Annotated in this window: 48 protein-coding genes (1 of these 48 running past the window's edge); 34 read left to right on the top strand and 14 right to left on the bottom strand. The window is 66.5% G+C overall.

Annotation, left to right across the window (positions count from 1 at the left end; all coding sequences use genetic code 11):
* Window positions 1-22 precede the first annotated feature (22 nt).
* Genes ACQR1H_RS29660 through ACQR1H_RS29670 form a run of 3 tightly spaced genes read left to right on the top strand, consistent with a single transcriptional unit; the run spans window position 23 to window position 8245 of the window.
* A complete protein-coding gene (locus ACQR1H_RS29660; protein ID WP_434908599.1) occupies window positions 23-4024 on the top strand; it encodes a hypothetical protein in 4002 nt (1333 codons plus the stop codon).
* The gene (locus ACQR1H_RS29665) at window positions 4024-7290 is read left to right on the top strand and encodes a hypothetical protein (RefSeq protein ID WP_434908600.1); all 3267 of its coding nucleotides are present in this window, start codon (window positions 4024-4026) and stop codon (window positions 7288-7290) included. Before ACQR1H_RS29660 ends, ACQR1H_RS29665 begins: the two co-directional genes overlap by 1 nt.
* On the top strand, window positions 7244-8245 hold the full coding sequence (locus ACQR1H_RS29670) for a glycosyltransferase family 9 protein (protein ID WP_434894121.1): 1002 nt from the start codon (window positions 7244-7246) through the stop codon (window positions 8243-8245). Before ACQR1H_RS29665 ends, ACQR1H_RS29670 begins: the two co-directional genes overlap by 47 nt.
* Here the strand turns inward: ACQR1H_RS29670 and ACQR1H_RS29675 are convergent.
* From ACQR1H_RS29675 to ACQR1H_RS29685, 3 genes are read right to left on the bottom strand one after another with little or no spacing between them, the layout of a single operon-like run.
* Window positions 8184-9224, bottom strand: coding sequence for a class II aldolase/adducin family protein (locus tag ACQR1H_RS29675; RefSeq protein ID WP_434908601.1), 1041 nt, complete (start codon window positions 9222-9224; stop codon window positions 8184-8186). The genes ACQR1H_RS29670 and ACQR1H_RS29675 overlap by 62 nt on opposite strands.
* Before the next feature lie 14 nt (window positions 9225-9238).
* Complete coding sequence (locus ACQR1H_RS29680) at window positions 9239-10108, bottom strand: TIGR01459 family HAD-type hydrolase (RefSeq protein ID WP_434885861.1); 870 nt, start codon at window positions 10106-10108, stop codon at window positions 9239-9241.
* Entirely contained in the window at window positions 10105-11379 is a 1275-nt protein-coding gene (locus tag ACQR1H_RS29685) for an FGGY-family carbohydrate kinase (RefSeq protein WP_434885860.1), read from the bottom strand. Before ACQR1H_RS29685 ends, ACQR1H_RS29680 begins: the two co-directional genes overlap by 4 nt.
* A gap of 180 nt (window positions 11380-11559) precedes the next feature.
* On the opposite strand from ACQR1H_RS29685, the gene ACQR1H_RS29690 reads away from it, so the two are divergent.
* The 12 genes from ACQR1H_RS29690 to ACQR1H_RS29745 all read left to right on the top strand — a co-directional run bounded on the left by ACQR1H_RS29690 (window position 11560) and on the right by ACQR1H_RS29745 (window position 26718).
* Window positions 11560-12549: a sugar-binding transcriptional regulator gene (locus ACQR1H_RS29690; RefSeq protein ID WP_315804181.1), complete on the top strand. Its 990-nt coding sequence runs from the start codon at window positions 11560-11562 to the stop codon at window positions 12547-12549.
* 38 nt (window positions 12550-12587) lie between these two features.
* Entirely contained in the window at window positions 12588-14027 is a 1440-nt protein-coding gene (locus ACQR1H_RS29695; RefSeq protein WP_315804166.1) for an extracellular solute-binding protein, read from the top strand.
* Window positions 14028-14131: 104 nt separating this feature from the next.
* Window positions 14132-15058 carry a carbohydrate ABC transporter permease gene (locus ACQR1H_RS29700; protein WP_315804165.1) on the top strand — a complete coding sequence of 309 codons (927 nt, stop codon included), beginning with the start codon at window positions 14132-14134 and terminating at the stop codon, window positions 15056-15058.
* Window positions 15059-15069: 11 nt separating this feature from the next.
* Window positions 15070-15927 (top strand): carbohydrate ABC transporter permease, encoded by an 858-nt coding sequence (locus ACQR1H_RS29705; protein ID WP_316218246.1) that lies wholly within the window; start codon window positions 15070-15072, stop codon window positions 15925-15927.
* Window positions 15928-15933: 6 nt separating this feature from the next.
* Window positions 15934-17037 (top strand): ABC transporter ATP-binding protein, encoded by a 1104-nt coding sequence (locus ACQR1H_RS29710; RefSeq protein WP_434864205.1) that lies wholly within the window; start codon window positions 15934-15936, stop codon window positions 17035-17037.
* Window positions 17038-17052: 15 nt separating this feature from the next.
* Window positions 17053-18162, top strand: a complete 1110-nt coding sequence (locus ACQR1H_RS29715) for an ABC transporter ATP-binding protein (RefSeq protein ID WP_434908672.1) — start codon at window positions 17053-17055, stop codon at window positions 18160-18162.
* A 2-nt stretch (window positions 18163-18164) separates the two neighbouring features.
* Window positions 18165-19745 (top strand): FGGY-family carbohydrate kinase, encoded by a 1581-nt coding sequence (locus ACQR1H_RS29720; protein WP_434908602.1) that lies wholly within the window; start codon window positions 18165-18167, stop codon window positions 19743-19745.
* Window positions 19738-20778, top strand: a complete 1041-nt coding sequence (locus tag ACQR1H_RS29725) for a 2-hydroxyacid dehydrogenase (protein WP_434847039.1) — start codon at window positions 19738-19740, stop codon at window positions 20776-20778. The genes ACQR1H_RS29720 and ACQR1H_RS29725 overlap by 8 nt, the downstream gene beginning before the upstream one ends.
* Before the next feature lie 18 nt (window positions 20779-20796).
* The gene (locus tag ACQR1H_RS29730; RefSeq protein WP_434838286.1) at window positions 20797-21543 is read left to right on the top strand and encodes a class II aldolase/adducin family protein; all 747 of its coding nucleotides are present in this window, start codon (window positions 20797-20799) and stop codon (window positions 21541-21543) included.
* On the top strand, window positions 21540-23048 hold the full coding sequence (locus tag ACQR1H_RS29735) for a glycerol-3-phosphate dehydrogenase (RefSeq protein WP_434908603.1): 1509 nt from the start codon (window positions 21540-21542) through the stop codon (window positions 23046-23048). The genes ACQR1H_RS29730 and ACQR1H_RS29735 overlap by 4 nt, the downstream gene beginning before the upstream one ends.
* 213 nt (window positions 23049-23261) lie before the next feature.
* Window positions 23262-25850, top strand: coding sequence for an ATP-binding protein (locus ACQR1H_RS29740; RefSeq protein WP_434908604.1), 2589 nt, complete (start codon window positions 23262-23264; stop codon window positions 25848-25850).
* A gap of 655 nt (window positions 25851-26505) precedes the next feature.
* Entirely contained in the window at window positions 26506-26718 is a 213-nt protein-coding gene (locus ACQR1H_RS29745; protein ID WP_315804158.1) for a hypothetical protein, read from the top strand.
* 281 nt (window positions 26719-26999) lie between these two features.
* Here ACQR1H_RS29745 and ACQR1H_RS29750 read toward each other — a convergent pair whose 3' ends face one another.
* The 3 genes from ACQR1H_RS29750 to ACQR1H_RS29760 form a co-directional block, all read right to left on the bottom strand.
* On the bottom strand, window positions 27000-27572 hold the full coding sequence (locus ACQR1H_RS29750) for a type II toxin-antitoxin system VapC family toxin (RefSeq protein WP_434838283.1): 573 nt from the start codon (window positions 27570-27572) through the stop codon (window positions 27000-27002).
* Window position 27573: 1 nt separating this feature from the next.
* Window positions 27574-27942, bottom strand: a complete 369-nt coding sequence (locus ACQR1H_RS29755; protein WP_315804156.1) for a hypothetical protein — start codon at window positions 27940-27942, stop codon at window positions 27574-27576.
* Between the two features lie 76 nt (window positions 27943-28018).
* Window positions 28019-28684, bottom strand: a complete 666-nt coding sequence (locus ACQR1H_RS29760; protein ID WP_315804155.1) for a helix-turn-helix domain-containing protein — start codon at window positions 28682-28684, stop codon at window positions 28019-28021.
* A 207-nt stretch (window positions 28685-28891) separates the two neighbouring features.
* Between ACQR1H_RS29760 and ACQR1H_RS29765 the strand changes: the two genes are divergently transcribed.
* The 4 genes from ACQR1H_RS29765 to ACQR1H_RS29780 all read left to right on the top strand — a co-directional run bounded on the left by ACQR1H_RS29765 (window position 28892) and on the right by ACQR1H_RS29780 (window position 32630).
* Window positions 28892-30388 (top strand): amidase, encoded by a 1497-nt coding sequence (locus ACQR1H_RS29765; protein WP_434838282.1) that lies wholly within the window; start codon window positions 28892-28894, stop codon window positions 30386-30388.
* A 39-nt stretch (window positions 30389-30427) separates the two neighbouring features.
* Window positions 30428-30778, top strand: coding sequence for a RidA family protein (locus tag ACQR1H_RS29770; RefSeq protein WP_315804153.1), 351 nt, complete (start codon window positions 30428-30430; stop codon window positions 30776-30778).
* A gap of 16 nt (window positions 30779-30794) precedes the next feature.
* A complete protein-coding gene (locus ACQR1H_RS29775) occupies window positions 30795-32033 on the top strand; it encodes an NAD(P)/FAD-dependent oxidoreductase (RefSeq protein ID WP_315804152.1) in 1239 nt (412 codons plus the stop codon).
* 222 nt (window positions 32034-32255) lie between these two features.
* Complete coding sequence (locus ACQR1H_RS29780; RefSeq protein WP_315804151.1) at window positions 32256-32630, top strand: hypothetical protein; 375 nt, start codon at window positions 32256-32258, stop codon at window positions 32628-32630.
* A gap of 57 nt (window positions 32631-32687) precedes the next feature.
* Here the strand turns inward: ACQR1H_RS29780 and ACQR1H_RS29785 are convergent, their stop codons facing one another.
* The gene (locus tag ACQR1H_RS29785) at window positions 32688-33881 is read right to left on the bottom strand and encodes a polysaccharide deacetylase family protein (RefSeq protein ID WP_434874459.1); all 1194 of its coding nucleotides are present in this window, start codon (window positions 33879-33881) and stop codon (window positions 32688-32690) included.
* A gap of 240 nt (window positions 33882-34121) precedes the next feature.
* Entirely contained in the window at window positions 34122-34958 is an 837-nt protein-coding gene (locus ACQR1H_RS29790) for a polysaccharide deacetylase family protein (RefSeq protein ID WP_434874460.1), read from the bottom strand.
* Between the two features lie 109 nt (window positions 34959-35067).
* Here ACQR1H_RS29790 and mgtE point away from each other — a divergent pair, with 109 nt between their 5' ends.
* The 8 genes from mgtE (at window position 35068) to ACQR1H_RS29830 (ending at window position 41755) form a co-directional block, all read left to right on the top strand.
* Window positions 35068-36486 (top strand): magnesium transporter, encoded by a 1419-nt coding sequence (mgtE, locus tag ACQR1H_RS29795; protein ID WP_316181803.1) that lies wholly within the window; start codon window positions 35068-35070, stop codon window positions 36484-36486.
* A gap of 81 nt (window positions 36487-36567) precedes the next feature.
* On the top strand, window positions 36568-36843 hold the full coding sequence (locus ACQR1H_RS29800) for a helix-turn-helix domain-containing protein (RefSeq protein ID WP_315718360.1): 276 nt from the start codon (window positions 36568-36570) through the stop codon (window positions 36841-36843).
* A 76-nt stretch (window positions 36844-36919) separates the two neighbouring features.
* Window positions 36920-37738 (top strand): aldo/keto reductase, encoded by an 819-nt coding sequence (locus ACQR1H_RS29805; RefSeq protein WP_434908605.1) that lies wholly within the window; start codon window positions 36920-36922, stop codon window positions 37736-37738.
* Window positions 37739-37885: 147 nt separating this feature from the next.
* On the top strand, window positions 37886-38758 hold the full coding sequence (locus ACQR1H_RS29810; RefSeq protein ID WP_434908606.1) for a hypothetical protein: 873 nt from the start codon (window positions 37886-37888) through the stop codon (window positions 38756-38758).
* A gap of 150 nt (window positions 38759-38908) precedes the next feature.
* Window positions 38909-39568 (top strand): glutathione S-transferase family protein, encoded by a 660-nt coding sequence (locus ACQR1H_RS29815; RefSeq protein WP_316181807.1) that lies wholly within the window; start codon window positions 38909-38911, stop codon window positions 39566-39568.
* 239 nt (window positions 39569-39807) lie between these two features.
* Window positions 39808-39999, top strand: a complete 192-nt coding sequence (locus tag ACQR1H_RS29820) for a hypothetical protein (protein ID WP_315718364.1) — start codon at window positions 39808-39810, stop codon at window positions 39997-39999.
* Between the two features lie 299 nt (window positions 40000-40298).
* Complete coding sequence (locus ACQR1H_RS29825) at window positions 40299-41291, top strand: hypothetical protein (RefSeq protein WP_316181809.1); 993 nt, start codon at window positions 40299-40301, stop codon at window positions 41289-41291.
* 23 nt (window positions 41292-41314) lie between these two features.
* Window positions 41315-41755 (top strand): DUF1489 family protein, encoded by a 441-nt coding sequence (locus tag ACQR1H_RS29830; RefSeq protein ID WP_315804143.1) that lies wholly within the window; start codon window positions 41315-41317, stop codon window positions 41753-41755.
* 175 nt (window positions 41756-41930) lie between these two features.
* Here ACQR1H_RS29830 and panC read toward each other — a convergent pair whose 3' ends face one another.
* Entirely contained in the window at window positions 41931-42782 is an 852-nt protein-coding gene (panC, locus tag ACQR1H_RS29835) for a pantoate--beta-alanine ligase (RefSeq protein WP_434847048.1), read from the bottom strand.
* Between the two features lie 261 nt (window positions 42783-43043).
* On the opposite strand from panC, the gene ACQR1H_RS29840 reads away from it, so the two are divergent.
* The 4 genes from ACQR1H_RS29840 to ACQR1H_RS29855 all read left to right on the top strand — a co-directional run bounded on the left by ACQR1H_RS29840 (window position 43044) and on the right by ACQR1H_RS29855 (window position 46996).
* A complete protein-coding gene (locus ACQR1H_RS29840; RefSeq protein ID WP_315718368.1) occupies window positions 43044-43967 on the top strand; it encodes a division plane positioning ATPase MipZ in 924 nt (307 codons plus the stop codon).
* A 409-nt stretch (window positions 43968-44376) separates the two neighbouring features.
* Complete coding sequence (locus tag ACQR1H_RS29845; RefSeq protein ID WP_316181816.1) at window positions 44377-45267, top strand: alpha/beta fold hydrolase; 891 nt, start codon at window positions 44377-44379, stop codon at window positions 45265-45267.
* Between the two features lie 148 nt (window positions 45268-45415).
* Window positions 45416-46174 (top strand): VWA domain-containing protein, encoded by a 759-nt coding sequence (locus ACQR1H_RS29850; protein WP_316181817.1) that lies wholly within the window; start codon window positions 45416-45418, stop codon window positions 46172-46174.
* Between the two features lie 105 nt (window positions 46175-46279).
* Window positions 46280-46996, top strand: a complete 717-nt coding sequence (locus tag ACQR1H_RS29855; RefSeq protein ID WP_316237485.1) for a DnaJ domain-containing protein — start codon at window positions 46280-46282, stop codon at window positions 46994-46996.
* A 231-nt stretch (window positions 46997-47227) separates the two neighbouring features.
* Here ACQR1H_RS29855 and ACQR1H_RS29860 read toward each other — a convergent pair whose 3' ends face one another.
* Window positions 47228-48967, bottom strand: coding sequence for a serine hydrolase (locus ACQR1H_RS29860; RefSeq protein WP_434908607.1), 1740 nt, complete (start codon window positions 48965-48967; stop codon window positions 47228-47230).
* Between the two features lie 429 nt (window positions 48968-49396).
* Between ACQR1H_RS29860 and ACQR1H_RS29865 the strand changes: the two genes are divergently transcribed.
* Window positions 49397-49738 carry a phasin family protein gene (locus tag ACQR1H_RS29865; RefSeq protein WP_315718372.1) on the top strand — a complete coding sequence of 114 codons (342 nt, stop codon included), beginning with the start codon at window positions 49397-49399 and terminating at the stop codon, window positions 49736-49738.
* 92 nt (window positions 49739-49830) lie between these two features.
* Here the strand turns inward: ACQR1H_RS29865 and ACQR1H_RS29870 are convergent, their stop codons facing one another.
* Window positions 49831-51606 carry a TadE/TadG family type IV pilus assembly protein gene (locus ACQR1H_RS29870; protein ID WP_315804136.1) on the bottom strand — a complete coding sequence of 592 codons (1776 nt, stop codon included), beginning with the start codon at window positions 51604-51606 and terminating at the stop codon, window positions 49831-49833.
* 487 nt (window positions 51607-52093) lie between these two features.
* Here ACQR1H_RS29870 and clpS point away from each other — a divergent pair, with 487 nt between their 5' ends.
* Together clpS and clpA are read left to right on the top strand one after the other, a co-directional pair.
* Window positions 52094-52426, top strand: coding sequence for an ATP-dependent Clp protease adapter ClpS (gene clpS / locus ACQR1H_RS29875; RefSeq protein WP_008960690.1), 333 nt, complete (start codon window positions 52094-52096; stop codon window positions 52424-52426).
* Between the two features lie 422 nt (window positions 52427-52848).
* Window positions 52849-55236, top strand: a complete 2388-nt coding sequence (clpA, locus tag ACQR1H_RS29880; RefSeq protein ID WP_315804135.1) for an ATP-dependent Clp protease ATP-binding subunit ClpA — start codon at window positions 52849-52851, stop codon at window positions 55234-55236.
* An 86-nt stretch (window positions 55237-55322) separates the two neighbouring features.
* Here the strand turns inward: clpA and ACQR1H_RS29885 are convergent, their stop codons facing one another.
* From ACQR1H_RS29885 to ACQR1H_RS29895, 3 genes are all read right to left on the bottom strand, one after another.
* Window positions 55323-56084 carry a sulfite exporter TauE/SafE family protein gene (locus tag ACQR1H_RS29885; RefSeq protein WP_316218264.1) on the bottom strand — a complete coding sequence of 254 codons (762 nt, stop codon included), beginning with the start codon at window positions 56082-56084 and terminating at the stop codon, window positions 55323-55325.
* Between the two features lie 8 nt (window positions 56085-56092).
* Window positions 56093-57517 carry an MFS transporter gene (locus ACQR1H_RS29890; RefSeq protein WP_316181822.1) on the bottom strand — a complete coding sequence of 475 codons (1425 nt, stop codon included), beginning with the start codon at window positions 57515-57517 and terminating at the stop codon, window positions 56093-56095.
* Between the two features lie 99 nt (window positions 57518-57616).
* Window positions 57617-57671, bottom strand: the final stretch of a protein-coding gene (locus ACQR1H_RS29895; protein ID WP_315804133.1) for a c-type cytochrome. The gene runs 284 nt beyond the window's last position; 55 of the gene's 339 nt are visible here — the last part of the coding sequence; its start codon lies off the right edge, out of view — the gene reads right to left on this strand; its stop codon occupies window positions 57617-57619.

Genomic DNA, 57671 nt, shown 5'->3' on the forward strand with positions numbered 1-57671 from the left:
CAACGGCAAGACGGCGTTGGGCATGACCACGCCGCCACATATCCCGACCGGGACGCTGCAGTGCTCGAACTGCCACAGCAACACCGCGGCGAGCTTTGCCACCTACACCATGAACCACGCCGCGGTGGCGACCGCGCGCTGCGATAGCTGCCATAACGGCTCCTACACCGGCCAAGGCACCAAGGGGGCGCTTGGCACCGCTTCGTACCCGAACCACGTCGCGACCGGCGGAGCCGACTGCGTCAGTTGTCATGCCAAGGCCGCCTCGGGCGGCTTCAACAGCTGGGGCGGCGCCGCGTTCAAGCATGCCGCGACCGACACCAACTGCGCGACCTGCCACAACGGCAAGACGGCGCAGGGCATGACCACGCCGCCGCACATTCCGACCGGCACGCTGCAGTGCTCGAACTGCCACAGCAACACCGCGGCGAGCTTTGCTACCTACACCATGAACCACGCGGCGGTGGCGACGGCGCGCTGCGACAGCTGCCACAACGGCAACTACACCGGCCAGGGCACCAAGGGGGCGCTCGGCACCGCGTCGTATCCGAACCACGTCGCTACCGGCGGCGCCGACTGCGTCAGCTGTCACGCCAAGGCGGCCTCGGGCGGCTTCACCAGCTGGGGCGGCGCGGCGTTTGCTCACAAGGCCACCGACACCAATTGCTCCACCTGCCACAACGGCAAGACGGCGTTGGGCATGACCACGCCGCCACATATCCCGACCGGGACGCTGCAGTGCTCGAACTGCCACACCAACACCGCGGCGAGCTTTGCCACCTACACCATGAACCACGCGGCGGTGGCGACGGCGCGCTGCGACAGCTGTCACAACGGCAACTACACCGGCCAAGGCACCAAGGGGGCCATGGGCACGGCATCGTATCCGAACCACGTCGCTACCGGCGGAGCCGACTGCGTCAGTTGTCATGCCAAGGCGGCGAGCGGCGGCTTCACCAGCTGGGGCGGCGCGGCGTTTGCTCACAAGGCCACCGACACCAATTGCTCCACCTGCCACAACGGCAAGACGGCGTTGGGCATGACCACGCCGCCACATATCCCGACCGGGACGCTGCAGTGCTCGAACTGCCACAGCAACACCGCGGCGAGCTTTGCCACCTACACCATGAACCACGCGGCGGTGGCGACGGCGCGCTGCGATAGCTGCCACAACGGCTCCTACACCGGCCAAGGCACCAAGGGTGCGCTTGGCACCGCTTCGTACCCGAACCACGTCGCGACCGGCGGAGCCGACTGCGTCAGTTGTCATGCCAAGGCGGCGAGCGGCGGCTTCACCAGCTGGGGCGGCGCGGCCTTCAAGCATGCCGCGACCGACACCAACTGCGCGACCTGCCACAACGGCAAGACGGCGTTGGGCATGACCACGCCGCCACATATCCCGACCGGGACGCTGCAGTGCTCGAACTGCCACAGCAACACCGCGGCGAGCTTCACGACCTACACCATGAACCACGCCGCAGTGGCGACGGCACGCTGCGACAGCTGTCACAATGGCAGCTACACCGGCCAGGGCACCAAGGGCGCACTCGGCACGGCGTCGTATCCGAACCACGTCGCCACCGGCGGCGCCGACTGCGTCAGCTGTCACGCCAAGGCCGCGAGCGGCGGCTTCACCAGCTGGGGCGGCGCCGCGTTCAAGCATGCCGCGACTGACACCAGCTGCGCCACCTGCCACAACGGCAAGACGGCGCAGGGCCTGACCACGCCGCCGCACATTCCGACCGGCACGCTGCAGTGCTCGAACTGCCACAGCAGCACCGCGGCGAGCTTTGCCACCTACACCATGAACCACGCCGCGGTGGCGACGGCGCGCTGCGACAGTTGTCACAACGGCAGCTTCACCGGCCAGGGCACCAAGGGTGCGCTCGGCACCGCGTCGTTCCCGAACCACGTCGCGACCGGCGGAGCCGATTGCGTCAGTTGTCACAGCAAGGCCGCCAGCGGCGGATATGTGAGCTGGGGCGGCGCGGCGTTCACCCACTCCGCGGCCAACACCAATTGCTCAGCCTGCCACAATGGTTCGAGCGCGAAAGGCCTGACCACCCCGCCGCATATTCCGGTGACGGGCGTGCAGTGCTCGAACTGCCACAGCAACACCGCGGCGAGCTTCGCCACCTACACCATGAGCCATGCTGCCGTGCATGCCACGCGCTGCGACAGCTGTCACAACGGCTCGTATCGCAGCCAGGGCCGCAGGGGTGCGCAGGGGCCGGATCATAGCGCGAAGTCGCAGGATTGCGGCTGCTGCCACGTGCGCGCCGCCGCCAACTTTTCCACCTGGGACGACGACCCGCAGAAGCCGGCAGCGGGCTGCTCCACGACGGCGCGGTCGGTGGTTCCTGCTCAGGCCCCGGCCGTCAAGGCGGTGACGCCGGCCTCGACCGCCAACCGGACGATGACGGCAGCAACGAATCCCGATGCAGCACCCGGTACGAACGCTGCACCGGCTGCATCTCAGGCCGGCGCTGCCGCCAAGCCTGCGGCGCCATCCAGTTCGACGCTCCTGTTCAGCAGCAAGCCGCTGGCGAACACGGCTGCGACGTCGACGGCCCCGACAGCGGGATCCGAAGCAGGGGCCTCCGCCAGTTCGTCCAGTTCCTCCAATCCCGACAGTTCGGCCAAAGCTGGCGGCGCGGCGGCGTCCGTGCCGCAGCCGTCGGGGACGCCGCCCCGAATGACATCCGCGACATCACCGCTCTCGCCGAATGATCCCCGCGGTAGGCTCTTGCCTCCAACCGATACGGGCAGCGACTCGCCGGAAGCGAAGAATGCCGGTCGGCTTCCGTCGCTGCTGCCGACGTTCAATCCGAGGGCAGGGCTTGCCGGATCGAGCACCACGGAGGCCGATTCCAGATTCAATCACATGACGGCGCAAGGGCCATGCGCATCCTGCCATAACGGAATGACCGCGCCTGGCAAGCCGCCGAAGCACGTCGCAACCGCTGCGCCGTGTGAGACCTGTCACAAGAGCACGACGACGTTCAGCGGCGCCCGGTTCAGCCATACTGGAACGACGGCGGCCTGCGCGAGCTGTCACAACGGCATGGCCGCGACCGGCAAGCCGCCGAAGCATGTCGCGACCACTGCGCCGTGTGAGACCTGCCACAAGAGCACGACGACGTTCAGCGGTGCCCGCTTCAGCCACACCGGCACGATGGCGGCCTGCGCGAGCTGTCACAACGGCATGGCCGCGAGCGGCAAGCCGCAGAAGCACGTGGTCACCAGCGCGCCCTGTGAGACCTGCCACAAGAGCACGACGACGTTCAGCGGCGCCCGCTTCAGCCACACCGGCACGATGGCGGCCTGCGCGAGCTGTCACAACGGCATGGCCGCGACGGGCAAGCCGCAGAAGCACGTCACGACGAATGCGCCGTGCGAGACCTGCCACAAGAGCACGGCGACGTTCAGCGGCGCCCGCTTCAGCCACACCGGCACGATGGTGGCCTGTGCGAGCTGCCACAACGGCATGGCCGCGAGCGGCAAGCCCCAGAAGCACGTGGTCACCAGCGCGCCATGCGAAACCTGCCACAAGAACACCGTGTCGTTCTCGGGCGCGCGGATGGATCACACCAGCCTGACGGCGCCGTGCGCCAGCTGTCACAACGGCTCCAACGCCACCGGAAAGTCGCCGAAGCACTTCGTGACCAACGTCCCCTGCGAGAGCTGCCACCGGACGGTGAGCTGGAGCTCGGTCAATTACCGGCATATGTCGGCGAGCTATCCGAACCATAGCGCGGCCATCGGCTGCACCGCCTGCCACAGCGGCAACTCGCAGGCCGTTCTGTTCAAGTTCGCGGCCTACAAGCCCGACTGCGCCGCCTGCCACGCCGGTGATTTCCGCCCGCAGCAGCACGCCAAGCTCATGAAGCCGGCGCCGATGGATTACACCGTCGCCGAGCTCAAGGACTGCACAGGCGCATGCCATATCTATGCTGACAAGTCGCAGACCACCATCGTCACCCGCCGCCAGCGGCAGCACCGGGTCAATGGAGGTGGCTGGTGATGCGCGGCTGCTTCAGACAAGCCGCGGCAGCGAGGTCGGCGGGATGGCTGATCGGTCTGCTGGCCGGCTTGCTCGCAATCCTGCTCGACGGGGTCTTTGGCGTTGCACCGGCCCAGCCGGTCATCGATCAGTTCGTCGCCAATGCAAATGCCACGACGATCGGAAACTGCAGCCTTCTGCGGGTCAATTTTCACGTTCGTGTTCGCTACACCGGGCATTTCCCGCTCGACCAAGGCAGCCAGCTCAGCGTCTCGCTGCAATTGGTCGACCGGGACGCCATCATGGCGCGGCGCCTGGTCAGGCGCGAAGGCGTGCGTGTCGACAATGCCCAGGGCTCCGGCATCCAGGACGTCTATCTGACGCTCGATCAGAACAGGGGACCGATCCTCGTCGTCCAGTTTGCCGGCGAGTTCACCTATCAGATCGTCCAATCCGGCAGCTTCGAGCAGGTGGCGATCGTGGTGGCCCGAAAGGGTCCGGTGTCGGCGTGCAAGGTGAAGGCCCTGGTGCCGAGCGTAGCCGCCCCGGATGCGCCGAAACCGGTTGCGGTCCCCGGTGCGGCGGCGTCGGTCCGCAACGACAATCGCACGATGCAGCGGGCCTCCGCCGCGGACATCCGGTTTGCGGAGGCGTCGATGGACGAGGCTCGCGCGTCGATCAAGAAAGGCAATTTCAGCGCCGCGATCGAGCTCCTGAGGAAGGTGCTGAAACTCCCCGAGAACGGCTCGAGCGCCGAGGCGCAGGAGCTGCTCGGCGTGGCGCGGCAGAAGGCTGGCCAGACCGCTGCCGCGCAGGCGGAGTATGAAGACTATCTGCGCCGCTATCCGACTGGCGAGGGCGCCGAGCGGGTGAGGCAGCGACTCGCCGCGCTTCTCACCGCAACCAGCAGCGCGCCGGCGCGGCCGCGCGACATGCCTTCCGTCACGCCCGACGGCGGAGACATGGGGGCAGGCATGCCGACCAAGGCGGCAGGGCCGAACGGCGACACCCGCTGGTCGATGTCGGGCAGCCTCTCGACCACCTTCATCACCAACGACACGACCAGCGCCGTCAAGGACAGAGCGATTGCGCCGAATCCGAATGCGGATCCCGACGCGCACCGCGTGCATCAGAACACGCTGCTGACCAATTTCGACTTTCTCGGCACCGCCGATAACGATCGCATCAGGACCAAGTTCAGGCTGGCGTTCACCCATGAGCGCCAGTTCGATACCGGGAACGACAAATACGGCGTCTCGACCGCGCAGGTCGATTACACGCTGAAGGAGGCGGACGTGACGCTGCGCGTCGGACGGCAATCCCGCAACACCGGCGGCGTGATCGGCCGCTTCGACGGCGCGGTGCTGAGCTGGCAGAAGAGCCCGGGGCTGCGCTTGAACGTGCTCGCGGGCTCGCCGAACTGGAGCCGTTTCGACGCACCGTTCAAGGATGGCAAGACGCTCTATGGCGCAAGCATCGACTTCGGCAAGATCCTGGGTGGCCTCGAGACCACGGTCTACCTGATCACGCAATACGACCGCAACATCGTCGACCGCCAGGCCATCGGCGCCGAATTCCGCTATTTCGACGCCAACAAGTCGCTGCTCGGCCTGATCGACTACGACACGCATTTCCGCGCGCTCAACGCCGCCGTGTTCTCGGGAACGTATACGTTCGAGGACAAGTCGGTCATCAACGCCTCGTTCGACTATCGAAGAGTGCCATTTCTCTCGACCTGGAATGCGCTGCAGGGGCAGCCCTTCCTCACCCTCTACGACATGATGAAGTTCAATACCGCGGGCGAGATCAGGCAGCTCGCGATCGACCGTACGCCGACGTTCCAGTCGGCGATGGTGAGCTACTCGCGGCCATTGAATGAGACTTGGCAGGTTGCTGCCGATGCCACGGTGACCAATCTCACCGGCACGCTGCCGTCCGGCGGCGTCGACGGCACGCCGGCGAGCGGCCTCGAATATTATCTGTCGGCCCAGCTGACCGGGAACGGCATCATCAAGCCGGGCGATCTGTTCATGGGTGCGCTGCGCTACGCGAGCCTGGCGGACTCCAAGTTCTACGTTCTCGATCTTGCCACGCGCTATCCGATCACGCCCGATCTCGCCATCAGCCCGCGGCTGCGGGCGGGGTACAGGTCCGGGACCCGGACCGACCTGAAGGAGTACACGGTTCTGCCGTCGCTGCTGGTCAGCTATCTCTGGTCGAAGGAGATCAGCCTGGAAACGGAGATCGGCTATCGGTTCGTCGACAGCACGCTCGCCAACGTCAAGACGACGACCAAGGACCTGTTCGCGACGGTCACGTTGCGGCGCGATTTCAACGCCGACGGTGTCACCAAGTGCAACGCCTCGGTCGTCAGTTGCGCCTGGGCCAGGCCTGCAGCGTTGCAGGGCGGGCAGGGGGCAGGCTCGGGCGACATGCCGCTGCAATCGCGCGCGTCGATCCTGCCGTCCTACATGCTGGAGACCGGTGTGCGCTACTGGTTCAGCTCCGGGCAGAATCGCTACCGCTATTTCGCCGATCAGGCTGCGACGCTTCAGGTCTCCCGGCTCGCCTATGGCGGCATGACCGGGCACAGCGGCGAGATGTTCTTCAGGATCGATGCGCTCGACGGTCCGTTCACCAACATGTTTCTGAAGGGCTATATAGGGGCGGGCAAGATCAGCTCGGGCACGCTCGTCGACGAGGACTTCGCTCCGTTCGTCAATCCGTCGTCCAAGACCGTCAGCAGCGTGGGCGGGGGGCTGCAATATGCAAATCTCGATGTCGGTTTCAACCTGCTGGAGACCGAACGCTTCCGGCTCGGCGCCTTCGTCGGCTATCAATATTGGACGGAGACGGTGGACGCGCGGGGCTGCACCCAGGTGGGCGGCAATCCGACGATCTGCGCTCCTGCGCTGGGGCCGGGCGTGAAGGTGGTGACCGAGCAGGATCGCTGGCATAGCGGACGGGCCGGTGTCTCCCTCGACACGCGGCTGTCAGACCGGCTGAGCTGGCAGGCGGAGGCCGCCTATGTCTGGACCACGCAGAATGCGATCGACACGCACTATTTCACGTTCGGGCGCGATCCCGCCTCAGGGCAAGGAAGCGGCTTCCAGGCCGAGACCGTGCTGAACTACCAGTTGACCGACAATTTCCGCATCGGCATCGGTGGGCGCTGGTGGCATCTCAGCACCAATGCCGTCGATTCGTTCAATCAGGTCCTGAGATATACGACGGAGCGCTATGGCGTCTTCCTCCAGGGCTCCTACCAGTTCAATCGGGCAAAATAGCCGGCCGGAGGCGTCCAATCATGAACGACCGGACGGCCATCCGGCCTTCGCGGGACAAACCATCATCATCGCCGCCGATGAAGGACTGGGTGATACGATCCAGTTCGTCCGCTACGTGCCGATGGTCGCAGCGCTGGGCGCGCGCGTGATCCTCGCCGTTCAAGAGTCGTTGCTTCCGCTGTTGTCGAACATGCCAGGCATTTCGCAGTGTGTTCCTGTCGCGGAGGCCAGCGAACTTGCGGGAGTGGATGTCCAGTGTCCGATCATGAGCCTGCCGCTTGCCTTTCGGACGACACTGGCCACGATTCCAGCGCCGGTGTCCTATTTGCCGGCGCCTGATCCGGATCGGATCCAACTCTGGCAGGAGCGCCTTGGCACCCCGGAGAAATTGCGGATCGGCCTGGTCTGGTCAGGCAATCCCAACCACCTCGACGACCACAATCGTTCCATCCCATTGCGCATGTTTTCCAGCCTGCTCCGCGAGGATGCGGCGTTCATCAGCCTGCAGAAGGAGCCGAAGGCCGAAGACAAGGCCGTGCTCCAGGAGGCGAGCGGGATCGTGGACCTGTCGGGTCTACTTGCCGATTTCGCCGATACCGCCGCGCTGATCTCATGTCTGGATCTCGTGATCACGGTCGATACCAGTGTCGCTCATCTCGCCGGCGCGCTTGGCTGTCCGACCTGGACGCTCCTGTCGTACACGCCGGACTATCGCTGGCTGCTCGATCGTGACGACAGCGTCTGGTACCCGCGCATGCGCCTGTTCCGTCAGCGCGAAAGGCGCGATTGGCGCGAGGTCATCGATCAGGTCGGAGATGCGCTTCGTGAACGGATCGTGGCGAGGGCGTCGTCCCCGCCGGTCTCTAGCGATGATCGCGTGGTCCTCCGCCGCTTCAATTCGACGACTGGCGGCTTGCCGTCAGTTGCTGGCGGTAACGTTCGGCGTCCCAGTTGAGCAGCAACTGCTCGTGCTGCGACGAGAGATAGCCGATATCGGCCGATAGCGGCAGGCGGCTGGTCACGAGCGCGAGGCAGCTCAGCATGGCCTCGGCGCCCGGGCTGGCGTCGCTGCGGATGATGGCACCGAGACCCGGCGCGAGCGCTGCGACGGGCGCGGGCAGGCGGTTCGCGTCCGCGCGCGCGAGCAGCGTGGCGAGGCCGCCGGCGTCCTCGATCGTCGGCAGGCCCGGGCCGAGAAACACGACGTGGTCCGGATACAATGAGCCGCCGGTCGCGATGGCACGGCTGAACGGATCGGTCGCGATGCCGTGGCTGGCAGCGTCATGCGGCGGGCGATAGGCGGTGCCGTCGCACAGACGGCGCAAGGCCGCTTCGTCGGCGGGAGGCGCCGGGCGCACCGGCAGCGCCAGCCGGCGCTCCACGTCATGGACCAGCGCCTCGGCCTCATCGCAGCTTTCGGCACCGACGACGAGGCCGTGATTGCCGAGGATCAGCACGTCGATGCGCTCGCGCGCGACGACGGCGCTCACCGCGCGCGCCAGCGGCAGCCCGGGATGAAAGTAGTCGAGATGGCGCCAGGCGAGCCCGTCCAGCCGGGCCGCAAAATCATCGCGCGCATCGCGCCGCGCCGCCCAGGCGATGGTGTTGACGGCATGGACGTGCAGCACGACCCGGTGCGGCAGCAGCGCGTGCAGCGCCGTCTCGATCGAGGCGCGCAAGTGGCCGGGAGCGGCCAGCGGAATGCGCTCGTCGTCAGCGGCGAGCGCATCGCGCGCCGCAGGCAGCAGAACAGGCACGAAGATGTCCTTCGCGTCGGCGTCGGCGTCGGCAAGCCAGGTGCCGGACGCCTTCACCCACAGCACGTCATCCCGCTTGAGCGAGGAGTTGCCGCCGGCGCCTTGCACCAGCTCGATGTTGCGGCCGACCCGCGCCGACATCCGGCGCAACTCATGAAGCTCGGCAGGCTGGCGCATCTCGCGTCTCCTTCTCACCACGACAGGTGCTGCATCGTCCAGTTCGGCATGCGGCCGGGCGAAGCCGCGAGCTTGCGCGTCGCCGCAGCGAGGTCGGGCGCGCCGGCCAAGGTCGTGCGATGCACGCCATCGCCGAGCAGCAGGCTCTGCAGGCCTGCGGCGCGGGCGCCGGCGACGTCATGGTCGAGCGAGTCGCCGATCATCAGCACGCGGTGCGGATCCGGATCGCCGAGCTGCTCCAGCGCGGCCGCGAAGATCGGCTGATACGGCTTGCCGACGAAGCTCACCGGGCCGCCGAGCCACTCATAGGCGCGGGCCAGCGTGCCGGGTGCCGGCACGAGGGCGGCCGCACCGAACATCATCAGGTCGGGATTGGCGCAGATCATCGGCACGCCGCGCGCCGCCGCTCCGGTGAAGCGATCGCGCCAGAGGTCCGGCTCGGCGAGGTCATCATCGAGGCCGCCGAGCAGGATGAAGTCGGCGTCCCGCATATCCGTCACGAGGACGAGATCGAGCCCGTCGATCAGCGAGCAGTCGCCGCCCCTGGTGATCAGGAAGCAGGCGCTGCCGCAATCGGTGAACGGCGCGCGCGTCCGGTCGCGTAGTCCGCTCCAGGTCACCTCGCCCGAGGTGAGAATGCCGTCATAGGCCGAGCGCGGCAGGCCGAGCCGGGCGAGGCGCTCGGCATTGGCGCTCGCGCGCTTGCCGGAGTTCGACAGCACCAGGATCTGCTTGCCGGCCTCGCGCAGCCGCAGGACGCAGTCGTGAGCCGCCGGAAGCACGGTCCTGCCGTCATGCAACGTGCCCCATTGATCGAGCAGGACGTGATCGAACCGCTCGGCGATGGCGGACAGGCCGCTGATCTCGCACGCTGCCGCCGTCATTGCGGCGGTCCCTGCAGCGCCAGCAGCGCCGCGCCGTAGCTCGCTTCGGTCTGCGCGGCAACGCTGACGGGCACGCCGACGATGCGCCGGCGGATATCGGTCCAGGCGTCGTTCCGGGCGCCGCCGCCAATGCTGATCACCCGCCGCAGCGCCGGTGCGCCGAGCGCGTGCAGGCGCTGATAGGCGAGCGCCTCGACGCTCGCGATGCCTTCGAGCAGCGCCTGGAAGAAGCGGTGATCCTCGGCCGGGCGCGGCGTGATCTTTGGTGCGAGGGCGGGGTCGGCGATGGGGAAGCGCTCGCCGGGTTTGGGCAGCGGATAGTAGTCGAGCCCGGTGGGCTCGTCCGGGCGCAGCAGCGGGGTCATGCAGGCCATGTCGGCGGCGGTGAAATGCGCGAGCAGCGCGGCGCCACCGGAGTTCGATGCACCCCCGGCGAGCCATTTGTCACCGAGGCGGTGCGAGTAGACACCCTGATCGGCGGCGAAGATCGGCTGCGTCGCGACCAGCTTCACCACCAGCGTGGTGCCGAGCGAGGTCACCGCATCGCCTGGCGTATCGGCGCCGGTGGCGATGAAGGCGGCGACGCCGTCGGTGGTGCCGGCGACGATGCGCGCCGACGGCGACAGACCGAGCGCGCGCGCGATCGACGGATCGATATCGGCGAATGGCGTGCCCGGCACCAGAATGCTCGGCAGCACGTCGCGGGGAACGCCGAGCTGATCGATCCAGCGCGGCCATTCGCGCCTGACGGGATCATAGCCGAGCTTCAGCGCGTTGTTCTCGTCGCTGACGCCGTGGCGGCCGGCGAGGCGTCCGGCGATCCAGTCGGCCTGATGCACGGCGTGCCGCGCGCCGCTGGTGGAGGCGAGCAGATGCAGCAGCTTGGCGAGCGGGCTGCTCGTGCCATGCGCGCCGCTCTCGGGCGGCGCCACCGCGGCGATCCGCCTGGCTTCGTCGACCGCGCGCGCATCGTTGTACATCAGTCCGTGCGAGCGGGGCCGTCCGTCGGCGTCGATCAGCAGCAAGGTGCCCGAGGTGCCGTCGACCGCGATGCGCGCGATGGCGCCGGGATCGACGATCCTGCCGAGCTTGTCGAGCGCCGCGACCGTCGCCTGCCACCACAGCTCGGGATCCTGGTCGACGGCGTTGCCGTCCTGGCGCGGCGCGGCGAGCGGAACGGCGGCTGCGCCCTTGATCTCGCCGCGCGCGTCGACGGCGCAGGCGCGCACACCGCTCGTGCCCACGTCGATGCCGACAAACAACTCCGTCATGCGACCTCATCCCGTTGTGCGCCGGCGAGCATGTCTGTGCTTGCCCGGCGCGTCATCCCTGACGCGCTGCAGCACGTTTGGGGGATTGACGGCCGGATCGCCGTCTGCAATTTTTTGCAAGGTGTGAAGAAATTTGCAAGCAGGCATTCAAGCGTGACGACAGCTTCCGACAGGGCGTCGATGGTGGACGGCGAGGCTTCGCTGGCGACGCGCGCCGCATGGCTGTATTTCGCGGCCGGGCTGACGCAGTCGGAGGTCGCCGATCGGCTCAACATCCAGAGCACGAAGGCGCATCGCCTGATCGCGCGCGCCAGCCGCGAGGGCATGATCCGTGTCTTCGTCGAGGGTCCCGTCGCCGAATGCGTCGCACTTGAGAACGCGCTGGCCGAACGCTACGGGCTCGACTTCTGCCGTGTCGCGCCGGATCTCGGCGAGGGCGACCTGCCGCTGAAGGCGCTGGCGCTGGAGGGCGCGAGCTTCCTGCGCCAGGTGCTGGAGCGCGGCGACGACAAGATCATCGGTGTCGGCCACGGCCGCACGCTCGCGGCCGTGGTGGCGCAACTGCCGCAGACGCCGGCGCGCGACGTGCAGTTCGTGTCGCTGCTCGGTGGCCTGACGCGCAAATTCGCCGCCAATCCGTTCGACGTGATCCATCGCCTGGCCGAGCGCACCGGCGCCGAAGCCTATCTGCTGCCGGTGCCCGTGTTCGCCAACTCCGTCGCCGACCGCCGCGTGCTGATGCAGCAGTTCGGCATTGCCGACGTGTTTGCTCTCGCGCAGAAGGCTTCGCTGCTGTTCGTCGGCATCGGCCAGATCCATGCCGACGGCTTCCTGGTGTCGAGCGGCATGATCAAGCCGGACGAGGTCGTCGAGCTGAAGCGCGCCGGCGCCTGCGCCGACCTGCTCGGGCATTTCTTCAACGCCCAGGGCGAGCTGCTCGATCTCGATCTTTCGGCGCGGGCCACCTCGATGGCCGCTGCCGATCTGAAGAAACACCGCATCGTCGCCATCGGCGGCGGCGAGGCGAAGATCACGGCCCTGCGCGCTGTGCTGCGCAGCGGCTTCCTGAATGGCCTCATCATCGACGAGGCGACCGCTCAGGCATTGGCGACTGACAAGCCGGAGAAGACATCTGGCAACTCCAAGAACAAGAGTCGGAAGGGCAGGTAACGCGAACACGTCTCTACAAGAAACAAAGGGAGGGTTGAATGTACGATCGTGAGAAGAATCTCTTTGCGTCCTATGCCGGCAAGCGCATCAGCCGGCGTGATCTGCTCGACGGTGCCGCCAAGCTCGGCATTGCCGGTGTCGCCGCCAATGCCGCCTTTGCGTCCGCGATGTCGAAGGCGATGGCCGCTGACTTCAATTGGAAGGCGCATAGCGGCAAGACCGTCAAGCTGCTCTTGAACAAGCATCCTTACGTCGATGCGATGATCGGCGACATCGAGGCGTTCAAGAGCCTCACCGGCATGAACGTCACCTACGACATCTTCCCGGAGGACGTCTATTTCGACAAGGTGACGGCGGCGCTGTCGTCGAAGTCCGACCAGTACGACGCCTTCATGACCGGCGCCTACATGACTTGGACCTATGGTCCGGCCGGCTGGATCGAGGACCTCAACACCTACATCAAGGATCCCGCCAAGACCAATCCGGCCTTCGCCTGGGACGACGTGCTGCCCGGCCTGCGGTCGTCGACGGCCTGGGATGGCGTCGCCGGCTCCGAGCTCGGCTCCGGCAAGGCCAAGCAGTGGTGCATTCCGTGGGGCTACGAGCTCAACAACATCACCTATAACCGCAAGATATTCGACAAGGTCGGCGTCAAGCCGCCGAAGAACCTCGACGAGATGCTCGACGTCGCGGCCAAGATCACCAAGGATGCCGGCGGTCCCTACGGCGTCGGTGTGCGCGGCTCGCGCTCCTGGGCCACCATCCATCCGGGCTTCCTATCGGCCTACGCCAATTTCGGCCAGAAGGATTTCGTGATGGAGGGCGGCAAGCTCAAGGCCGCGATGAACACCAAGGCCTCGAAGGACTTCCACGAGAAGTGGGTCAGGATGATCCAGGGCTCGGGCCCCAAGAACTGGTCGACCTACACCTGGTACCAGGTCGGCACTGATCTGGGCGCCGGCGCCTCCGGCATGATCTTCGACGCCGACATTCTCGGCTACTTCATGAACGGCGGCGAGAACAAGGAGCGCGGCAATCTCGGCTACGCGCCGTTTGCAGCCAATCCGGCCGCCAAGGCGCCGACGCCGAACGTCTGGATCTGGTCGCTGGCGATGTCGAGCTTCTCCAAGCAGAAGGATGCGGCCTGGACGTTCATGCAGTGGGCGGCCTCCGTCGAGCATGATCTGTTCGGCGCCCGCAAGATGGACTTCGTCAATCCGGTCCGCGCCTCTGTGTGGAAGGACAGCGAATTCCGCGACCGCATCGCCAAGTCCTATCCCGGCTATCTCGAGCAGCATGACCTCTCGGCACCGGGAGCGAAGATCTACTTCACGGCGCAGCCGCTGTTCTTCGACCTCACGACGGAGTGGGCGGCCTCGCTGCAGAAGATGGTGGCCAAGGAGATCAGCGTCGACGAGGGCCTCGACAAGCTGGCCGAGAGCATCAACCGTCAGTTGAAGCAGGCCGGCCTCGGCTGAGGCTGGACGCGGACTCTCCACGACCACCCGCCGGTCCGGCCGCTCCCCCACGGGCGTCCGGACCGGCCCATCACCGCGAATGTGTGATCACGCCTGTCATGAGCATGGCTGAACTTGTCGAAACCAACGCGGCGCCGCGCCGCGCGAAGAGATGGCGCGGACGGCTGCTGCCATATCTGCTGAGCCTGCCGGCGCTGCTGGTCTGCATCGCCATCCTGGTGCCATTCGTGACCGCGGCGATCTATTCGCTGCAGCGCTACCGGCTCAACCTGCCTTACTTGCGCGGCTTCATCGGTGTCGACAACTACATCGACTTCCTGTCCGATCCTGCGTTCTGGAACACGCTGCGGATCTCGCTCGTCTACACCGCGGTGACCGTGATCGCCGAACTGCTGCTCGGCCTCGGCATCGCGCTCCTGCTGCGGCGGCCGACGCGCTTCCACAACGCCGTCTCGATCATGCTGCTGCTGCCGCTGATGACGGCGCCGGCGATCGCCGCGCTGATGTGGAAGCTGATGACCAATCCGAGCTTCGGCATCCTGTCCTATCTTGTCGGCCTGTTCGGCGCGCACGATTTCAAGTGGGCGTCCGATCCGTCGACCGCGCTGTTCACCGTCGTGCTGGTCGACGTCTGGGTCTACACGCCCTTTATCATGATCCTGCTCTTGGCCGGCCTGCGCTCGCTGCCGCGGCAGCCGTTCGAGGCGGCGGCGCTCGACGGCGTGCCGGCGAGCTTCGTGTTCTTCCGCATCACCCTGCCCATGCTCGCGCCCTACATCATCACGGCGTCGCTGTTCCGGCTGCTCGACTCCATCCAGCAGTTCGACATCGTCTATGCGATGACGCAGGGCGGCCCCGGCGACCGGCTGATGGTGTTCCAGGTGCAGGCCTATCTGGAATTTTTCCAGTACACCAATGTCGGACGCTCGGCGGCGCTTTTGATGATCCTGTGGCTGATCACCAACATCCTGTCGAACATCTTCATCAAGAACTGGCTGCGGCTGCGCGAACGCGCCCACGGTCACGCCTGAGGAGGCCGCCGATGGATCATTCCAGTCTCGCCGGGCGCATCTTCCGCGGCATTGCGCTCTCGCTGGTGCTCGTCTTCTTCATGTTCCCGATCGTCTGGATCCTCATGATGTCGTTCCAGAGCAACGAGCAGATCCTGCGTATCCCGCCGCGCATATTCTTCGAGCCGACGCTCGCCAATTACGAGGCGCTGATCTCCGGCCAGTTGCGTACGGCCGCCGGCAATCTGCAGATCTCGTTCATGCGTAACCTCATGAACAGCTTCATCCTGTCAAGCGCCTCGGTGGTCCTGGCACTGCTGCTCGGCGTGCCCGCGGCCTATGCGTTCGCGCGGTTCAAGTTCAAGCTCGGCGAGACCATCGCGTTCACGCTGCTGTCGTTCCGCTTCGCGCCGCCGCTCCTGGTGCTGCTGCCGCTGTCGCTGTACTACCAGCAGCTCGGCTTGAACGACACGTATTTCGGCATCGTCTGGGTCTACCAGCTGATCGCGCTGCCGCTGATCCTGTGGATCGTGCGCGGCTATTTCGAGGACATCAGCCCCGACATCGAGCATGCCTACCGGCTGGCCGGGCATTCCTGGCGCGAGGCCTTCACGCGCATTGCCGTTCCGTTGGCGGGACCCGGGATCGCGGCGGCGGGCTTGCTGTCCTTCATCTTCTGCTGGAACAATTTCGTGTTCGCGCTGATCCTGGCCTCCGCCGACAAGCAGCCGGTGACGGTCGGGGCGCTCGCCTTCGTGACGGCGTCCGGCATCCAATATGGCCAGATCGCAGCCGCAATCGTGCTGTCGGTGACGCCGACCTTGCTGCTCGCGCTCTATGCGCAGCGCTATCTGGTCGAAGGTCTCTCGCTCGGTGCAGTGAAGGGTTGAGGATACATGGCGCGTCTCGAACTCCAATCGGTCGACAAGAGCTTCGGCGCCGCAAGCTGCGCCAAGGGCGTGTCGCTCGCGGTCGAGCCCGGCGAGATCGTCGCGGTGTTCGGCCCGTCCGGGAGCGGCAAGACCGTGCTGCTGCGCATGATCGCCGGCATGTTCGAGCCTGATGCGGGCGACATCCTGGTCGGGGGCCGTTCGATCGTCGATGCGGCGCCGGAGCAGCGCGGCATCGGCATGGCGTTCCAGAACTTTGCGCTGTTTCCGCATATGAGCGCGCGAGACAACATCGCCAGCGGCCTGCGGGCGACGGGCGCAGCCGATGTCGCGGCGAAGGTTGCGGCGATGAGCCGGCTGTTGAAGATCGAGCACGTGCTCGGCCACAAGCCTCGTGAACTGTCGAACGGCCAGAAGCAGCGCACCGCGCTGGCGCGCGCTCTGATCGGCAATCCTGAGGTGCTGCTGCTCGACGATCCCTTGCGCAACGTCGATGCCAAGCTGCGCTACGAGATGCGGCTGGAGCTGCCGAGCCTGCTGCGCCGGAGCTCTGCGGCGGTGCTTTATGTGACGCAGGATTATCGCGAGGCGATGGCGATCGCCGATCGCATTGCCGTGCTGATCAATGGCCGCCTGGTGCAGGTGGCGCGTCCGGAGGAGATCTATGCGCGGCCGGCGTCGGTTGCGGTGGCGCGGCTGTTCGGCGATCCCAGCATCAATCTCTCGGAGGTCGTGCCGGTGGTGGAGCAGGGCCGGTTGATAGCGGCTATCGCCGGGACGCAGGTCCGGCTCGACGTCGATGATCTGCCGGCGGATGCGCGGGAGCGCTGCTGGCTGGGCGTGCGGCCGGACGATGTCGCGGTGACGCGCCATGGCGGTGAAGGCGCGATCCCCGCACGCACCGTCGCCGTCACCCCGATTCATGAGCGTGCCGTGGTGCTGCTGCGCTTTGCTGACGGATCCGAGTGGCTGGCGGCGCTGGCGCCCGAGGCGCTGGAAGCCGGCGCCGACGAGGACGTGTTCGTGCGGTTCGTGCCTGAAGCGGTGCTGCTGTTCGACCACGCGACGGGAGACCGTATTGGTGTCTTGCCGCGTCGGCAGGCGGCGTGAGGATGTGAGATGGGCATGCTCGAGATCCGCAACGTCGACAAGGTCTATCACAGCCGAGGCAAGGCGCCGGTTCACGCGGTGCGCGCGCTCGACATGGAGGTGAAGGCCGGCGAGATCGTCGCGCTGCTCGGCTCGTCCGGCTGCGGCAAGACCTCGACCTTGCGCATGATCGCCGGCTTCGAGAGTGTGAGCTCTGGATCGATCGCGCTGGCGCAGCGGCCGATCCATGATCTGGCGCCGGCGAAGCGCAGGGTCGCGATGGCGTTCGAAGGCTATTCGCTGTATCCGCCGCTGACGGTGCGCGAGAATATCGCCTTCGCCCTGAAGGCGCAGCAGTTGTCGCGCGTCGAGATCGCCCACCGCGTCGACAGCATCGCCCGCCTGGTCGAGATCGAGGACATTCTCGATCATCATCCGCGCGCGCTCTCCGGCGGCCAGCAGCAGCGGGTGTCGCTGGCGCGGGCGCTGGTGCGCGATGCCGACCTTTATCTGCTCGACGAGCCGATGGGCCAGTTGGAGCCGCAATTGCGCGCGGTGCTGCGCGGCCGCATCAAGGGCCTGCTCGCCGAGCGCGGCATGACCGCGATCTTCGTGACCCATGACCAGACCGAGGCGAGCGCGCTCTCCGATCGCATCGCCGTCATGGAGGATGGCGTGCTGCAGCAGTTCGCTGGGGAACGCGAGCTGAAGAACCGTCCGGCCAATCTGTTCGTCGCGAGCTTCATCGGCGAGCCGCCGATGAATCTGCTGGAGACTGTGGTCACGCAGGACGAAGCGAGGTTTCGCCTGGCGGTGGGCTCCGAGATGGCGTTTGAAATTCCCCGGCAGACGCTGGACGTGACGGGACAACAGGCACTGGCGCAGGCCGATCGGATCAAGGTCGGCATCCGGCCGCAGCGGATCGCGATCGGCAGCGGCGAGGCGCGGCTGCGCGTGGTCTCCAACCAGTGGCTCGGCGATCAGTCGCACATTGCGGGCGAATGCGCCGGTCATCTGCTGGTCGCGGTGACATCGAGCAAGATCGCGGCGCGGCCGGGCGATGTCGTGCCCTGCGCGCTGGAGTCACGCCATCTCCACATTTTCGGCGCCGACGGCATCTGCGTCCGCCACGCGGAGGCGCGCTGACCATGACCTCGGCTGCGACCCGCGACGTGATCATCGGCATCGACGCCGGGACCTCGGTGATCAAGGCGGTCGCGTTTGCGCGGGATGGCCGCCAGCTCGGCGAGTTCGCGATTCCGAACAGCTACACCACCTTGCCCGGTGGTCGTGTCGAGCAGGACATGGAGCGGACGTGGGCCGACACTGTCGCCGCGTTGCGCGGCCTGGGCGGCGCGCTGCCGGACCTGTCCCGTCGCGCCGCCGCGATCGCCGTGACCGGGCAGGGCGACGGCACCTGGCTGATCGACGCGGACGGCCGTCCAGTCGCGCCCGCGCTGCTGTGGCTCGACTCGCGCGCGGCAGGCTTCGTTGAGACCTTCCGAGGCGGCGAGCGCAACGCCGCGCATTATCAGCGCACCGGATCGGGGCTCAACGCCTGCCAGCAGGGGGCGCAGCTGGCCTGGCTGCAGGCGCATGACGCAGAGATGCTCGAACGCGCGGGTACGGCGTTCCATTGCAAGGATTGGCTCTACTTCAAGCTGACAGGCGAGCGGACCACCGATCCGTCCGAGGCGACGTTCTCCTGCGGCGACTTTCGCCGGCGTGGTTTCGACGGCGAAGCCGCGCGTCTTGTCGGGATCGCCGATTCCGCGCGCCTGTTTCCGGATGTCGTCGATGGTGTCACGACGACGCATGGCTTGACCGCGGCGGCCGCGGCCGAAACGGGCTTGCCCGATGGCGTGCCGGTGTCGCTCGGCTATGTCGATGTCATCTGCAATGCGCTCGGTGGTGGGCTGTATGATCCCGCACCCGACGTCGGCTGCACCATCATCGGCTCGACCGGCATGCACATGCGGCTGGTGAACGGCGCCGACGCGGTCAAGCTGAATGCCGAGGCGACCGGCTATACGATGCCGTTCCCGGTGCCCGGTCACTATGCGCAGATGCAGTCGACCATGGCTGCGACCTTGAACATCGACTGGCTGCTCGATGTCGCGCGCGGCGTGCTCGCCATGGAAGGCATCGCGAGGTCGCGCAATGATCTGATCCGGCGCCTCGACGAGCATGTGCTCGCGGCGAAGGTGGGCGAGCTGCTGTATCATCCGTTCATCTCTGACGCCGGCGAACGCGGCCCCTTCGTGTCCCACGAGGCGTCCGCCCAACTGGTCGGCCTGCGCATCCGCCACGGCTACTGGGATCTGATGCGCGCCGTGATGGAGGGACTGGCCTTCGCCGCACGCGACTGCTACGCGGCGATGGGACCGCTGCCGAGGGAAATTCGCCTGACCGGGGGCGCGGCGCGCAGCCGCGCGCTCGGCGCCATTCTTGGTGCGGCACTTGGCAGCACGATTCGAGTCTGCCGTCGCGAGGAGGCCGGCGCATCGGGCGCGGCGATGATCGCGGCGGTTGCGACCGGGCTCTACCCGGACATGATGATCTGCGCGGAGGAATGGGTGAGACCGTATCTGGATGAGCCGCAAGCGCCGGATGCGGCGCTGGCGGAACGTTATGCGCAATTGTTCCCGGCCTATGTCGACGCCCGTCTTGCGGCACGGCCGGTCTGGAAGCAGCTCGCCGCGCAGCGCACGGGTGCCGATCATGTCTAGCTCCATCGCCATCATCGGCGACCGCTTCATGCTGCCCTCGGTGTTCGCCGAGCGCATCACGGCAATCTGCGGCGATGGCATCGACATCCGCATGCTTGAGCAGCCCTGGCCGGATGAGCCGATGGAGCACGGCTATGCCGGCTCGAAGCTCGACGGGCTCAAGGAGTTCATGGGCGATCCTGACGAGCTCGCTGAGTTCATCGGCGAGGCACCCCTGCTGGTGACGCATCTCGCGCCGATCTCGCGCGCGATGCTGCAGCGGCTGCCGAGCCTGAAATTCATCGCGGTGTCGCGCGGCGGTCCGGTCAATATCGACATGCAGGCGGCGCGCGATCACGGCGTGCTCGTCGTCAATACGCCCGGACGCAACGCCAGCGCGGTGGCGGAATTCACCATCGGCGCGATGCTCGCGGAGACCCGGCTGATCCGCAGCGGCCACGAGTCGATGCGGGGCGGTGAGTGGCGCGGCGATCTCTACCGTGCGGATCGCACGGGACGCGAGCTCGGCGAGATGACAGTCGGCATCGTCGGCTATGGCGCGATCGGCACCCGCGTGGTGAAGCTGTTGAAGGCGTTCGGCTGCAAGATCCTGGTGACCGACCCTTACGTCCAGCTCAGCGCCCAGGACCGCAACGACGGCGTCGAGCACGTCGCGCTTGCCGAGCTGCTGTCGCGCGCCGACGTCATCAGCCTGCATGCCCGCGTGACCGCGGAAACCACCGGCTTCATCGATCGCGATGCGCTGGCGCGGATCAAGCCGGGCGCGATCCTGATCAACACGGCGCGGGGGCCGCTGGTCGACTATCACGCGCTCCATGACGCGCTCAGCTCGCAGCGGCTTGCGGGGGCGATGCTCGACACCTTCGCCGTCGAGCCGGTGCCGCCGGACTGGCCGCTGCTGCAGCTCCCCAACGTCACGCTGACGCCGCACATCGCCGGCGCCTCCGTGCGCACCGTCACCTTTGCCGCCGACCAGGCGGCCGAAGAGGTTCGCCGCTATCTGGCCGGCGAGCCGCCGCTCAATCCCTGCTGACGACGAAAGGGTTTCGACATGAATCGCGAGGAACGGCTGATCCGCGAGACCATCATCGCCAAATGCCGATGGATGAATGCGTCGGGGCTGAACCAGGGCACTTCGGGTAACATTTCCGCCCGCTACAAGGACCGCATGCTGATCACGCCATCGGCGACGCCCTACGACTCGATGAAGCCGGAGATGATCGCGGCGATGCCGCTCGAGGGTGACTACGGTTCCTGGGAGGGGCCGTTGAAGCCCTCGACGGAATGGCGCTTTCATCTCGACATCATGCGCGGCCGTCCGGATGTCGGCGGCGTGGTGCACACCCATTCGACCTACGCCACCGTGCTCGCCATCGCGCGCAAGCCGATCCCGGCCTGCCACTACATGATGGCCGCGTTCGGCGGCACCGACATTCGCTGCGCCGGCTATGCGCGGTTCGGCACGGCCGAATTGTCCGAGCTTGCGCTGGAGGCGCTGGAAGGCCGCAACGGCTGCCTGCTGGCCAATCACGGCATGATCGCGGTCGGCGCCAATCTCGACAAGGCGATGTGGCTTGCGGTCGAGCTCGAGACCATCGCGAAGCAGTACTATCTGTCGCTCGCGCTCGGCCAGCCGCACATCCTCGGCGACGCGGAGATCGCCGAGACAGCGCAGGGCTTTTCCACCTATGGCCTGCAGGAGCCCAAGGCGAAAGCGGCGAAGCCGGCCAAGACCGCGACGAAGGCGCGCGCGGCCGCGCGCAACAAGCCAGAGAAGAAGCGCAGCAGCAAGCGATGAATGCGACGGGCTCACGCAGCGGATCCGATCACGGTCAGTTTGACCTCGCCGTGATCGGCGGCGGCATCAATGGCGCTGGTATCGCCCGTGATGCCGCCGGCCGCGGCCTGAAGGTGCTGCTGTGCGAGAAGGACGATTTTGCCCAGGGCACCTCGTCCCGTTCGGGCAAGCTGATCCATGGTGGTCTGCGCTATCTTGAGTACTACGAATTCCGCCTGGTGCGCGAAGCGCTGATCGAGCGCGAGGTGCTGCTGGCCTCGGCGCCGCACATCATCTGGCCGATGCGCTTCGTGCTGCCGCACTCGCCGGAGCAGCGTCCCGCCTGGCTGGTGCGCACCGGGCTGTTCCTCTATGACCATCTCGGCGGCCGCAAGCAGCTGCCGGCCAGCCGCAACCTCGATCTCGCGCATGAGCCTGAGGGTGCGCCGCTGCGCCCCGAGTTCCGGCGCGGTTTTGAATATTCGGATTGCTGGGTCGACGATGCCCGGCTGGTGATCCTCAATCTCGTCGATGCTGCGCGCAAGGGCGCCATCATCCTGCCGCGCACCCGCGCCGTGAGCGCGCGGCGTGAGGGCGATGCCTGGCGGCTGGAGATGCGCTCCGAGAATGGCGAGGTGCAGATCGTCCGCGCGCGGGCGCTGGTCAACGCCGCGGGGCCATGGGTGCAGGATGTAGTGCAGGGTGTCGCCGGGCTCAACTCCGCGCACAATGTGCGGCTCGTCAAAGGCAGTCATCTCGTGGTGCCAAAATTCTGGAGCGGATCGCAGGCCTATCTGCTGCAGAACACCGACCGCCGCGTCATCTTCGTCAATCCCTATGAGACCGATCTGGCGCTGATTGGGACCACCGACATCGTGCATGATGGCCGCGCAGACGACGTCGCTGTCGATGGTGCTGAGATCGACTATCTGCTCGCGGTGCTCGATCGCTATTTCCGGGCCGCGCCGGGCAAGGGTGATATCATTCACGCCTTCTCCGGGGTGCGGCCGCTCTACGATGACAACGCCGACAATCCGTCGGCAGTGACGCGCGACTACGTGTTCGAGGTGCACGGTGCACCCGGGCAGCCGCCGCTGCTGTCGATCTTCGGCGGCAAGATCACGACGTTTCGCCGGCTCGCCGAGCAGGCGATGGAACGCCTCGCGCCGTGGTTTCCGCAGATGGCGCCGGCATGGACGGCGGGCGCGCGGCTTCCGGGCGGCGATCTCGGCGCGCCGTTCGATCGGTTCCTTGCCGATCTCGCCGGCGCGTATCCGGGATTGCCGCGCGATGTGGTAGCACATTATGCGCGGCTCTACGGCACCCGTGCGCGCGATCTGCTCGGAGCGTCCCGCAACGTCGGCGATCTCGGCCGCCATTTCGGTGCCTCCTTCTATGAGCGCGAGCTCGTTTTCCTGCGCGAGCAGGAGTGGGCCGTCACGGCCGCCGACATCCTGGACCGGCGTACCAAGCATGGCCTGCATCTGAGCCGCGCCGAGCGCGAGGCGTTCGAGCTCCAGCTTTGATCGTGTCTTGACGCGTCGAGCCTCTCCGCGACCGCCGCAGCCCCTGGCGGGTGCCGATGACACGCCCTGGCAAACCGTGCTATCGAGCGCCCGCGATATGGATCGCGACGCGCCTGGAGACGCGGAATTCGGCACAATCCGGACCTTCGCCGATGCTTGACGCGCCGATCGATTCTCAATCAAACCGCCCGACGACCTCCTGAATGCGACGCCATGCCGGACCAGATCAAAGCGAGAGCCGACCATCGGCGCGGTCCGCGGCAGGCAGGCATCGTCGACGCCTGGACGAGGTTCGCGTCCGGCTCCTGGATGGACCGGCGCTGGACTCCCTGGATCATCGTGCTGAGTGGCCTCGTGCTGGCGCTGCTGTGTGATGCCTTCGTGGCGCACATGCTTTCCGTCAACTATCGGGAGACCTATCGGACGACCGAGGCCGCCAACGGCGATCTCGCCCGCGCGCTCGAAGAATACATGTTGCGCAACATCCAGGGCGTCGACGTGCTCTTGAACACGACGATCGACAGTCTCAAGCAGGACCCATCGCTGCTCACCGCCGGCAATCCGGCCCTGATCAACGAGTTGAAGCGCAGGGTGGTGCCGTACCCCGCCGCGGGCGGCATCGTCGTGCTGGATGCGGACGGCAATCTGCTCGGCGACAGCGCCGGCAACGGAGTTCCCGGCCGCGAGAACAATTTCGCCGATCGGGCCTATTACAAGGTCCAGCGCGATGACCCCGGCAGCGGTCTGTTCATCGACGTGCCGGTGGCCTCGCGCGTGAACAGGGGTCGGTTCATCGCGGTCAGCCGCGCCTTGATGATGCCGGACGGACGATTTGCCGGCGTGATCGTCGTGGCTGTGGACTACGAGAATCTGCGGCAGTTCTTCCTGTCGCTGAACGTCGGGCAGCGCGGAACGGTGACGCTCTATCGCGACGACGGCACGATCCTGCTGCGCACGCCGCATGCCGACGATTTCGCCGGCCGCAACGTCCGGTCCAATCGCCTGTTCAGTCTCTATCTGCCGCGGGCGCCTCACGGCAGCTTCGAGGGCAGCGGCATGACGGACGGCACGTCGCGGAGCATCAGCTATCGGCGCGTCGCCGGCCTGCCGCTCGTGGTGACCGTGGCGCGCGACCCGATCGAATATCTGGCCGGCTGGAAGAACAATGCGCTGTACTACAGCGCCATCGCCGCCGGCCTCAATCTGCTGATCGCGGGATTCGGCCTCGTCCTGGCGCGGCAATGGCGGCTGCGCGCGGCGTCCGAGCAGGCGCTGCGCGACAATTTCGAGCAGCATCTGCTGGTCACGGAGAACGTGCCCGCGCTGATCGTCCAGGTCGGCGCCGATGGTGACATCCGCTATGCCAACCGCGTCGCGCGCGAATGGTATGCGCAGCCGCCCAGCGGGATCGGCCGCAGCCGCCGGATCGACGACTACATCGATCCGGCCCGGCGCGGCGAGGTGAGGCCGAAGATCGAGGCCGCGCTGGCCGGCCGGACCGCGGGCGGCGAGGAGAAGATCGCGTTTCCCGACGGCCGCGAACGCTGGTGCGAGACCATCCGGGTGCCGGATCGCAGCCAGGACGGCACGGTGCGCGGCTATTTCGTGCTGTCGGTCGACATCACCGAGCGCAAGCGCATCGAGGACGAGCTGCGGCAGGCGCAGAAGATGGAGGCCATCGGCCAATTGGCGGGCGGCATCGCGCACGACTCCAACAACATGCTGGCGGCGACGCTCGGCAATCTCGATCTGCTGCTCGACGCGCTCCCGCCCGGCGAGAGCTCCCGCCGCAGCATGGTCGAGCGGGCGATCGAGGCGGCGGAGCGGGTCGCCGATCTCAACCGCCGCCTGCTGGCCTTCGCCCGCAAGCAGGCGCTGCAGCCGCAGGTCACCGACGTGAACCAGCTCGTCCGCGGGATGACGACCATCCTGCAGCGGACGCTCGGCGAGAACATCGAGATCGCATTGGCGCAGGACCCGATGCTGTGGCACTGCCTGATCGACCCGACCCAATTGCAGAACGCGCTGCTCAATCTGGCGCTCAATGCGCGGGATGCGATGGACGGCGGCGGGCGCCTGACGATCACGACGACGAATGCCGTGCTCGACCAGCCGCTCGACGACGGCGACGAGCGCATCATGCCCGGCGACTACGTGACGATCGCGGTGTCGGACATGGGAGCCGGCATGCCGCCCGAGATCGCGCGCCGCGCCTTCGAGCCGTTCTTCACCACCAAGGAGTTCGGCAAGGGCAGCGGCCTCGGCCTCAGCATGGTCTATGGCTTTGCGCGGCAATCGGGCGGCACGGTGCTGATCGACAGCCGGGTGGCGGAAGGCACCTGCGTCACGCTGTATCTGCCGAGCGCGGGGCCGGGCGTCGGCAGTCGCGCGCGGGCCGGTGCGGCGCGGCTGGCGCGGCCGCAGACCGGCGAACGGATCCTCGTGGTCGAGGACAATCCGCTGGTCGGCGCGATGGCATCGACCATGCTGACCTCGATGGGCTACGGCCCGGTTGTCGTCACCCATGCGACGGCCGCGATCGCCGCGCTGGAGCGGTCGGATCCGTTCGCGCTGCTGCTGACCGACATTCTGCTGCCGGACGCCATGACCGGCATCGACCTGGCGCGCGAGGTGCGCCGCAGATGGCCGGAGCTGCCGATCGTCTTCATGTCCGGCTTCGCCGATCCCTCGCTGGTGCCGGAGGAACTCCGGGCGACGACCGCGCTGCTCGCCAAGCCGTTCCGGCTCGGCCAATTGTCGGAAGCGATCGTGTCGGCCCTGGCCGGCCGGAAGGCGATCTGAGCCCGCGGCGATCATGCGGGGAGCGATCCATCATTCGTCCGATCGTCGGCGCCGTCCGGGCAAGTCGTCTCCGCCTCGCGGCGCGCGATGCGTCCGAGCTGTGCCGGTCGTTTCGCCCTCGAAAGCCGAGGGCGCGGGGAATGCCGGGTGCTGGCCGCACCCATGGCCCGCCTGCGAACAAGAATGCAGGCGGCAGGAACCACAGGTTCAGCCGAGGCATCCCGGCATTCCCCGCGCGATGGTTTTGACGGCTTATACGTCCTCTCCCCGGGGACCGGCTGTCTTGCCCCCGTCGCCCGCGCAACGCGAACGCGTTGTCGCGCGCTTGGCCTCAGCACCGGGAGGCCAGGACCCTACGATTTCGCCGGCGCAACGGCTTCGTTCGTCCGCATGACCTTCGTCACGCTGCGAGCCGCTGCGCCCACCGCATCCCACCCCGCGTGCCGTGACGATCGCGATACGCCCCTCGTGCCGAGGCGGGATGGGGAGATACAATCATGATTTCCGATAAAGCGAAAGAGGAATATTTTTCGCGCGGGGACTGGACAGGGGTGATGTGATTGAGCCGGCGGATGAAAAGAGAATTTCGGCGCAGGCGACCCCCACCGCGAAACCAGCCGGGCTTCCGTCTAATTACGATGCGACCGGCCGCGAGATGATCGACGCCGTCCGCCGCGTCGTCGGCCGTCCCGACCTGCCGGTGAAGCCGTTCCCGTGGATCACGCTCTGGTTCGCGGCGCCGTTCGTGCGCTTCATGCGCGAGGCGATCGAAATGCGCTGGCTGTGGAAGCAGAGCCTCGCGCTGGACAATGGCAGGCTGGCCAGCCTGCTCGGCGCGAGTCGCATACGCCCCTCGATGATGCGGTGAGGGCGGCACTCGTGCCCATCACCTGAACCATTCACTCGCGAAAGGAGCGACCGTGATCACCGCATTGTTTGCGGCGCCGCTGACACGCGCCCAGTGTCTCATGCTTGTCCTGCTCATCGCGGCGCAGGTCGCACTCTTTGTTGCTCTGCTGATCGCGCCTGGCCAGGTTATCGACTGGTCATCCAGTCTGCGCCCGCCTGGCGCGGAAGCTCTGCCGCTGGTCGTGCGCAACCTTTCAGCCATGAAGGCCGGCTACTGGCGCGATGTCCTGAAGGCCTCCACTATGGTTCACGCCGTCTGTAAAGCAGCGCTCGACCCGCGGGGACGAGTTGCAGCAGAAGGTCGTAATCCGCGACGTTCGCGGTAAGGACGACCAAACCGAGCTTCTGGGCCTGAAGAAACAGCACACTGTCCTGAAGTGCGCGCAGCTTACCGTCTCGTTCGTAACTCTGAAGACGGCAAAGGATACCCGAAAGGAGTGCTGCGCGCCCGAGCGTGTCGCCATCAGGTGCAAAGGTGCGATGGGGTGGCATCGCTTTGATGTGCTTTCCGACCACATCGATGACCGGGGCTGTGCGCGGATCAGAGGGGTTCAATACGCCGACCGTGTGCATCAACTCCTGAATCGCAACTGTTGAGTGATTCACTTGCCGATGTGCGATCAGATCGTCGAGAATCGGAGGTGATCGATCCTGCATCTGGTCGATGTAGACGCAGGTGTCGAGCAAAAGCCCCTGTCCAGCGATCAGGGTCGCGTCAACAAATGGTAGTTGGTCATCACTTCTTCGGGGCAGCGTTTTCCACGGGTCGAACCGCGCCCATCGTCGTGCGGCATCGAAATCGAACGCCGCCACGTCAAAAACCGAGCTTCAGCTTCGGATCCGCCGTACCACGCGACCGTTTGAACACATCTGCGAAGTTGTCCTCAAGCGCGACCGTTGCGAGGGCAAATTCGATCAAGTCCGTATCCGTCTCGATGCCCGTTTGCCGCTTCGCTTGGCGGACAAGTGCAGAACTCACCCGGCCGCCGATACGACCTTGTTTGTCTTTCAGCAGACCCGACCGCTCGGCTGCCCGCATCACCGCCTCGAACCGCGTCTCGCTCCCGGCGAACTGGCCAGTTGCCGCTTCGCGGTGAATCCGCGAACTGCTGCCTGCCGCGCCCTTATCTCGGCGGGTTGGTGATTTGCCGGCGGGGGATTTGGTCATGGACGCTTCGATCATGTTAGACAAAAGCTGCTATTGTTCAACGTAGCACTTCACCACACGGATATCAACGGAGCAGCAGACCGCTCCGCCCTCACTCCACCGCATCTTTCTTAGCGATCCTGTGCAGTTGCTCGAACAGATCCGACTGCTCGCTCGTACACAGGCACACGCCCTGCGCCGACGCCGCTTCGCCCGCGTTGAGGTAGGCGTGGCCCATGGTGCTGTCGAGATACATGCCGTCGCCCTCGTGCAGGATCTCCGGCGCGTAGAACTCGGTGTGCACGGCGATGGTGCCGCGGGTGACGAGGAAGTACTCCTCGCCGCTGTGGCGGAGCAGGGGGCCGAACTCCTCGAGCGTGCGGGCGCGCACCTCGGCGATCATCGGCACCATGCGCTTTCCGATCAGGTCGGTGCACTGATAGGTGTAGGTGTAGAATCGGGTGTTGACGATCTGGCCCTGGCCGGCGCGGCTGACGCTGCGGCGGGCGGTCACCGGGCGGCCCGGCTCGGGGCGCGGCGAAGCAGGGCTGAACAGCTCGGCGATGTCCATCTGCAAGCCCGAGGTGAGCTGCAGCAGCTTGTCATAGGTCAGCGACATCAGGCCGTTCTCGACCTTGGACAGCGTCGACAGCGCCATCCCCGTTTTCTCCGCGACCTGCTTCAGGGTCAGGCCGCGCGCCTGCCGGGCCGCCTTCAGGCACTGGCCGAGCTGGGAGTGCGGGCCTTCGGCTGAAACGCTGATGGCAGTGTCTGTCAAAGCGATCTCCGGAAAATCCGTTAGCGGATCAGGCGTGCCGATGGCCGGGGCAGTTCGGGCAATCTCGCCCCAAAGCGCAGGAAATTCAATTGTGTGCTCCGACGTCCGAAGGTCATGCGTGGACAGCGGTGGAACAATGCGTTTTCAGGTCGTGCATTCGATTTCTTATATGCTAAATAGTTTTCCGAAACGGAAAAGAGAAGCCCTGTGGAATCGATTTGCGACAAGACCGCCGTCGAGCTGGTCAAGCTGCTGAAAACAAAGGCGATCTCCCCGGTTGCGCTGCTCGACTCGTGTCTGGAACGGATCGCGGCGGTGAACCCGGCGGTCAACGCGGTGGTGACCCTGGATGAATCTGGCGCCCGGGCGGCCGCCAAGCGCGCCGAGGCCGAGATCGTCAGGGGCGAGGACAGGGGGCCGCTGCACGGCCTGCCCGTGCTGATCAAGGACACCCAGGACACCGCCGGGATGCGCTCGACCTATGGCAGCCCGATCCTGGCCGACAATGTCCCGGCCGTCGACCAGGCCTCGGTGGGCCGGCTGCGCGCGGCCGGCGCGATCGTCTTCGGCAAGACCAACACGCCGGAATGGGCGGCGGGCGGCAACACCCGCAATCCCGTGTTCGGCGCCACCGGCAACCCGTTCGATCCCACGCGCTCGGCCGCCGGCTCCTCCGGCGGTTCGGCGGTCGCGCTCGCCTGCGGCATGGCCCCGCTGGCCTCCGGCTCCGACACCGGCGGGTCCTTGCGCAATCCGGCCGGCTTCTCTGGCATTGTTGGGATGCGGCCGTCCTACGGCCTCGTCGCCAGCGAGAAGCGCGCCCATGGCTGGTCGTGCCTGTCGACCGACGGGCCGATGGCGCGCGACGTCGCCGACACCGCGCTGATGCTGTCGGTGATGGCAAGCGACGATGCGCGCGATCCGCTCGCCTACACCTTGCCCGGCGAGGCCGTGCGCGGCGCGCCAGCGCGCTGGGCGGTGCCGCCAGCGGTGGAACTGAACAAGCTCAGGCTCGCCTTCACCGAGGATTTCGGCTTCGCACCGACCGAACAACTGATCCGCCGCGCCTTCCGTGCGCGCGTGTCGCGCATCGCGCCGCTGTTTGCCGAGACGCACGAGGGCGCGCCGGATTGCAGCGGGGCCGACGAGACCTTTGCGGTGCTGCGCGCCTCGCTGTTCCTCACCCAGCACGGCAGGAATTTTCGCGAAAGGCCCGACATGCTCGGGCCGAACGTGCGCGCCAATGTCGAGGAGGGGCTCGGCTACAGCCTCGAGGATTTCTCGCGCGCGAGCGCCAACCAGACCCGGATCTATCGCGCCTATCAGAGCTTCTTCGCCAGCCACGACGTGCTGATCAGCCCGACCATCACCTTGAGCCCGCGGCCCTGGGCGGAGCTCTATCCGGCCGAGATCGACGGCGTGCCGACGCGGTCCTACTTCCACTGGCTGGCGCTCGCCTATGCGGTGACCCTGGCCGGGCATCCCGCGCTCAGCCTGCCGCTCGGCCTCGACGACAACGGCCTGCCGTTCGGCCTGCAGATCGTCGGCCCGCGCGGCGGCGATGCGCTGGTGCTCGGCGTGGCCGCGGCGCTGGAAGCCGCCTTCGCCGATGACGCCGAGCTTCGCCGTCCGCGGCCGGATCTCGCAAGGCTCGCGTCGCTGCCGCCGCTGGCGCAGACGCCGGGCTTCATGGCGTGGGATTGAGGCGGCCCTCATGATCACTACATCCTGGAGCGACTAACGATGTCCGACGCCCCCTCATGGCCGTTCTCGCTGGTGCGCCGCGCCGGCGGCCTGGTGTTCCTGTCCGGCGAAGTGCCGGTCGCCGATGACGGCAGCATTCCCGAAGGGATCGCGGCGCAGACCGACCTCGTCTTCAAGCACATCGCGGAAACGCTGGCCGGCGAAGGCCTGACGCTCGACGACATCGTGTCCTGCATGGTGCACCTCGCCGACAAGGCGGATTTCGCCGCCTACAACGAAGCCTATCGCAGGCACTTCAAGGATCCGCTGCCGGTCCGTACCACGGTGCAGGCGCAGATGATCGCGGATGTGAAGATCGAGGTCACCGTCGTCGCCGCGGCGCGGACCTGAGGTAGGAGTGATGACGATGCGAAGCGCGATCGTTCTCGGTGGCGGCATGGTTGGCGTCGGCACGGCGCTGCATCTGCAGAGCCGCGGCTGGTCAGTGGCGCTGGTCGACCGCAGGGAGCCGGGCCGCGAGACCAGCTATGGCAATGCCGGCATCATCCAGAGCGAGGCCGTCCGGCCCTACGCGATGCCCTATGATCTCGCCGGCGTGCTCGACATCGCGCTGGCGCGCACCAACGACGTGCATTACAGCCTCGCGGCGCTGCCCTATCACGTCCGGCCGCTGCTGCAATATTGGTGGAATTCGTTCCCCGCGCGCCACGAGGTGCTGACGCGCACCTATGCGCAACTGATCGCGCGCGCCGCGCCCGAGCACGAGCCGCTGATCCTCGCGGCCGGCGCCGGCAACCTCGTGCGCCGCGACGGCTTCCGCGTGCTGCACCGGACGCAGGCGCAGTTCGACAAGGAGGCCAGGGAGGCCGAGGCGGTCGGCAAGGCGTTCGGCGTCAAGTTCAAGCTCTTGAGCGCGCAGCAGCTCAAGCAGGCCGAGCCCGGGCTGATCGACAGCGGCATCGGCGGCCTGCACTGGCAGGAGCCGTGGACCGTGTCCGATCCCGGCAGCCTCGTCGCCTCCTATGCCGAGCTGTTCACGCGTCGTGGCGGCAAGCTGCTGCGTGGCGACGCGACCACGCTCGCGCAGGCGGGCAGCGGCTGGGCCGTCACCACCGCGGAGGGACGCATCGAGGCCGAGGCCGTGGTGGTCGCGCTCGGGCCGTGGTCGCCGGAGTTCCTGACGAGGTTCGGCTACGACATCCCGATGGTGCGCAAGCGCGGCTATCACCGTCACTACACCGGCGGCGCGCCGCTCGATCTGCCGCTGCGCGATGCGGCGCGCGGCTATCTGATGAACCCGATGGCGCTCGGCGTGCGCATCACGACCGGCGCCGAGCTGTCATCGCCGAATGCGAAATCGACCCCGGTTCAGCTCGGCAAGGCCGAGGCTGCCGCGCGCCAGCTCATCGATCTCGGCAAGCCGGTCGAGCCCGAGCCGTGGATCGGCACGCGGCCGTGCATGCCCGACATGCTGCCGGTGGTCGGCCAGGCGGCGCGTCACAAGGGCCTGTGGCTGCATTTCGGCCACGGCCACCAGGGCTTCACGCTGGGGCCTGCGACCGGCCGCATCCTCGCCGAGCTGATGAGCGGCGAGGCGCCGAGCGTCGACGTCGCCGCCTGCGCGCCGGCCCGGTTCGGCGCATAGTGCGGGAGCCGCTGCAGCCCTGCAATTGCAGGCTGCAGCGGCGCCCGCCGGGCAGTCCCTTGTTTACCAAGCGGGCCTGTTCTGGCGCTGCAAAATCTCCACTTCACGAATTCGCAAGCCCGCTCTCCTAGGGTGACGCCGGTTGGACCAGGACGCGGGGGCGAAACGCGTTTCGTGAGTTCTGTCGTCGGCCAGTGATCCGAACATCATGTGGGGGAGCAGATGAACTTCACGGGCCTCGTGTACCGCTTCGTCTCGAATTTCGTATTTCTCGCGGCCGTCTATCTCAGCCTGAACTACGTCGAGAAGTACCAGAACCGCGCCGTGCTGGCGCTGGTGGTGCTGATCTATGCCGGCATGCGCGCCGTCACGGTGGTGCGCACCTTCCACTTCTTCGGACGGATCGAGAAGATGGAGTCGGACGTTCGCCGTCTGGCCGGCATGCTCGGCGACGGGCCGGTCGGGCAGGTGGTCAGCAGGCAGGTGGTGTCCGACGTCGGATCGCTGCGCAAGGACGGCGAGAAGAAGTCCTACATGGACCTGTTCTTCCTGGCGGCCGCCGTCATCCTCTGCGTCAGCAAGCTGGTCTCGAACTGATCGCGCGCGGCGCGGGCGAATCGTCTTAGCGTCCTCACCTGCAACATCTGCGAATGTTCAGCGCCGCCTGAGGCTGGCGAGGCGCACCGGGCGCGGCGCCGGCTTGGCGGCCACAGCCTTCGGGGCCGGGCTTTCGAGCCGGGCCAGCTGGCGCCGCTGCGCCGACAGCGGCGCGACAGGCGGCCATGCGAACAGATCGGACGCCGGCGCTGCCAAGGCCGGCGCCGCAAGCCGCCGCGCGAGCGGCGGACGCGGCCATGCCGGCTTCTGCGCGACACGTCCGACGGCCGCCGGCACGTCGAGAATGCCGAAATCATCCAGCCTGGCGCGGGCCCCCGTATCGGCGCCAGCGAGATCGACGGGCGCGATCCTCGGCCAATGCGCCACCGGGGTCTCGTCCGACGGGCGGTGCACCAGCCAATCCTCGGGCTCGGTCGGCGTCGCCGGAAGGTCCGGCGTCGCCGCCACGACGTGGACGACGCGGTAGTTCTTGGCCTTGAGCTCGGCGAGGATCTTCGGCAGCGCCGTCACGGTGCGCGCATGGATGTCGTGCAGCAGCAGGATGCCCTTGCCGCGCGCCTCCAGCCGCTTCATCGCGAGCTCGTAGACCTTGGCGCCGGAGATGTTGCGCCAGTCGTCGGCGAGGAAGTCGGCGCTCCAGAGCTGCAGGCCGAGCGAGGCGGCGTAGCTCTCCACGGCGTCGCCGCGCAGCAGGCCGGGCACGCGGAAGAACGGCGACAGCGCCGACGGATCGGTCAGCGCCGCCGTCGTCCAGGCGATGCCCTGGTCGACCTCGGGCTTGACCTGGTCGAGCGTCATCTTGTTGAAGCTCAGCGGATGGTTCTGGCTGTGGGTGCCGATGGTGTGGCCGGCGGCCGCAAGCTTCCGCACGCCCTCGGGATCGGCCTTGGCCTGGCGGCCAATGGTGAAGAACGTCGCCTTGACGCACTGGTCGGCGAGGATCTGCAGCACCTGATTGCTGTACTTGGGCAGCGGGCCGTCATCGAAGGTGATGACGACCTCGTGATCCCGAAGCGGCAGCGTCTCCTTGTACTGCATCGCGCCGATGCGCGGATGCTCGCGCGGATCAACCACCAGGACGCGTGACGTGCCGAGCGCGTTCGGATGCCCGGGACAATCGGCCACCGGTGCGGCCGACGATCCGACACTGGAGGCGATGCAGGCGACGGTGCCCAACAGCACTGCGAGCCATGTTGGCCGTCCGACGCAAGCCCACCGACGATCACGCATCACGCTGCTCACATTCCCTTCACCGTCCCGGCTCCTTCGGCCAGGGTCTTCCACGATCGATGATGTGTCGCAGCCGCGCGGAACGGGCAAGCGACCGCCAAGACATAGCAGGGATGTGCGGCTGTCGCGAGATGACATCGTTCCGGGTTCCGGTTTGCCCGCGGCTGTTGCCGGATTGCAAGCGGCAGAAATCGCCGCAATCACGGCAGTCGAGCGTAGACGGCGGTCCTGAACGGCGGATTAACCACCTTCGTGCGGCAGCGTCGGCGCGGCTGAAGGGCGTTCGCTACGCTCCTCGTGATGCAAATCCTCCGGCGGCTTCGGCACCACATGGACCACGCGATAGCCGTGTGTCTTCAGGTAGCGCAGGAACGCCGGCAGCATGGCCACCGTGCGCGGCTGCGGGTCGTGCAGCAGGATGATGCCTTTGCGCGCCTGGTTCAGCCGGCTGGTCAGCCGATGGAGAGTCTGCTGCGGCGACAGCGGGTTCCAGTCGCCGGCCCAGAAGTCGGCGCCGAACACGACGATGCCGCGTGACTGCAGCAGGTCGAGCGTCGCCGGTGTCGATTCGAAATAGGGGAAGCGAAAGAATGGCGTCGACGGCGTAGTCGTCTCGACGCCGTTGAGCGCCTTCTCGTCGGCGGCGATGCCGCGATCGATCTCATCGACGGCCTGTTCCGGCGTGATGTGCGCGAGATGCGCATGCGTGAAGGTGTGATGACCGACGGTGTGGCCTTCGGCCGCGATCTTCCGCACCAGCGCGGCGCGGCCCGACGCGGGCTGGCCGACCAGGAAGAAGGTCGCGCGCACGCATTCCCTGGCGAGCGCGGCGAGCACCTTGTCGGTCATCGGCGGCGACGGGCCGTCGTCGAAGGTCAGCACCACCTCGCCGTCATGCAGCGGCAGCGTGTCCGGGAAGCTCTTCAGGCCGACGCGCGGATGTGTCGCGGCGTCGACGGTGAGAATGCGCGACGTGCCGAGCGTACCTTCGCGCGGGCATGCGGCAGGCGCGGCCGCGGCGACGTCAGCCGCGAGCAGCGCCGCCACGACGCCGGCCGCGTTTACCCATCCCGTCATCGATCGCCAAGGCCGCATCTTTTCCCGTTGCGCTCGCTGTTGCCGATTATGTAATGCGTGAAGCACAAATCAGACCATTTGCTCTGAAATCAAGCGCGTGAGGCACGTCATGAACGAGACATCGGACGTTGCCCATGCTGATGCAACTCTACGCGATCGCGCGCCGATGCGCACCGAATCCGGCGAGATTAGCGCCGAATTCATCGCCGCCATCGCGGCGGCCATCGCCGCCGAGGACGAGGCGTTCCTGCGCGCCGAGGTCGCCGAGCTGCACGAGGCCGATCTCGGCGACCTGATCGCGGCGCTCGCGCCGGACGACCGTGTCCGGCTGGTCGAGCTGACCGGCACCGATTTCGACTTCTCCGCGCTGAACGAGGTCGACGACGCGGTCCGCGAGGAGATCCTCGAGGAACTCGAGCCCGAGACCGTCGCGGAGGGCGTGCGCGAGCTCGAATCCGACGACGCCGTCGAGCTCTTGGAAAGCCTCGACGAGGAGGACAAGGAGGAGATCCTCGAACGCCTGCCGCCGTCCGAGCGCGACGCGCTCGCGCGCAGCCTCGATTATCCCGAGGGCTCGGCCGGCCGCCGCATGCAGCGCGAGTTCATCGCGGTTCCCTTGGGCTGGACGGTCGGCGAAGCCATCGACTACATGCGCGAGACGCGGGATCTGCCCGAGCGGTTCTACGAGATCTATGCGGTCGACGACGCACGGCATTGGCAGGGCGCGGTGTCGCTCGATGCGCTGCTGCGCGCCCGCCGTCCGGTTCCGCTGGCCGATCTGATCGACGAGGACCGCCGTCGCGTCACCGTCACCGACGATCTCGCCGAGGTGGCGCGGCTGTTCGGCAAGTACAATCTGGTCGCAGCCCCCGTGGTCGATGCCGAGAACCGGCTGGCCGGCGTCATCACCATCGACGACGTGGTCGACGTCATCGAGGAGGAGGCCGACGAGGATTTCAAGGCGCTCGGCGGCGTGTCCGGCGACGAGGAGCTGTCCGACAGCGTCTGGACCATCGCCAAGGGCCGCTTCAACTGGCTGCTGATCAATCTTGCCACCGCGTTCCTGGCGTCCTCGGTGCTCGGCCTGTTCGAGGGCCAGTTGCAGCAGATGGTCGCGCTCGCCGTGCTGGCGCCGATCGTCGCCAGCCAGGGCGGCAACGCCGCGACCCAGACCATGACGGTCGCAGTGCGCGCGCTGGCGACGCGCGAACTCGGGCCGAACAATGCGATGCGGGTGGTGATGCGCGAGGGGCTGGTCGGGCTCGTCAATGGCCTGGCCTTCGCGCTCGTCACCGGCATCGCCGCCGTGGCGTGGTTCAAGATGCCCGGGCTCGGCATCGTGATCGGGCTTGCGATGATCTCGAATCTCGTCGCGGGTGCGCTGGGCGGCATCCTGATCCCGATGGTGCTCGAACGGGTCCGCGCCGACCCGGCGGTGGCCTCCGGAACCTTCGTCACGACGGTGACCGACGTGGTCGGCTTCTTCTCGTTTCTGGGCATCGCCACGCTCTGGTTCGGCCTGAAATAACCGCTGCGCCTGAACGACTTATATCGTTAATCCGGCCTTAACGCGGTTCGGCGAGACTGTCGCTCGACACGGAGTCGGACGATGCAACGCTTGCGGCTGAAGGCAGATGGACGGATCGTGGAGCTGCGCGACGGCGAGGAGATTCCGCTGGCGCCCGCGGCTCCGCTCGAAGTGCGCGATCTCAGGCGGCGGGTGCATCTGACCCAGCAGGAATTCGCCGCCAAGCTCGGTGTGCCCGTCGAGACCATCCGCAATTGGGAGCAGGGCAAGCGCATGCCGCGCGGCCCGGCGCGCGCGCTGCTCACCGTCATCGCGCATGCGCCCGAGACGGTGTTTGCCGCCTTAGCCAAGACTTAAGCCAACCACGGGTCGTGCGTTGGCAACGCCCGGCGTGTGCCTACATAATGTTGCACGCGCTCTGGAGTGCACGGCCATGCTGATGATCGAGGCCAACGGTGCCAGGATTCCCGCTTTGGGTCTCGGAACCTGGGAGCTGCGCGGGCGCGCCTGCAGCCGCATCGTCGAGCAGGCGCTCACCCTCGGCTACCGGCACATCGACACCGCGCAAGTCTATGAGAACGAGCAAGAGGTCGGCGAGGGCCTGCGTGCGTCCCGCGTCCGGCGCAACGAGGTGTTCCTGACCACCAAGGTGTGGACCACGCATTTCGCGCCGCACGATCTCGAGCGCTCGGCCAAGGAGAGCCTGGTCCGGCTGCGCGTCTCCGAGGTCGACCTGTTGCTGCTGCACTGGCCCAATCCGCACGTGCCGCTGGCGGAGACGCTTGGGGCGCTCGCGCATGCCAAGACGCTCGGGCTCGCACGCCACATCGGCGTGTCCAATTTCACGGTCGGTCTGCTCGACGAGGCAGTGGCGGCATCGCCGGAGCCGCTGGTGTGCAACCAGGTCGAGTATCATCCCTATCTCGATCAGACCAAGGTTCGCGACGCCTGCGCGCGCCACGGCATCGCGCTCGTCGCCTACAGCCCGATCGCCAAGGGCAAGATCAAGAACGATCCGACCTTGACGCGGATCGGCCGCGCCCATGGCAAGAGCCCGGCGCAGATCTGCCTGCGCTGGCTGGCGCAGCAGAGCGTCGTGGCGATCCCGCGCACCTCCAAGATCGAACGGCTGTCCGAGAACCTCGACGTGTTCGATTTCGAGCTGTCCGAGCAGGACATGGCCGACATCTTCGCGATGGGCAGCCCCGAGGGGCGGATGACCAACTTCGCCTTTGCGCCGAAATGGGATTGAGGGCGGCGCCCGCGCATTTATGCTAAAGCCTGACATGACAGGGCGCGGCCGGCGGGCCGCACGACGGCGGTTGCCGTATTCCCTGCCGATGATCGGAGCGATGGCGCGACGCGCACCTTCGCTCATGCGCGGGCGTAGTGAAGCAGCATGGAACGTTGGCAGTTCATCCGTTGGGGCATCGCCGCGTCCGTGCTCGCGCATCTCCTGATCGCCGGCGGGGTCATGGTCTCGACCACGGTCCGGCCTTATGAGCTGCCCAAGAGCGACGAGATCGAGGTCAACATCGTCGACGCCGACGAGCCGCAGAAGACGCCCGAGCCCGTCGCCACGCCATCGCCATCCCCGACGCCGGATCTGGTGCTGCCGCAGCCGGACCCGAACGCCTCGCCGGCGGCCGCCGCACCGCCACCGCCCAGTCCGCCGCAGGACGCCAAGGAGACCCCCAATCCTCCGATGCCGGCCGCGCCGGCGGCGAAACAGCCGGCGCCGGCAGCATCGCCCAAAGCGGTGAAGACGGCCGCAAAGGCGGAGAGCAGATCCGCCGTCAAGCCGGCGCCGCCACCCGTGCCGGCACCCGCGCCGACCTATGTGCCTCCCGAACCGGATCTCACGGTGAAGTATGGGGTCATGCTCGGTCTGCCCGAGCCATTGTCTCCGTTACCGCGTCCCGGCGGCCCGGAGGACGGCAAGGACGCCGGGCCGACCGCGACGACGAACCTCGCCGCCAATCTGGAAGCGGCTCTGCGGCAGAAGGTCAGGAGCTGCGCGCGGCTGCCGGCCTCGCTGTCGCTGTCGGACAACGTGCTCATCAGGCTGCGCTTCGGCATGACACCCGATGGACGGCTGGCGACAGAGCCGGAGGTGATAGAGGTCGTCGCGGCCTCCAAGGCGATCCAGCTCAAGGAGAGCGCGGTCCAGGCGTTGAATGCCTGCCAGCCCTACGCGATGTTGCCTCCCGATCGCTACGACGAGTGGAAGGTGATCGAGATGTCGTTCACGCCGCAAGATTTCGCCCGCTGATCTGCGGCCGGCGACGCATGAAGGCGGGCGCGTGGTCGGGCGCTTGTGTGTCGACGCAACGGCCGATCATCCTGTATGCGTCGCCGATAGCATGAGCGTCGACGGCGCGGCTGCGCGGGCCGTCCACGCCCAACACGGAGACGGTGCGACATGACGCTGAAGCTGGTGATCGGCAACAAGAACTATTCCTCATGGTCGATGCGGCCCTGGCTGGCGCTGCGCGGCTGCGACATCGCCTTCGATGAGATCGTGATCCCGCTCTACACCGACGATCCCGCCGACAAGGCGCGCATCCTCAAACATTCCCCGGCCGGCAAGGTGCCGATCCTGATCGATGGCGCGATCAGCGTGTGGGATTCGCTCGCGATCATCGAATATCTCGCCGAGCGCTTCCCGCAGGCGGGGCTGTGGCCCGCCGATGCCGCTGCCCGCGCCCATGCGCGATCGGTCTGCGCCGAGATGCACTCCGGCTTTCCGGCCTTGCGCAACGAATGCCCGATGAATCTCCACCGGCCGGTGCGGCCGGTGGAACTGTCAGCCGATGCCAAGGCCAACATCGCGCGGATCGAGGACATCTGGCGCGACTGCCGTGCCCGCTACGGCCATGGCGGGCCGTTCCTGTTCGGCCGCTTCGGTGCCGCCGACGCCATGTTCGCCCCGGTGGTCACGCGCTTCCACAGCTTCGCCATTCCGGTCGCCGCTGAGACCCGCGCCTACATGGACATGATGATGGCGATGCCGGCCTTCGCGGCCTGGGTGAAGGACGGCCTCGCGGAGGACTGGGTCATCGAGCGGGTCGAGAACGTCTGAACGGTCTCGTCTGTTCGCGATTTGGTCCGTGGTGGACGAGCGCGCCCCGAGCCGCTCGTCCAGGAATACCGTTTGCGGACCCATCCCGTTGAAGAATCTCGCAATCTCCGCGTTTGCCACGTCGTGAGGTCGCTGGTCAGGGCGGGCGGCGGCGTGATATAAGCGCGATATTTATAAAGACACGCCGGCTCGGGCAGCGGGACCAGGGGCTCTTGCCGGCATGCGAGCAGGAGAGGGCGTTGAAACACAAGTTCCCCATTGGGGCGACCGTCTATTTCACCGCGAGCAACGTCTCGCGTCCGGCGGCCACAGGCACCTACGAGATCATCCGCCAGCTTCCGACGGAAGACGACGACTGCCAGTATCGGATCAAAAGCTCGACGGAAGCCTTTGAGCGGGTTGCCAGAGAGAGCCAATTGGCCTTGTCTTGAGAACCACGTGCCGCGTCGGCGGACGCGGCCGCCGGAGACGTAGCCGAAGCGAGAGGGAGAGTTGCCACGCGTTCGGGAGCCGTGGCACGAGACGATGACGATTGCTGCGCGATCCCTTTTGGGGATAGCGGGTAGCTCCACACCATCCGGCGCCCGCAGGCGCATGGAATCGTCTTATTGTCTTGGTGGGGCCGCAATCGATCGGGTGATCATTTGAATTTGATGATCGTTTCACGGCCGTCCCATGTAGGGACGCCATCGGGGCCGCTTTCGCTGGCCCACGTCAGGAACAAGCGCGCATGAACTCGACCTGGCCTTCCTCGTTGGATCAGCTCTTGAACTCACCGGCGTTCCCGATGTGGCTCACCGTTGCCGCGGCGGGTTTCTTTGCGCTGGTCGTCCTGACGACGCTGCTCAGGGCCGAGAAATCGGTCGCCAACGGCGCGCTGACGGTGATCACGCTGCTGGCGGTCGGGATTGCGGTGGCGTCGATGATGCGGAGCCAGGATGCGACCCCGCGTGGCGCCAATGGCGATCCTGCTGTGACCGCCTCCGTCGGCCTCTCGCCGCCCGCGCTGGCCTGCGTGGATGATCTCGCCGGCGATCTGGTGCTCGCGAATTGCGAGAAGAGCCTGTTCGGATCGGCCGAGATGACGGCCGCTGCCGTCAGCTATGCGGCGGGCATGCTGAGCCGGCTGTCCCAGGTGGGCGACGTCGCCAGCGCCAACAAGGTGATGACCGCGGAGCTGCTGGCGCTGCGCCGTGCCGTCGAGCGCGATCGCTATGGCCTGATGGCCTATGTGCTGCTGACACGCGACCGCTGCACGCCGAGCGATTGCGTGATGTTCCGTGCCGTGGGCGATCGCCAGCAACTGATGAACAACATGGAAGGGCGGACCTATGAGGGCCTGGTGACGCGCTACGCCTCGCAGTGGAATGCGGCGCCGGGCCAGCCCGTCGCTGGAACCTTTGCGGGATTGGCGCCTCCAGGGGTGGCGCCGTCGGCGCCGAGCGGCAAGCCGACGACCGCGGAATTTCCCAGCTCGGCGAACACCCCGCCGGTCAGCATCATGAATCCCGAGCCGACGGCCTCGACGCGCTCGGCCGCCCCGGCAGCCGCGGCGCCGAAACCGCCGACGCAGCTTACGCCGTCGCCCGCAGCCCCACCGAGCGTGGCTGCCAGCCACGCCCAGGCGCCGGCGGCCAAGAGGGCCGCGCCGAAGCCGAAGCCGGCCGCTGCGGCGCCTCAAGCGGCGCCTGAGCCCGCCGAGCCGGCCGCCAACAACGAATAGATCCCGCTGGTTGAACCGCCATCATGCCTCTGCACCTGATCAAGCTCGCCGTCGGCTGCGAGTCCGTGAAAGAGCTGAAGGAGTGGATCGCCGAGCGCATGCTCGCGGCCAAGAAGAAGGGCCTGCCGCAGCAGCACGTCCATGTCACGCGGATGACGCCGAAACGGGTCGAGGACATCCTCGCCGGCGGCTCGCTGTACTGGGTGATTCGCGGTGAGGTCGCCGCGCGCGAGAAGATCGTCGGCATCGAGCCGTTCCGCGACGGCGACGGCATCGGGCGGTGCCGCATCATCATGCAGCCGAAGGTGATCGCGGTGTCGCCGCGGCCGATGCGTCCGTTCCAGGGGTGGCGCTATCTGACCGCCGAGGATGCGCCGGCCGATCTCGGCAAGGCCAGTGCGGCGGGCGTCGAAGCCATGCCCGAGCCGCTGCGCCGCGAGCTGCGCGATCTCGGGTTGCTGTAGCACCTCGACGTGCCGGTGGTGTTGCGCGTGAGCATCTCACGCGCGGCGGAAGTTCAGCCTCGCTCGCAAGGGCAGGGCGTACGTTCGAGGCGGCGGCGGCGGCTGCCGTTGCCTCTGCCTTGCGGGCGAGGGAGCCGCTCACGGTGTCTTGGCGGACCGCCGGTCTCCCGGCGCCTCACGCCGCGATATTGTCGATCAGTCGCGTGGTTCCGATCTTTGCTGCGACCAGGATGCGCTTGGGTCCCGACTCGTTCGGGGCGATGGGCGCCAGCGTCTCGGCGTGGCGGACCTCGAGATAGTCCAAGGCGAAGCCGGCTTCGGTGATTGCGGCGGCGCCATCATCAACCGCCGCCTGCATGTCTTCGCCGGCGCGCAGCCGGGCCGCCAGCTCCTTCAGGACACGGTGCAGCGTCGGCGCCGCCCGCCGCTCATCTGCCGAGAGGTAGACATTGCGCGACGACATCGCGAGTCCGTCGCGTTCGCGCACCGTACGCGATCCGACGACGCGGACGCCGAGATCGAGGTCGCGCGCCATCTGGGCGACGACGCGGAGCTGCTGATAGTCCTTCTCGCCGAAGATCGCGACGTCCGGCCGACATTGCGTGAACAGCTTGGCGACCACGGTCACCACCCCGCCGAAGAAATGCGGACGGAAGCGGTCCTCCAGCCCGGCCAACGCCGCGCCTTCCGGCACGATCCGCGTCGCGAAGCCGTCCGGATACATCGCCTTCGCGTCGGGATGCCAGATCAGATCGACGCGCTCGGCCGCAAGTTTCGCAACATCCTCCTTCCAGGTCCGGGGGTAGGACCCGAAATCCTCCGTCGGCGCGAACTGAGTCGGGTTGACGAAGATCGAGACGACCACCTTGTCGGCGCGGCGCTTCGCCTGCCGGACCAGCGAGATGTGCCCTTCATGCAGCGCGCCCATGGTCGGCACGAGCGCGATGCTGGCTTTTCTCGCGCGCAAGCTGTCGAGCTCGCGGCGGAGGGCGGAAACGGTGCGGGCGACGCGCGGGCTTCGTGACATTTTTGCTCGATCTCACAGCGAAAAATTGCGGTTGCTCTGTTCGGCCTTGACGCTCGGGCGACCGCCCTTAACAAGGACGCGGCACGCCGCTCAGCATACTTGAATACGCCTGTTAGCACGTCTCCGCGTCCGATGCGGAGTTGGTAAACGCGCGCGTCAAGTAGTAGCGGAGGATGCTCCCCCGTGGGATTCACGATGACGATGCATTTCACTTGACCGCAGACGACCGTGACTCGAAGATGATCGTAAGAGGTCGACAACATGCTGGTGCAGACTAGCCAAGGACAATCGGGCTCGGCCCACGTGGTTGTGCTTGGAAACGAGAAGGGCGGGTCGGGCAAGTCGACCACCGCCCTGCATATTGCCGTGGCGCTCCTGAAGGCTGGCCAGCGTGTCGCCACGATCGATCTCGATTGCCGCCAGCAGAGCTTCACCCACTACATCAACAACCGGAGCGCCTGGGCGCGCCGCACCGGCCTGCGCCTCGAGCTGCCGACGCACTACTGCATCCAGCTCGGCCGGACGTTGCAGATCGACGAGAACGAGAACACCGAGTTCCAGCAGTTCATGGAGGCCGTGAGCGCGGTCGAACGCTCGTTCGACTTCATCGTCATCGATACGCCCGGCAATGACAGCTACCTGATGCGCCTGGCGCATTCGATGGCGGATACGCTGGTCACGCCGATCAACGACAGCTTCCTCGACTTCGACGTGCTGGGAACGGTCGATCCCGCGACCTATGCCGTGACCGGCGAGAGCCATTATGCGGAGATGGTGCGCGACGTCCGGCGCAAGCGCCGCCAGGTGGACGGTGCGATGACCGACTGGATCGTGGTCCGCAACCGGCTGTCGATGCTCGGCTCGCGCAACAAGCAACTGGTCGCCGACGGCCTCAAGGACCTGTCGCTGCGGCTCGGCTTTCGCGCCATCGACGGCTTTGCCGAACGCGTCGTCTATCGCGAGTTCTTCCCGCGCGGGCTGACCGCGCTCGACGACATCGACGAGGCGACCCTGGGCACTCGCCCCAATCTTGGCCACGTCACGGCCCGGGAGGAGGTCACCAGCCTGCTGCGTCAGCTCAAGCTGCCGCTGGATGAGCGCGGCCGCCGCCGCGCCGCGAACCGCGCCGAATGGTTCGCCCAGGTCGACAAGCCGCTCGACCTGCACGACATCATCAGCGCCTGAATACCGTCCGCAGTCAGGCGAGACCTCGCCTGAGACATTGTGCGCGTTGAACGTGCCCGCGGCCTGGTTAAACAATCTCCTGACAGCGGTGGCGAGTAACGGCGCGTTCAGCCTGTTTGGGCCGGACGGAAGAAGATTTGTCTCAGGTCAAGGCCGTAGCCGCCAATTTCGCTAGATTACCGTCAAATTCATGACTGATTTGAACCTGACGTTCAGGGCTCAAGTCACAAGAGAGGGCGGTGGAACCCGCTCTGCTGCACAGCAACTAGGTGCGGCGCACAACGAACGGGCGACGGATACACAACATTTAGTCTTCCTGTCACAGCGCCGTTACATATATTAAACAGAACGGGTCGCGAGAGTCTTACAGGTTCAAAACTACCTTTGATTGTGCTCCCGAGGGACGAACATGAAGCGTGGAATAACCGTTCTTGTGTCTGTCAGCGTGCTGGCGGCCGTCGGCTACTTCACCGCGAGCAAGTGGGCGATCCGGCACGAGACCATCAGGTTCTATGACGCCTCGCGCGACAACCGTCTGGTCGAAGTCGCCGTCGCCGTCCGCCGCGATAAGGAGATGCAGGCCGAAGCCGGCATGATCAAGCTGCCGGTCGCGATCCTCAATCACGGCAACACCGTCAAGTTCACCGAGTACTCGTTCCTGGCCAACGTATTTGCTGCGCGCGGCTACATGGCGGTCAGCATCCAGCACGACCTGCCGACCGATGCGCCGATGGTGACGAAGATCGGCGAGCCCTATGTCGGCCGGCTGCCGCAGATCCAGCGCGGCGTCGCCAACATCCGATTCGCCGTCGAGCAGATGCACCAGGTGCAGCCGAATGCCGACTATGATCATCTGACGATTGTTGGTCATTCGATGGGCGGCGACATCTCGATGTATTTCGCCAAGCAGTATCCCGAGGACGTCCGGAAGGTGGTCACGCTCGACAACCTCCGCGTCCCGTTCGTCACCGACGGCAGGTTCAAGATCCTGTCGTTCCGCTCGAAGGACCCGCAGTTCAAGACCGATCCCGGCGTGATCCCGAGCGACGACATCTGCGAGAAGGAAGGCATCACCGTCGTCAAGACGGACTTCCAGCACAACGACATGCGCGACACCGGACCTGACGACGCCAAGTCGTCGATCCAGGCCATGCTGGACAAATTCCTCGCCGACAGCGACAGCAGCACCAGCGACATCGGGCCGGTCAAGACCAATACCCCGTTGCTCGATCCGGGTCCCGTCGCGCCTTATGCGCCGGTCGGCAAGACCGCGACGCCGGCCAAGCCGCTGACGCATTGAGGGGGCAGGGGCGGGGTGCACGCCGGTCTCGCCTGATCCTTGCGGCCCTTGCGACGGGAACGAACGGCGTATCCGGCAGATGTCACTGCCGTCATTGAAGCTGTCCATCCGCCTGCCCACATGATGCGCGTCCGAGCAAGGTGCGTGCATGGTCGATCATCGTTCGAAGCCCGGTTCTGCCCCGATCACCTCGCCCGACGATGGCTCGCGTCAGCAGCGCTTGCCGGACAATGAGCATTCCACGGCAGACGCGATTGCGGCATTCGTCGCGCAGGCCAAGGCCATGGCTCCCGCGGCTCTGGGGACCAGAGGCCGCCTCGTCTTCGCGCTCGATGCGACCCTGAGCCGCCAGCCGACCTGGGACATGGCCTGCGCCCTGCAGGCCGACATGTTTCGCGAGGCCGCAGCCCTCGGCAGCCTCGATATCCGGCTGGTGTACTACAGGGGCTTCAACGAATGTCGCGCCACGGGCTGGATCTCCGACAGCGCTGAGCTCGCCCGGCTGATGGGCAAGATCGATTGCCGCGGCGGCAAGACCCAGATCGGCAAGGTTCTTGCCGAGGCGCGGCGCCATGCGACAGCGTCCGGAATCCGCGCCGTCGTGTTCGTTGGCGACGCGATGGAGGAGAATGTCGACGAGCTCTGTGCGAAGGCCGGCGAGCTCGGGCTGTTGAAGGTCCCGCTGTTCATGTTCCAGGAGGGCCATGAGCCCGCGGCCGAGCAGGCGTTTCGCGAGATGGCGCGGCTCTCGGGAGGAGCGTGGTGCAGGTTCGATCCGGGCGCCTCCGCGCAGTTGCGCGAGCTCCTGCGCGCCGCCGCGGCCTACGCTGCGGGCGGTCGCGCGGCGCTGCTCCGGCTCGCCGGCTCCGAAGCGGGCGCGGCACGCCTGATCGGGCAGATGAAGTAGAGATCGATTTCGGCCACCGCCAACATCAAGCGCACCGGCTCGAGCCTGCCGGTCGGGGACGCAGCCGATCATGCTTTTTGTGCCGACACGCTCTATATTCGGCCCATGACACTGATCGCTGGCGCCGTCGCCGTCATCACCCTTTATCTGTTGCTGCAGATGTTCCGGAACGCCAATCCGGCGGCGCTGGCGCGCGCGATCAAGGTTGCCGGCGGCATCGGCTGCCTTGCGGTGGCAGCTTTCACCGGCCTTCGCGGCGAGCTGGTGGTGGCGATCCCGATCGGGTTGTTCGGGGCGGGGCTGCTCGGCTGGTCACCCGGCGGGCTCGGCAATCTCGGCAGCATGTTCGGGCTGGGTGGGCAGCGCTCGTCCGGTCAGAGCTCGCGGGTGCGCTCGCAGTTCATCGAGATGGTGCTCGATCACGACAGTGGCCAGATGCTGGGCCGCTTCGTCGCCGGCATCCATGCCGGCCGGTCGCTCGACGAGTTCGATCTGCCGCAGCTCGCGGCGATGGCACCGAGCCTCGATGCCGACAGCGTCGCTCTACTTGAAACTTATCTGGACCGCCGGTTTCCCACTTGGCGTCAGCACGCGCAAGGCGATGCGGCAGGGCGGCAGCGCCGCGCGGCGTCGAGCTCCAAAATGACGGAAGAGGAGGCCTATCAGATCCTTGGCCTGCAGCCGGGCGCGGGGCGAGACGAGATCGGGCGTGCCCACCGTGCGCTCATGAAGAAACTGCATCCCGACCAAGGGGGGTCGACGTATCTCGCCGCCCGGGTGAACGAGGCCAAGGATACTCTGCTTCGTACGCATCACGGCTAACTCCGGCAACGCCACCAACGCCACAGATCGAAACTGCTTCCATCACAGCCATGTCGACATCAGCGGCTCCCGGCTCTGTCAGGCGCGATCGTGCGACATGGTGAAAAAGTTCTAGCGGCAATTCCTTGACGAGTGGTTTGCGCGAGCGCGTTCGCGGCGGTGTCGCACGCGCGCAAAGAAAAAGGCCCGCGCGTGTGTCGCGCGGGCCTCATATGTCGTGATGTCGGTGCGTTAGTTGTGCACGGTCATGCAGGAGATGTCGGCGCGCTTCAGCTTCTTGCAGACGGCCTCGGCCTGATCACGATCGAGGCCGGCGAAGCGGGCGCGGATGAGGGTCTTGTCGCCCTTCGCGACCGTCTCGGTGAAGGGATCGGCCTTGCTGAGGAGACCTTGTGCCGAGCTGCGGGCCGCCTCGATCCGCTTCTGGGCCTCGGCCTCGTTGTCCAGCGCTCCGACCTGAATGATCCAGCCGCTCCGCGTGACGGACGACTTGCTCGGGAGCTCCGGCGCAGCGCTCGCGGAGGCGATCTGCGTCGGCTGGGCCGGAGGCGCGGCATAGGCCATGGCCTGCGACGAGCCTGCCGGCAGGCTGGAGGCGGGCAGCACGCCGAGAATGCCGTTGCCGGTGCCATGGCCCGGCGGCTGCGGCGGCATCTCGGGGCGGGCGGCTTCGGCGCGCACCATCGGCGGCGCCGGCTCGATCGCTTCGATGCGCTGTGCAATCGGGGCAGGCGGTGGCGCCACCGGCTGCGGGGCCGCCGTGGCGAGCTTGACCGCGCCGGCCTTGACCTGAACGGTCCTGACCTTGACGGGCTTCATCGGCTCGGTCGAACCGGGAACGATCGACATCGGCTGGGTCTGGATCACACCCGATGTCATCGGCGCGGGCTCGACCTTCGCTTCCTTCGGTGCCGCCGGCGGCAGGGCCGCGGTGGCTTCCGACAGGGTCGAGATCAGCTTGGCGGCGCGGCTCGGGGCCGGGGCCTCTGGCGCCGCCGAGGCGAGCTGGACCGTGCCCCGGTCGTCGCCGGCATCGGAGCCGCTGCGCTCGCCGATCGCCGCGACGGTGCGCTTGGTCGCGCCCTTCTCGAGGTTCTCGGCGAGCAAATTGCGCATGATCGCGTCGCGCGAACCGCCGCTGCGGCCGCCCAACACGACGCCGATCAGATGGCGGTTGCCGCGGCGCAGCGAGGTCACGAGATTGAATCCGGACGCGCGCGTGTACCCGGTCTTGATGCCGTCGACGCCCTCGACGCTGCCGAGCAGGTGATTGTGGTTGCGGATCGACTGGCCGCGATAATTGAAGACCTCGGTCGAAAAGTAGCGATAGTAGCGCGGGAAGCGGTCCTGGATGGCGCGGCCGAGGATCGACTGGTCGCGTGCCGTCGTGATCTGCTCGTCGGCGGGCAGGCCCGAGGCGTTGACATAAGTGGTGCGGCTCATGCCGAGCGAGCGCGCCTTGCGCGTCATCATCTTGGCGAAATCATCCTCGTCGCCGCCGATCGCCTCGGCAATGACCACCGCAGCGTCGTTGGCCGAGCGCGTCACCAGGCCCTTGATCGCGTCCTCGACGCGGATGGTCTGGCCGGGGCGCAGGCCGAGCTTGGTCGGCGACTGCTCGGAGGCGTGCTCGGACACCGGCATCTCGGTGTCGAGCTTCATCTTGCCCGACTCCAGGCGCTCGAACAGCAGATAGAGAGTCATGATCTTGGTGAGCGACGCGGGATGCCGCAATGCGTCCGGGTTGGTCGCGGTCAGGGTCGCGCCCGAATTGCCGTCGACGATGATCGAGGCGAAGGCCGGGCTGTAGCTGCCTTCGTCGGTATGGGGCGAGTGACGCGCGTGGTGGTGCCGATGACGCCGGCGCGCTTCTGCGCTGTCGACCGTGACCACTGCTGCCGTCGCGAGGGTGATCAGTCCGTAGACGCCAACTCGCAACAGGCGCGAGGAAGCCATTTTTTTGCGAAGCATGAAATCCCCGTCCAATTTCTGACGTGATCACCGGCTCGTAAGGCGAAATTGTGCCGAACGCCCCTTTGACCGTGCCTGTCGGACCTCCCGATCGTGCCGTGACGCTGCCTAGCATCGAAGGGCCCGAACTGAGGTTTTGTTAAGACGCTGTTTTAGAACAGCTTTACGGTTCGGCCGACGCTGGCCGGGACCACCGGAGAGGTTAGGACGGTCGAGTTGCCAAAGGATTAAAGAAACCTTGCGGCGATGGCCGGTATTTCTGCCGAACTGACCCGGGTTGGAGCGCCTAACGGTGGATCGGGCAGCAATGCCCATGATGGTGCATTGCACAAAATTCTTGATTGATTTTGTGCGCTGCACTATATTGTGATCGCGTCAGGGAGCCGGGGCTTCCCTGAGGGCGCTCAAAGTCAGGGAAAGGAATGCCACATGTTTAAGGTTGAAGACTTTCAGAACTACGGCAAAGAGCAGTTCGAGACCGTCGTGAACTCCGCGACGACCGTGCAGAACGGCCTCCAAGCCATCGCAACCGCCTATGGCGACTACACCAAGAAGTCGTTCGAGGACACCAAGTCGTTCGTCGAGAAGCTCCAGGGCGTGAAGTCGCTCGACAAGGTGCTCGAGGTGCAGACCGAGTTCGCCAAGTCGGCCTACGAGACCTTCGTCGCCGATTCGCAGAAGATCGCCGGGCTGTATTCGGATCTCGCCAAGCAGGCGTTCAAGCCGCTGGAAGGCATCGCCGCCAAGTTCACCCCGCCGGCCGCGCACTGACCGTTCGCGCCCGCAGGGAGCACAAAGCCCGGCTTGCGCCGGGCTTTTTTGTTGGCTGAAGGCAGAGCGCTGTCGGGGGCCCGGCGCTTCTGCTATTTGGCGACCCGCAGCTTCGACAATGCGGTGCCGATCGAGTTGAACGTGGTCACGATCTGGCTCGAACTCGTCAGCATGTAGAATTTGTCGGGACTGCTGGCGCAGTTCTGCAGCACGGTCGAGGTCGGGTCGGCGGGCGAGCTCGTGTTCACCTGGATCGTGTAGATCGTGTACATCGCGTTGCCCTTCGAATCCTTGGTGTTCTTCAGGTTCGAGCAGAGCAGGGCCTGGCGCGCGTCGATCGGGTTGCCCGAGGCTTGCGACGAGCCGTTGCCGTATTCGGGCCAGCGGTCCTCGGTGTTCAGGCCGTCCGACAGCAGGATGATGACGCGATTATAGGTGGTGTTGACGTCCTCCGCCGGCGCGCCCAGCACGCCGTTCGGAATCAGCGACTGCACGGCCCAGGCAAGTCCGATCGCCTGGTTGGTGCCGCCGGTCGGCTGCATGGCGTTGACGGCGCTCTTCAGCGAGCTCCAGCTGTAGCTGAGCGGCACGATCTCCGCGAGTTTCGTCGAGGCCGTGCTGCTGCAGTACTGGATGTTGTTCTCCATGTGCTGGTTGGCCGGGAACAGCGTCGTCACGTCGGAGGTCGCCGGCGACACGGCATTCGCGTCGTTCGGCTGGGTGCGGTCGGCGACGCATCCGGTCCAGGTGCTCTTGGTGTTGGCGACCCAGGTGTGGGTGAAGGTGTTGACCTTGCACACCGTGCTGGATCCGCTTCCCGTGCAGCTGCACGTGTTGTTCGGAAGATTGCTGCCGCTGGTCGGGCAGCTGCAATAGCTGCCGGTGCACCAGTTCACCCGCGTGCTGGTCTGAACGCTGTTCCAGCAGCCATTGTAGTAGCTGTGCGAGGCTGAATCATAGCCCGGGCAGACGTAGCCGGTGTAGCTCCCGCTCGACGGAATCCTCGAGGCGCTCGAACTCCCGGTCGCCGGGTCGCTGGTGCAGGAGAAGTAGGGAAAGCCGTTGCCGGACTTGAACGGACAGGAGGATCCCGGTCCCACCATGTCCCATTGCGATTGCGTGTAGCTGCCGTTCGGGATTGCGGCCTGATAGGAACCATTGGCAGGCTGGATCGTGGGCGGATTCTGCCAGTCGGTCCAGTCGATCCAGTCCTTGGCGTAATTGCTGGCGCCGACGTTGACGACCTTGGCGAATGGAACGACCGAGATGTAGACGTCGCCCGGGGTCTTGGCCAGCGCGCTGAGCTGGTCGATCAGCCCGCCGCTGCCGGCCACGGCGTTCTGCAGCGCGGACATCTTGCCGCTGGACGCCATCGAGCCGGTATTGTCGAGCGCGAGCGCCACTCGCATCTTCACGTCGCCCCAGGTCGATGTCGTTTTGACGCCGAAGTCCATGGTCGGAAAGCCGGCAATCCTCATGAACTGGGTGACGATCTGGCCGGAGGCCGACAATTGGATGTTGGAGGCCGACGTTGTGGTCGAGGCGGTATAGCTGGCCGTCACGGTGACGTTCTGCGCGTCCGTGCTGGTGTAGAGCGCCTTGAAATAGGCGCTTGCCTTGGTTCCGATGTCGGTTGCGCTGATGGTGCCCTGCGCCAGGTCGCGCGACAGCATCAGCGAGGTGGCGTCGAGCGCAGCCTGCATCGACGACCGCGCGGCGTTCAGCCGGCTGTAGTCGACGCCTGCGCCGACGAAGGCCAGGATGGGGACGAGCGAGATGGCGAATAGCATGGAGATGTTGCCACCGCGGTCGCAGGCGAACCGTCGGACGGCGCGGCGGCAGAAACGAATGAAGGAGACATCGGTCATGTCGCTCACCAATTATGGTTTTCTGCAGGTGTTTTCGGTTCAGCTTCGTCAAGGCCGGGTAAATCGAAACCGCGAAACACCGGGCCAATGCCCGCAGCCTGGCGCCGCGCCCGCAACCGAGCTGGTTCCCTGTCAATGCCCGCTGAATGGGCTTTGTAAAATGCGACCGGTTTGATTAACCTTGCGCCTCATCGCCGGGGCAGGGAATCGGTCCTGCCGGAGCGTCGGTCCGTCCTGGGCCTGCGCTTGCGGCAAACCGGTCGCTGACCCATATTCCTGGTGTCGGTCCGACCGGACCGGTCGGCTGGGACAGGCGATCTGGAAAGCAGGACCGGGTGGCGGAAAGCGGCCCGGCAGGGGACAGGTCGGGGCGTCCCTTATGAGAGCAACCCTCCGAGGGAAACTCTTTATTGGGAGCCTCGCAGCCATATCTAACGCGTGCAAGATGTCGCAGCCAACTTCCAGATTGAACCGATCCGCGCCCAGGATGAGCAATAACGACAACAAGTCCGGTGGCACCGGTGGCCCGGTCACGTCCGTGATCACCAAGGTCAAGCCGAAGACCAAGCGCCCCAACCTCTACCGCGTCCTGATCCTGAACGACGATTACACGCCGATGGAATTCGTCGTTCACGTCCTGGAGAAGTTCTTCAACAAGGACGTCGAGGCCGCGACCAAGATCATGCTCCACGTGCACCATCACGGCATCGGGGAGTGCGGCGTCTTCACCTACGAGATCGCCGAGACCAAGGTGACGCAGGTGATGGACTTCGCCCGCAAGCACCAGCATCCGTTGCAGTGTGTGATGGAGAAGAAATAGCCGGCTCCCTGCGCGAAGAGAGCCGCCGACGCGCGCGTCTGCGAGCCAGGGGGGCGGGGGCTCCGGCTGCTCGGGCGGCTGCCCGACTGATCGCCGCGAATCGGCGTCGGACGAAGGATCCTCGAAGGCCGCAGATTGCTGCAGACGAGGTCAGCGCGATCCGGCAGGTTTCACGTTTCGCCCGAAGAATTACGGCCGCTCCGGTCCTTATCTCTTCCCGCTCGGCGGCCTGCGCCGTTCGGTTGGCGCAAGCCCGATTTGCCGCAATGGGAACGGGTTTTGCATTGACGATCCGGTGAACCCGTAATCGAGCGGCTCGGCCGGTCTTTTGTCGCACTCGGTTATAACTATATTTGACGAAGGTTGTTGTTGCCTGACCGGGCGGCGGCGATCATGATGGCAAGGGGCCACAGAGGACGCGCATGCCGACTTTTTCTCAAAGCCTTGAACAATCCCTGCATCGTGCGCTGGCGATCGCCAACGAGCGTCATCATCAATACGCGACACTGGAACATCTCCTTCTGTCCTTGATCGATGACAGCGATGCCGCGGCCGTGATGCGCGCATGCAGCGTCGACCTCGACAAGCTGCGCGGCAGTCTCGTGAACTACCTCGAAACCGAGTTCGAAAATCTGGTCACCGACGGCAGCGACGACGCCAAGCCGACCGCAGGTTTCCAGCGTGTGATCCAGCGCGCCGTGATTCACGTTCAGTCGTCGGGCCGCGAAGAGGTCACCGGCGCCAACGTGCTGATCGCGATCTTCGCCGAGCGTGAGAGCCACGCCGCGTACTTCCTGCAGGAGCAGGACATGACGCGTTACGATGCCGTGAACTACATCAGCCACGGCATCGCCAAGCGTCCTGGTGTCTCCGAAGCGCGCCCGGTTCGTGGCGTCGACGAGGAGACCGAAGCCAAGGGCAACGAGGACTCCAAGAAAAAGGGCGAGGCGCTGGAAACCTATTGCGTCAATCTCAACAAGAAGGCGCGTGACGGCAAGATCGATCCGGTGATCGGCCGCAACTCCGAGATCAACCGCGCCATCCAGGTGCTGTGCCGGCGCCAGAAGAACAACCCGCTGTTCGTCGGCGAAGCCGGCGTCGGCAAGACGGCGATCGCCGAGGGCCTCGCCAAGCGCATCGTCGACAGCGAAGTTCCCGAGGTGCTGTCGGCCGCGACCGTGTTCTCGCTCGACATGGGCACCTTGCTCGCGGGCACGCGCTATCGCGGCGACTTCGAGGAGCGCCTGAAGCAGGTGCTGAAGGAGCTCGAGGCGCATCCGAACGCGATCCTGTTCATCGACGAGATCCACACCGTGATCGGTGCCGGTGCGACGTCGGGCGGCGCGATGGATGCGTCCAACCTGCTCAAGCCGGCGCTGGCCTCGGGCTCGATCCGCTGCATGGGCTCGACGACCTACAAGGAATATCGCCAGCATTTCGAGAAGGACCGTGCGCTGGTGCGCCGGTTCCAGAAGATCGACGTCAACGAGCCGTCGGTCGAGGATGCGATCGCGATCCTGAAGGGGCTGAAGCCGTACTTCGAGGACTATCACCGGCTGAAATACACCAACGAGGCCATCGAGGCCGCCGTGCAGCTGTCGTCGCGCTACATCCATGACCGCAAGCTGCCGGACAAGGCGATCGACGTGATCGACGAATCTGGTGCGGCGCAGATGCTGCTGGCCGAGAACAAGCGCAAGAAGACGATCGGCATCAAGGAGATCGAGACCACGATCGCCACGATGGCGCGGATCCCGCCGAAGAGCGTGTCGAAGGACGACGCCGAGGTGCTCAAGCATCTCGAGCAGACCCTCAAGCGCGTGGTGTTCGGCCAGGACAAGGCGATCGACTCGCTTTCGGCCTCGATCAAGCTGGCGCGGGCCGGCCTGCGCGAGCCGGAGAAGCCGATCGGCTGCTACCTGTTCTCGGGCCCGACCGGCGTCGGCAAGACCGAGGTCGCCAAGCAGCTCGCCTCGACCCTCGGCGTCGAGCTGCTGCGCTTCGACATGTCGGAGTACATGGAGCGGCACACGGTGTCGCGCCTGATCGGCGCGCCTCCCGGCTATGTCGGCTTCGACCAGGGCGGCCTCCTGACCGACGGCGTCGACCAGCATCCGCATTGCGTGGTGCTGCTGGACGAGATCGAGAAGGCGCATCCGGATCTTTACAATGTTCTGCTGCAGATCATGGATCACGGCCGGCTCACCGACCACAACGGCAAGCAGGTCAACTTCCGCAACGTGATCCTGATCATGACCACGAATGCAGGCGCGGCCGACATGGCCAAGCAGGCGTTCGGCTTCCATCGCTCGAAGCGGGAAGGTGACGATCACGAGGCGATCAACCGGCAGTTCGCGCCGGAATTCCGCAACCGGCTCGACTCCATCGTCTCGTTCGCGCACCTCAACGTCGAGGTGATCGGAATGGTCGTCGAGAAGTTCGTGCTGCAGCTCGAGGCCCAGCTCGCCGATCGCGACGTCACGATCGAGCTGTCGGAGCCGGCGAAGAGCTGGCTGATCCAGCACGGCTATGACGAGCAGATGGGCGCGCGCCCGATGGGCCGCGTGATCCAGGAGCACATCAAGAAGCCGCTGGCTGATGAGGTGCTGTTCGGCAAGCTGAAGGGCGGCGGCCACGTCCGCGTCGTGCTCGTCAAGGACGAGTCCGGCGTCGAGGAGAAGATCGGCTTCGAGTTCGTCGAGGGCCCGGTCACGCCGAAGTCCGAAGTTCCGGCGGCGCGCAAGCGCAAGCCGAAATCCGGCGGCGGCTCGAAGGGGCCGGCTCCGAAGGGACCGCTGGTCAAGGCGTAAGCCTGACGCGACGAGATGAGTACGAAAGGCCGGCCGTCGCGCCGGCCTTTTTCGTTGACGGGAGGTGCTTTGATGCGACGTCCGGCTCAGGCCGGCTTGACGAAGAAATACACCGTCAGGCCGCAGCCGACGGCGATGATGAAGCGGCGCACATGGGCCGGCGGGATGATCTGGCTGAGCCGCGCGCCGACGAAGCCGCCGACCATGGCAGCGCCCATCATCGTCAGCGTCTCCAGCCAATGCACGCGGCCCGAGAACGCAAAGATGGCGGAGGCCGTCATATTCATGAGCGCGGCGAGCAGCACCTTCATGCCGTTCATGGCGCGGATGTCGCGCAGGCCATAGAACACCAGCGCGGCCAGCATCAGGATGCCGATGCCGCCGCCGAAATAGCCGCCATAGATCGCGATCACGAACTGCACCGCCTGGATGGTCCGCGGCCCGAACCAGCGCGCGCCATCCTTTGGCGTAAAGCGCATGCCGAATGCGAACACCATCGTGGCGAACAGCAACAGCCAGGGCACCAGCCGGCTGAAGGCGGCCGACGGTGTGACCAGGAGCAGCGCGGCGCCGAGCGTGCCGCCGAGCAGGCTGATGATCGACAGCCGCACGAGGTCGTGACGCCACGGCGCCTTTGCGTCGTTCAAGATCTCACGGGAGGCCCAGGCGCTGACGAACTGGCCGGGGCACAGCGCGACGGTGCTGGAGGCGTTGGCGTCGATGGCCGGGATGCCGGCCGCAAGCAGCGTCGGGAAGGTCAGGAACGCGCCGCCGCCGGCCAGCGCATTGACGATACCCGAGCCGAAGGCGGCGAGGGCGAGCAGGGCCAGCATCGTCCAGTCCGTCATCGCTGTCGCTACTCGCCCTTCAGCCGCTGGCCGTCCTGGACGCGGACGCGCTCGGCGCCGCGGGCGCCGGCCGGCGACAGCCTGAGCATGCTCAGGAATGCGCCGACCAGCGCGAAACCGACGCCGGTCAAGAGCGACAGCCGCGTGCCGTCGGTCGTGTCGATCGCCAGGAACATCGCGACGAGGGCTGCGCCCGTGGTCTGGCCGAGCAGCCGCGCCGTCCCGAGCATGCCGCTGGCGCCGCCCGCGCGCTCGCGCGGGGCGGCCGCGATCATCGTGCGGTTGTTGGGCGTCTGAAACAGCCCGAAGCCGCAGCCCGCCAGCGCCATGCGCCAGACGACGTCCCATGCCGACGGCTCGCGCGGCAGCAGGCCGAGCGCACCGAGCCCGCAGGCGAAGATCACCAATCCGATCCCACCAAGCAGGCCGGCCGGCACGCGCTCGACCAGCCGGCCCGCCAGTGGCGCGGTCAGGCCGACCGCGATCGGCCACGGCGTGATCAGGAGACCCATCTGCACCGGCGAATAGCCGAAATGGCTTTCGAGATAGAAGGGGATGGCGACGAAGGCGAGCATCTGGCCGCAGAACGACGAGATCGAGGTCGCAATCGACAGCGCGAACACCGGGATGCGCAAGAGGTCGAGCGGCAGCAGCGGCGAGGCCATGTGGGTCTGGCGCCAGACCAGCCACACGCCGGCCGTGATGGCGACGACGAACTCGATCGCGCAGGTCACCAGGGCCTCGCCATGGCCGAGGCTGTCCACGGCGGCGATCAGGAAGCCGAACGCGACCGCGCTCAGCGCCGCGCTCTGCCAGTCGAACATGTGCGGCGCGCGCGGCGTATGCGGCAGGAAGCGGAAGCCGAAGACGAAGGTGACGATGCCGAGCGGCACGTTGATCGCGAACAGCCACGGCCAGCTGCCCACGGCGAGAATGCCGGCGGCGATGGTCGGACCGACGGCGGCGGACACCGCGACCACCATCGCATTGATGCCGATGCCGCGGCCGAGCAGAGCGTGCGGATAGGTGAAACGCACCAGCGCCGAGTTGACGCTGAGGATGCCGGCGGCGCCAAAGCCCTGCAGGATGCGCGCGAGCGTCAGCAGCAGCAGGCTGTCGGCGAGCGCGCAGAAGGCGGAGGCCGCCGTGAACAGCACGAGGCCGGTGAGATAGACCCGCCGATAGCCGATGATCTCGCCAAGCGAGGCCAGCGGCAGCAGCGAGATCGTGACCGCGAGCTGGTAGCCGTTGACGATCCAGATGGAGAACGCCGGGCTGGCGTTCAGGTCGCGGGCGATCGTCGGCAGCGCCACATTGGCGATGGCGCCGTCGACCACGGCCAGCACGATGCCGAGCGCGATCGTCACGATCGCCCAGGTGCGCTGCGGCAGCGGCAGTCCGTCGGCGTGCAGACCTGGGGTCGTCGGCGTCATCATGCGGGCTCCGGCCGCTGCCGGGCCGCGGACAATGGACGGGAACGGGCAACACGGCGGTACATATCCCGTTCCACGCCGGCGGAGCGCGCCGACGCGTCACCGCCGTTTGGGGCGGACCTGAATCGCCTTGAGATAGTTGGCCGCGGCTTCC

This window comes from Bradyrhizobium sp. HKCCYLRH2015 (genome assembly GCF_051168215.1).
Classification (GTDB): Bacteria; Pseudomonadota; Alphaproteobacteria; order Rhizobiales; family Xanthobacteraceae; genus Bradyrhizobium.

Excerpts from the sequence above, each read along its gene's own strand:
- ACQR1H_RS29660 (WP_434908599.1), top strand. The coding sequence starts at position 23 with ATGACCACGCCGCCACATATCCCGACCGGGACGCTGCAGTGCTCGAAC.
- ACQR1H_RS29665 (WP_434908600.1), top strand. The coding sequence starts at position 4,024 with ATGCGCGGCTGCTTCAGACAAGCCGCGGCAGCGAGGTCGGCGGGATGG.
- ACQR1H_RS29670 (WP_434894121.1), top strand. The coding sequence starts at position 7,244 with ATGGCGTCTTCCTCCAGGGCTCCTACCAGTTCAATCGGGCAAAATAGC.
- ACQR1H_RS29675 (WP_434908601.1), bottom strand. The coding sequence starts at position 9,224 with ATGCGCCAGCCTGCCGAGCTTCATGAGTTGCGCCGGATGTCGGCGCGG.
- ACQR1H_RS29680 (WP_434885861.1), bottom strand. The coding sequence starts at position 10,108 with ATGACGGCGGCAGCGTGCGAGATCAGCGGCCTGTCCGCCATCGCCGAG.
- ACQR1H_RS29685 (WP_434885860.1), bottom strand. The coding sequence starts at position 11,379 with ATGACGGAGTTGTTTGTCGGCATCGACGTGGGCACGAGCGGTGTGCGC.
- ACQR1H_RS29690 (WP_315804181.1), top strand. The coding sequence starts at position 11,560 with ATGGTGGACGGCGAGGCTTCGCTGGCGACGCGCGCCGCATGGCTGTAT.
- ACQR1H_RS29695 (WP_315804166.1), top strand. The coding sequence starts at position 12,588 with ATGTACGATCGTGAGAAGAATCTCTTTGCGTCCTATGCCGGCAAGCGC.
- ACQR1H_RS29700 (WP_315804165.1), top strand. The coding sequence starts at position 14,132 with ATGGCTGAACTTGTCGAAACCAACGCGGCGCCGCGCCGCGCGAAGAGA.
- ACQR1H_RS29705 (WP_316218246.1), top strand. The coding sequence starts at position 15,070 with ATGGATCATTCCAGTCTCGCCGGGCGCATCTTCCGCGGCATTGCGCTC.
- ACQR1H_RS29710 (WP_434864205.1), top strand. The coding sequence starts at position 15,934 with ATGGCGCGTCTCGAACTCCAATCGGTCGACAAGAGCTTCGGCGCCGCA.
- ACQR1H_RS29715 (WP_434908672.1), top strand. The coding sequence starts at position 17,053 with ATGCTCGAGATCCGCAACGTCGACAAGGTCTATCACAGCCGAGGCAAG.
- ACQR1H_RS29720 (WP_434908602.1), top strand. The coding sequence starts at position 18,165 with ATGACCTCGGCTGCGACCCGCGACGTGATCATCGGCATCGACGCCGGG.
- ACQR1H_RS29725 (WP_434847039.1), top strand. The coding sequence starts at position 19,738 with ATGTCTAGCTCCATCGCCATCATCGGCGACCGCTTCATGCTGCCCTCG.
- ACQR1H_RS29730 (WP_434838286.1), top strand. The coding sequence starts at position 20,797 with ATGAATCGCGAGGAACGGCTGATCCGCGAGACCATCATCGCCAAATGC.
- ACQR1H_RS29735 (WP_434908603.1), top strand. The coding sequence starts at position 21,540 with ATGAATGCGACGGGCTCACGCAGCGGATCCGATCACGGTCAGTTTGAC.
- ACQR1H_RS29740 (WP_434908604.1), top strand. The coding sequence starts at position 23,262 with ATGCCGGACCAGATCAAAGCGAGAGCCGACCATCGGCGCGGTCCGCGG.
- ACQR1H_RS29745 (WP_315804158.1), top strand. The coding sequence starts at position 26,506 with ATGATCGACGCCGTCCGCCGCGTCGTCGGCCGTCCCGACCTGCCGGTG.
- ACQR1H_RS29755 (WP_315804156.1), bottom strand. The coding sequence starts at position 27,942 with ATGATCGAAGCGTCCATGACCAAATCCCCCGCCGGCAAATCACCAACC.
- ACQR1H_RS29770 (WP_315804153.1), top strand. The coding sequence starts at position 30,428 with ATGTCCGACGCCCCCTCATGGCCGTTCTCGCTGGTGCGCCGCGCCGGC.
- ACQR1H_RS29775 (WP_315804152.1), top strand. The coding sequence starts at position 30,795 with ATGCGAAGCGCGATCGTTCTCGGTGGCGGCATGGTTGGCGTCGGCACG.
- ACQR1H_RS29780 (WP_315804151.1), top strand. The coding sequence starts at position 32,256 with ATGAACTTCACGGGCCTCGTGTACCGCTTCGTCTCGAATTTCGTATTT.
- ACQR1H_RS29785 (WP_434874459.1), bottom strand. The coding sequence starts at position 33,881 with ATGCGTGATCGTCGGTGGGCTTGCGTCGGACGGCCAACATGGCTCGCA.
- ACQR1H_RS29790 (WP_434874460.1), bottom strand. The coding sequence starts at position 34,958 with ATGACGGGATGGGTAAACGCGGCCGGCGTCGTGGCGGCGCTGCTCGCG.
- mgtE (WP_316181803.1), top strand. The coding sequence starts at position 35,068 with ATGAACGAGACATCGGACGTTGCCCATGCTGATGCAACTCTACGCGAT.
- ACQR1H_RS29800 (WP_315718360.1), top strand. The coding sequence starts at position 36,568 with ATGCAACGCTTGCGGCTGAAGGCAGATGGACGGATCGTGGAGCTGCGC.
- ACQR1H_RS29805 (WP_434908605.1), top strand. The coding sequence starts at position 36,920 with ATGCTGATGATCGAGGCCAACGGTGCCAGGATTCCCGCTTTGGGTCTC.
- ACQR1H_RS29810 (WP_434908606.1), top strand. The coding sequence starts at position 37,886 with ATGGAACGTTGGCAGTTCATCCGTTGGGGCATCGCCGCGTCCGTGCTC.
- ACQR1H_RS29815 (WP_316181807.1), top strand. The coding sequence starts at position 38,909 with ATGACGCTGAAGCTGGTGATCGGCAACAAGAACTATTCCTCATGGTCG.
- ACQR1H_RS29825 (WP_316181809.1), top strand. The coding sequence starts at position 40,299 with ATGAACTCGACCTGGCCTTCCTCGTTGGATCAGCTCTTGAACTCACCG.
- ACQR1H_RS29830 (WP_315804143.1), top strand. The coding sequence starts at position 41,315 with ATGCCTCTGCACCTGATCAAGCTCGCCGTCGGCTGCGAGTCCGTGAAA.
- panC (WP_434847048.1), bottom strand. The coding sequence starts at position 42,782 with ATGTCACGAAGCCCGCGCGTCGCCCGCACCGTTTCCGCCCTCCGCCGC.
- ACQR1H_RS29840 (WP_315718368.1), top strand. The coding sequence starts at position 43,044 with ATGCTGGTGCAGACTAGCCAAGGACAATCGGGCTCGGCCCACGTGGTT.
- ACQR1H_RS29845 (WP_316181816.1), top strand. The coding sequence starts at position 44,377 with ATGAAGCGTGGAATAACCGTTCTTGTGTCTGTCAGCGTGCTGGCGGCC.
- ACQR1H_RS29850 (WP_316181817.1), top strand. The coding sequence starts at position 45,416 with ATGGTCGATCATCGTTCGAAGCCCGGTTCTGCCCCGATCACCTCGCCC.
- ACQR1H_RS29855 (WP_316237485.1), top strand. The coding sequence starts at position 46,280 with ATGACACTGATCGCTGGCGCCGTCGCCGTCATCACCCTTTATCTGTTG.
- ACQR1H_RS29860 (WP_434908607.1), bottom strand. The coding sequence starts at position 48,967 with ATGCTTCGCAAAAAAATGGCTTCCTCGCGCCTGTTGCGAGTTGGCGTC.
- ACQR1H_RS29865 (WP_315718372.1), top strand. The coding sequence starts at position 49,397 with ATGTTTAAGGTTGAAGACTTTCAGAACTACGGCAAAGAGCAGTTCGAG.
- ACQR1H_RS29870 (WP_315804136.1), bottom strand. The coding sequence starts at position 51,606 with ATGACCGATGTCTCCTTCATTCGTTTCTGCCGCCGCGCCGTCCGACGG.
- clpS (WP_008960690.1), top strand. The coding sequence starts at position 52,094 with ATGAGCAATAACGACAACAAGTCCGGTGGCACCGGTGGCCCGGTCACG.
- clpA (WP_315804135.1), top strand. The coding sequence starts at position 52,849 with ATGCCGACTTTTTCTCAAAGCCTTGAACAATCCCTGCATCGTGCGCTG.
- ACQR1H_RS29885 (WP_316218264.1), bottom strand. The coding sequence starts at position 56,084 with ATGACGGACTGGACGATGCTGGCCCTGCTCGCCCTCGCCGCCTTCGGC.
- ACQR1H_RS29890 (WP_316181822.1), bottom strand. The coding sequence starts at position 57,517 with ATGACGCCGACGACCCCAGGTCTGCACGCCGACGGACTGCCGCTGCCG.